54 protein-coding genes and 2 tRNA genes (1 of these 56 only partly in view) are annotated in these 56064 nt (G+C 65.2%); 11 read left to right on the forward strand and 45 right to left on the reverse strand.

What is annotated here, in order from left to right:
* A partial coding sequence (locus U9J41_RS23430) for an IS256 family transposase (RefSeq protein WP_322404559.1) occupies positions 1–830 on the forward strand: 830 nt, incomplete at its 5' end.
* Between the two features lie 62 nt (positions 831–892).
* Here the strand turns inward: U9J41_RS23430 and U9J41_RS23435 are convergent.
* Positions 893–1603, reverse strand: coding sequence for a DUF4145 domain-containing protein (locus tag U9J41_RS23435; RefSeq protein ID WP_322404560.1), 711 nt, complete (start codon positions 1601–1603; stop codon positions 893–895).
* A gap of 211 nt (positions 1604–1814) precedes the next feature.
* On the opposite strand from U9J41_RS23435, the gene U9J41_RS23440 reads away from it, so the two are divergent.
* Entirely contained in the window at positions 1815–2378 is a 564-nt protein-coding gene (locus U9J41_RS23440; protein ID WP_322404561.1) for a recombinase family protein, read from the forward strand.
* A 510-nt stretch (positions 2379–2888) separates the two neighbouring features.
* On the opposite strand, the gene U9J41_RS23445 is transcribed toward U9J41_RS23440, so the two are convergent.
* The 6 genes from U9J41_RS23445 to U9J41_RS23470 all read right to left on the reverse strand — a co-directional run bounded on the left by U9J41_RS23445 (position 2889) and on the right by U9J41_RS23470 (position 8240).
* Positions 2889–2965, reverse strand: a tRNA-Arg gene (locus U9J41_RS23445).
* Positions 2966–3040: 75 nt separating this feature from the next.
* Positions 3041–3117 (reverse strand) — tRNA-Pro (locus U9J41_RS23450).
* 60 nt (positions 3118–3177) lie between these two features.
* Positions 3178–4518, reverse strand: coding sequence for a phosphoglucosamine mutase (gene glmM / locus U9J41_RS23455; protein ID WP_322404562.1), 1341 nt, complete (start codon positions 4516–4518; stop codon positions 3178–3180).
* Positions 4519–4536: 18 nt separating this feature from the next.
* Positions 4537–5379 (reverse strand): dihydropteroate synthase, encoded by an 843-nt coding sequence (folP, locus tag U9J41_RS23460; RefSeq protein ID WP_322404563.1) that lies wholly within the window; start codon positions 5377–5379, stop codon positions 4537–4539.
* A gap of 87 nt (positions 5380–5466) precedes the next feature.
* Entirely contained in the window at positions 5467–7350 is a 1884-nt protein-coding gene (ftsH, locus tag U9J41_RS23465) for an ATP-dependent zinc metalloprotease FtsH (protein WP_056435380.1), read from the reverse strand.
* 242 nt (positions 7351–7592) lie between these two features.
* Entirely contained in the window at positions 7593–8240 is a 648-nt protein-coding gene (locus U9J41_RS23470; protein WP_056435383.1) for an RlmE family RNA methyltransferase, read from the reverse strand.
* A gap of 43 nt (positions 8241–8283) precedes the next feature.
* On the opposite strand from U9J41_RS23470, the gene yhbY reads away from it, so the two are divergent.
* Positions 8284–8751: a ribosome assembly RNA-binding protein YhbY gene (gene yhbY, locus U9J41_RS23475; protein ID WP_056435386.1), complete on the forward strand. Its 468-nt coding sequence runs from the start codon at positions 8284–8286 to the stop codon at positions 8749–8751.
* 154 nt (positions 8752–8905) lie between these two features.
* On the opposite strand, the gene U9J41_RS23480 is transcribed toward yhbY, so the two are convergent.
* The 24 genes from U9J41_RS23480 to alr all read right to left on the reverse strand — a co-directional run bounded on the left by U9J41_RS23480 (position 8906) and on the right by alr (position 29423).
* The gene (locus U9J41_RS23480; protein ID WP_322404564.1) at positions 8906–9346 is read right to left on the reverse strand and encodes a DUF4149 domain-containing protein; all 441 of its coding nucleotides are present in this window, start codon (positions 9344–9346) and stop codon (positions 8906–8908) included.
* A 10-nt stretch (positions 9347–9356) separates the two neighbouring features.
* Positions 9357–9830, reverse strand: a complete 474-nt coding sequence (greA, locus tag U9J41_RS23485; protein ID WP_056435392.1) for a transcription elongation factor GreA — start codon at positions 9828–9830, stop codon at positions 9357–9359.
* Between the two features lie 124 nt (positions 9831–9954).
* Entirely contained in the window at positions 9955–13185 is a 3231-nt protein-coding gene (carB, locus tag U9J41_RS23490) for a carbamoyl-phosphate synthase large subunit (protein WP_322404565.1), read from the reverse strand.
* Positions 13186–14355 carry a glutamine-hydrolyzing carbamoyl-phosphate synthase small subunit gene (gene carA, locus U9J41_RS23495; RefSeq protein WP_322404566.1) on the reverse strand — a complete coding sequence of 390 codons (1170 nt, stop codon included), beginning with the start codon at positions 14353–14355 and terminating at the stop codon, positions 13186–13188.
* A 360-nt stretch (positions 14356–14715) separates the two neighbouring features.
* Positions 14716–15123 (reverse strand): GlcG/HbpS family heme-binding protein, encoded by a 408-nt coding sequence (locus tag U9J41_RS23500; RefSeq protein ID WP_322404567.1) that lies wholly within the window; start codon positions 15121–15123, stop codon positions 14716–14718.
* Positions 15124–15177: 54 nt separating this feature from the next.
* Positions 15178–16122 carry a patatin-like phospholipase family protein gene (locus U9J41_RS23505; RefSeq protein WP_322404568.1) on the reverse strand — a complete coding sequence of 315 codons (945 nt, stop codon included), beginning with the start codon at positions 16120–16122 and terminating at the stop codon, positions 15178–15180.
* A gap of 292 nt (positions 16123–16414) precedes the next feature.
* A complete protein-coding gene (locus U9J41_RS23510; protein WP_322404569.1) occupies positions 16415–16600 on the reverse strand; it encodes a hypothetical protein in 186 nt (61 codons plus the stop codon).
* Between the two features lie 491 nt (positions 16601–17091).
* Positions 17092–17331, reverse strand: a complete 240-nt coding sequence (locus U9J41_RS23515; RefSeq protein ID WP_322404570.1) for a hypothetical protein — start codon at positions 17329–17331, stop codon at positions 17092–17094.
* Positions 17332–17341: 10 nt separating this feature from the next.
* Positions 17342–17620, reverse strand: coding sequence for a hypothetical protein (locus U9J41_RS23520; protein WP_322404571.1), 279 nt, complete (start codon positions 17618–17620; stop codon positions 17342–17344).
* Between the two features lie 11 nt (positions 17621–17631).
* Entirely contained in the window at positions 17632–17856 is a 225-nt protein-coding gene (locus tag U9J41_RS23525; protein ID WP_322404572.1) for a hypothetical protein, read from the reverse strand.
* A 9-nt stretch (positions 17857–17865) separates the two neighbouring features.
* The gene (locus U9J41_RS23530; RefSeq protein WP_322404573.1) at positions 17866–18216 is read right to left on the reverse strand and encodes a type II toxin-antitoxin system ChpB family toxin; all 351 of its coding nucleotides are present in this window, start codon (positions 18214–18216) and stop codon (positions 17866–17868) included.
* The gene (locus U9J41_RS23535) at positions 18210–18461 is read right to left on the reverse strand and encodes an AbrB/MazE/SpoVT family DNA-binding domain-containing protein (protein WP_322404574.1); all 252 of its coding nucleotides are present in this window, start codon (positions 18459–18461) and stop codon (positions 18210–18212) included. Before U9J41_RS23535 ends, U9J41_RS23530 begins: the two co-directional genes overlap by 7 nt.
* Before the next feature lie 76 nt (positions 18462–18537).
* Positions 18538–18957, reverse strand: a complete 420-nt coding sequence (locus U9J41_RS23540) for a tyrosine-type recombinase/integrase (RefSeq protein WP_322404575.1) — start codon at positions 18955–18957, stop codon at positions 18538–18540.
* The gene (locus U9J41_RS23545) at positions 18911–19207 is read right to left on the reverse strand and encodes a site-specific integrase (protein ID WP_322404576.1); all 297 of its coding nucleotides are present in this window, start codon (positions 19205–19207) and stop codon (positions 18911–18913) included. The genes U9J41_RS23540 and U9J41_RS23545 overlap by 47 nt, the downstream gene beginning before the upstream one ends.
* Positions 19208–19417: 210 nt before the next feature.
* The gene (gene phoR, locus U9J41_RS23550) at positions 19418–20710 is read right to left on the reverse strand and encodes a phosphate regulon sensor histidine kinase PhoR (protein ID WP_322404577.1); all 1293 of its coding nucleotides are present in this window, start codon (positions 20708–20710) and stop codon (positions 19418–19420) included.
* 13 nt (positions 20711–20723) lie between these two features.
* The gene (locus U9J41_RS23555; RefSeq protein WP_322404578.1) at positions 20724–21416 is read right to left on the reverse strand and encodes a response regulator; all 693 of its coding nucleotides are present in this window, start codon (positions 21414–21416) and stop codon (positions 20724–20726) included.
* A 3-nt stretch (positions 21417–21419) separates the two neighbouring features.
* Positions 21420–22127 (reverse strand): phosphate signaling complex protein PhoU, encoded by a 708-nt coding sequence (phoU, locus tag U9J41_RS23560; protein ID WP_322404579.1) that lies wholly within the window; start codon positions 22125–22127, stop codon positions 21420–21422.
* A gap of 35 nt (positions 22128–22162) precedes the next feature.
* Complete coding sequence (pstB, locus tag U9J41_RS23565; RefSeq protein ID WP_425261015.1) at positions 22163–22930, reverse strand: phosphate ABC transporter ATP-binding protein PstB; 768 nt, start codon at positions 22928–22930, stop codon at positions 22163–22165.
* Positions 22931–22977: 47 nt separating this feature from the next.
* On the reverse strand, positions 22978–23829 hold the full coding sequence (gene pstA / locus U9J41_RS23570) for a phosphate ABC transporter permease PstA (RefSeq protein ID WP_322404580.1): 852 nt from the start codon (positions 23827–23829) through the stop codon (positions 22978–22980).
* Positions 23829–24848, reverse strand: a complete 1020-nt coding sequence (gene pstC / locus U9J41_RS23575) for a phosphate ABC transporter permease subunit PstC (protein WP_425260997.1) — start codon at positions 24846–24848, stop codon at positions 23829–23831. Before pstC ends, pstA begins: the two co-directional genes overlap by 1 nt.
* Positions 24849–24954: 106 nt before the next feature.
* Positions 24955–25992, reverse strand: a complete 1038-nt coding sequence (pstS, locus tag U9J41_RS23580; RefSeq protein ID WP_425260999.1) for a phosphate ABC transporter substrate-binding protein PstS — start codon at positions 25990–25992, stop codon at positions 24955–24957.
* Between the two features lie 516 nt (positions 25993–26508).
* Entirely contained in the window at positions 26509–26829 is a 321-nt protein-coding gene (locus U9J41_RS23585) for a PilZ domain-containing protein (protein WP_322404582.1), read from the reverse strand.
* Positions 26830–26922: 93 nt separating this feature from the next.
* Complete coding sequence (gene radA / locus U9J41_RS23590) at positions 26923–28299, reverse strand: DNA repair protein RadA (protein ID WP_322404583.1); 1377 nt, start codon at positions 28297–28299, stop codon at positions 26923–26925.
* Between the two features lie 11 nt (positions 28300–28310).
* Entirely contained in the window at positions 28311–29423 is a 1113-nt protein-coding gene (alr, locus tag U9J41_RS23595; RefSeq protein WP_322404584.1) for an alanine racemase, read from the reverse strand.
* Between the two features lie 138 nt (positions 29424–29561).
* Here alr and lplT point away from each other — a divergent pair, with 138 nt between their 5' ends.
* Complete coding sequence (gene lplT / locus U9J41_RS23600) at positions 29562–30824, forward strand: lysophospholipid transporter LplT (RefSeq protein ID WP_322404585.1); 1263 nt, start codon at positions 29562–29564, stop codon at positions 30822–30824.
* Positions 30825–30939: 115 nt separating this feature from the next.
* Here the strand turns inward: lplT and U9J41_RS23605 are convergent, their stop codons facing one another.
* The 4 genes from U9J41_RS23605 to tsaB are packed head-to-tail and all read right to left on the reverse strand — an operon-like array spanning position 30940 to position 34031.
* Positions 30940–31893, reverse strand: coding sequence for a DUF1853 family protein (locus tag U9J41_RS23605; protein WP_322404586.1), 954 nt, complete (start codon positions 31891–31893; stop codon positions 30940–30942).
* Positions 31877–32839 carry a uracil-DNA glycosylase gene (locus U9J41_RS23610; RefSeq protein ID WP_322404587.1) on the reverse strand — a complete coding sequence of 321 codons (963 nt, stop codon included), beginning with the start codon at positions 32837–32839 and terminating at the stop codon, positions 31877–31879. The genes U9J41_RS23605 and U9J41_RS23610 overlap by 17 nt, the downstream gene beginning before the upstream one ends.
* On the reverse strand, positions 32836–33297 hold the full coding sequence (gene rimI, locus U9J41_RS23615; protein ID WP_322404588.1) for a ribosomal protein S18-alanine N-acetyltransferase: 462 nt from the start codon (positions 33295–33297) through the stop codon (positions 32836–32838). The genes U9J41_RS23610 and rimI overlap by 4 nt, the downstream gene beginning before the upstream one ends.
* Entirely contained in the window at positions 33294–34031 is a 738-nt protein-coding gene (gene tsaB / locus U9J41_RS23620) for a tRNA (adenosine(37)-N6)-threonylcarbamoyltransferase complex dimerization subunit type 1 TsaB (protein WP_322404589.1), read from the reverse strand. The genes rimI and tsaB overlap by 4 nt, the downstream gene beginning before the upstream one ends.
* Before the next feature lie 62 nt (positions 34032–34093).
* On the opposite strand from tsaB, the gene U9J41_RS23625 reads away from it, so the two are divergent.
* A complete protein-coding gene (locus U9J41_RS23625) occupies positions 34094–34519 on the forward strand; it encodes a thioredoxin family protein (RefSeq protein WP_322404590.1) in 426 nt (141 codons plus the stop codon).
* Positions 34520–34613: 94 nt separating this feature from the next.
* On the opposite strand, the gene U9J41_RS23630 is transcribed toward U9J41_RS23625, so the two are convergent.
* Both U9J41_RS23630 and U9J41_RS23635 read right to left on the reverse strand, forming a co-directional pair.
* On the reverse strand, positions 34614–36941 hold the full coding sequence (locus U9J41_RS23630) for a xanthine dehydrogenase family protein molybdopterin-binding subunit (protein ID WP_322404591.1): 2328 nt from the start codon (positions 36939–36941) through the stop codon (positions 34614–34616).
* Positions 36910–40080, reverse strand: a complete 3171-nt coding sequence (locus tag U9J41_RS23635; protein ID WP_322404592.1) for a bifunctional diguanylate cyclase/phosphodiesterase — start codon at positions 40078–40080, stop codon at positions 36910–36912. The genes U9J41_RS23630 and U9J41_RS23635 overlap by 32 nt, the downstream gene beginning before the upstream one ends.
* Before the next feature lie 241 nt (positions 40081–40321).
* On the opposite strand from U9J41_RS23635, the gene U9J41_RS23640 reads away from it, so the two are divergent.
* Positions 40322–40828: a DUF1993 domain-containing protein gene (locus U9J41_RS23640; RefSeq protein ID WP_322404593.1), complete on the forward strand. Its 507-nt coding sequence runs from the start codon at positions 40322–40324 to the stop codon at positions 40826–40828.
* Between the two features lie 98 nt (positions 40829–40926).
* Here the strand turns inward: U9J41_RS23640 and U9J41_RS23645 are convergent, their stop codons facing one another.
* Both U9J41_RS23645 and U9J41_RS23650 read right to left on the reverse strand, forming a co-directional pair.
* Complete coding sequence (locus U9J41_RS23645; protein ID WP_322404594.1) at positions 40927–41139, reverse strand: DUF1289 domain-containing protein; 213 nt, start codon at positions 41137–41139, stop codon at positions 40927–40929.
* On the reverse strand, positions 41120–41689 hold the full coding sequence (locus U9J41_RS23650) for a DUF1415 domain-containing protein (RefSeq protein ID WP_322404595.1): 570 nt from the start codon (positions 41687–41689) through the stop codon (positions 41120–41122). Before U9J41_RS23650 ends, U9J41_RS23645 begins: the two co-directional genes overlap by 20 nt.
* A gap of 439 nt (positions 41690–42128) precedes the next feature.
* Here U9J41_RS23650 and U9J41_RS23655 point away from each other — a divergent pair, with 439 nt between their 5' ends.
* Positions 42129–43496, forward strand: a complete 1368-nt coding sequence (locus U9J41_RS23655) for a transglycosylase SLT domain-containing protein (protein WP_322404596.1) — start codon at positions 42129–42131, stop codon at positions 43494–43496.
* A 411-nt stretch (positions 43497–43907) separates the two neighbouring features.
* Complete coding sequence (locus U9J41_RS23660; protein WP_322404597.1) at positions 43908–45479, forward strand: DEAD/DEAH box helicase; 1572 nt, start codon at positions 43908–43910, stop codon at positions 45477–45479.
* A gap of 372 nt (positions 45480–45851) precedes the next feature.
* On the opposite strand, the gene senA is transcribed toward U9J41_RS23660, so the two are convergent.
* On the reverse strand, positions 45852–47066 hold the full coding sequence (gene senA / locus U9J41_RS23665; RefSeq protein ID WP_322404598.1) for a selenoneine synthase SenA: 1215 nt from the start codon (positions 47064–47066) through the stop codon (positions 45852–45854).
* Between the two features lie 53 nt (positions 47067–47119).
* Between senA and senB the strand changes: the two genes are divergently transcribed.
* Both senB and selD read left to right on the forward strand, forming a co-directional pair.
* Positions 47120–48106: a selenoneine biosynthesis selenosugar synthase SenB gene (gene senB, locus U9J41_RS23670; protein ID WP_322404599.1), complete on the forward strand. Its 987-nt coding sequence runs from the start codon at positions 47120–47122 to the stop codon at positions 48104–48106.
* The gene (gene selD / locus U9J41_RS23675) at positions 48103–49158 is read left to right on the forward strand and encodes a selenide, water dikinase SelD (RefSeq protein ID WP_322404600.1); all 1056 of its coding nucleotides are present in this window, start codon (positions 48103–48105) and stop codon (positions 49156–49158) included. Before senB ends, selD begins: the two co-directional genes overlap by 4 nt.
* Here selD and U9J41_RS23680 read toward each other — a convergent pair.
* Positions 49155–49799, reverse strand: a complete 645-nt coding sequence (locus tag U9J41_RS23680) for a DUF1906 domain-containing protein (RefSeq protein WP_322404601.1) — start codon at positions 49797–49799, stop codon at positions 49155–49157. The genes selD and U9J41_RS23680 overlap by 4 nt on opposite strands.
* Before the next feature lie 509 nt (positions 49800–50308).
* On the opposite strand from U9J41_RS23680, the gene leuA reads away from it, so the two are divergent.
* Positions 50309–51997 (forward strand): 2-isopropylmalate synthase, encoded by a 1689-nt coding sequence (gene leuA / locus U9J41_RS23685; RefSeq protein ID WP_322404602.1) that lies wholly within the window; start codon positions 50309–50311, stop codon positions 51995–51997.
* Positions 51998–52236: 239 nt separating this feature from the next.
* Here leuA and U9J41_RS23690 read toward each other — a convergent pair whose 3' ends face one another.
* The 4 genes in view from U9J41_RS23690 to egtD are tightly spaced (at most 10 nt apart) and all read right to left on the reverse strand, a layout consistent with a single transcriptional unit that may run on beyond the window.
* Positions 52237–53472: a nucleotide disphospho-sugar-binding domain-containing protein gene (locus tag U9J41_RS23690; RefSeq protein ID WP_322404603.1), complete on the reverse strand. Its 1236-nt coding sequence runs from the start codon at positions 53470–53472 to the stop codon at positions 52237–52239.
* Positions 53472–54401, reverse strand: coding sequence for a YihY/virulence factor BrkB family protein (locus U9J41_RS23695; protein ID WP_322404604.1), 930 nt, complete (start codon positions 54399–54401; stop codon positions 53472–53474). The genes U9J41_RS23690 and U9J41_RS23695 overlap by 1 nt, the downstream gene beginning before the upstream one ends.
* Complete coding sequence (egtB, locus tag U9J41_RS23700; protein WP_322404605.1) at positions 54398–55621, reverse strand: ergothioneine biosynthesis protein EgtB; 1224 nt, start codon at positions 55619–55621, stop codon at positions 54398–54400. The genes U9J41_RS23695 and egtB overlap by 4 nt, the downstream gene beginning before the upstream one ends.
* A 10-nt stretch (positions 55622–55631) precedes the next feature.
* Positions 55632–56064: the 3' end of an L-histidine N(alpha)-methyltransferase gene (gene egtD, locus U9J41_RS23705; protein WP_322404606.1), read on the reverse strand. The gene runs 533 nt beyond the window's last position; the window shows 433 of its 966 coding nt (coding positions 534–966); its start codon lies off the right edge, out of view; the stop codon is at positions 55632–55634.

The following is a 56064-nucleotide window of genomic DNA, read 5'->3' on the forward strand; positions in this document are numbered from 1 at the left end:
AGATGTACGGCGCCGAGGTGTCACCGACCCTCATCTCCAACGTCACGGACGCTGTCAGCGAGGATGTGAAGCTTTGGCAGGCCCGCCCGCTCGATGCCGTGTACCCGATCCTGTATCTCGACTGCATTCACGTCAAGGTGCGCGATAACGGCGCGGTGCGCACCAAGGCGATCTACCTGGCCATCGGCGTGAACATGGATGGCCACAAGGAGGTGTTGGGCCTGTGGATCTCCCAAACCGAAGGCGCGAAGTTCTGGCTGCAGGTCGTGACCGAGCTAAAAAATCGCGGCGTACAGGACATCTTCATCGCCTGCGTCGATGGCCTGAAAGGCTTCCCGGACGCCATCGAGGCGGTCTATCCGCAGACTTCGGTTCAGCTGTGCATCGTCCACATGGTGCGCAACAGCCTGAACTTCGTGCCATGGAAAGCGCAGAAAGAGGTCGCCGCCGATCTGAAGTTGATCTACAGTGCAGCCACTACCGATGAAGCTGAACTCAGGCTTTCCGAATTCGAAGATAAATGGGATAAACAGTATAAACCAATAAGTCAGTCCTGGCGCCGAAATTGGGCGCGCGTCATACCGTTTTTCGACTATCCGCCAGAAATCCGCAAGGTGATATACACCACGAATGCGATTGAGTCGATTAACATGAGCCTGCGAAAAGTTACCAAGGCCCGCAGTTCCTTTCCGACTGATGAAGCCGTCAGCAAGCTGTTTTATCTTGCCCTGAACAACATCAGCAAGAAGTGGACGATGCCGATACGGGACTGGAAAGCTGCGCTAAACCGCTTCGCCATCCAGTTTGAAGACCGAGTACCGCAGACTTAAACAAAGACTCGTTTACACAGAATCTGGTACACCCCCGGTTTGCCCAATTAACCTGAAGGTGCTTACGCTGCTTTCTCAGGTGGCGGCGGGGCCTTCTGTTCCTTCTTCGCTTCTGCGATGGCAACAATGCTGGCAAGATGATCGGCCCGCGTCTTTCTGGCGATGTACCATTCTTCAAACAATACTTCGATCAGTTGAATAAGGGCCTGCGCTTCATCCGGGTCGACATCAATAACCAAATTGATGTCTTTTTCCATATGTGCACCGATGTTGCCAATACTCCGCACTGCATCGATTGCCTGCCAAATCGCCGGGTCAATCTTGTCCCTGATTGCATTGATTTCATCAAATAGCGTGCGCTCCTTCACGTTCCAGAAATCTCTGATCATTCCTTGCAAACAGCGTCGGGAAAGAGTCGCAGATGCCTTGGGGCTCAGATCGCGAATACGGCATGCTTCCTCGTAATCTTCTCGCAGCGGAGCAGGAATATAGTCTGGAAATGGGCGGGCGGTCGATTGAGGACGTAAGCGCCATTTCTCCAGTGCTCGACCTTGCAAACGGAATTCACTTCCCATATTGAACCAGTCGCCATTGTGTAACGCCGCGTTAATAGTATGTTCTCCGCACTCGTGGTTGGGGCAAGTAGTTACTACGACATTTAACCCCAACCAGCAATCCTTGACTTCGTTGCGGAAGCGCAGAATTTCCGAAGTAACGTTATCGTCAATAATTGTCGCGACTCGGTTGCAATAGGGGCAAGTCCATCCAGCCATTTTTCCTCCTGTTGTTTTGGATTCAACATAGCATAATCGTGAGCAATTTTGCAAGCACACATGGCCGACGCTCTGTTAATAAACGACCGTTTTCCAACACCCATCAGTTACACCAAACTCATCTGTTAGAAAATTAGGGGTTGCAATTTCTAACAGTTGAGTATATTCTAACGCCGTTTTCTAACACATCAGACAAGCAGGAGATAACAACATGGCAACATTCGCATACGGACGTGTGAGCACGAAGGATCAGACGACCGACAACCAACGCATCGAGATTGAAGCAGCCGGATACGCCATCGACTACTGGTACGCCGACGAAGGCGTAAGCGGTAAAGTGTCTGCAATGCAACGTCCTGAGTTTGCCAAGATGCTCGGCCAGATGCGTACCGGTGAGAAGCTGGTAGTGACCAAGCTTGACCGTCTGGGCCGTGACGCACAGGACGTAGGCGCAACTATCAAGATGCTGGCGTCACGCAACATTGAAGTTGTGGTGCTCCAGCTTGGCAAGCTCGACCTTACGAGCGCTGCGGGTAAGCTGATGCTCACGATGCTGGCCGCTGTTGCTGAGATGGAACGTGACCTGCTGGTAGAGCGCACCCATGCAGGGCTGGAGCGTGCGAAAGCAGAAGGTAAGACTCTGGGCCGTATCCCGAAGACGACGCCGGAACAGAAAGAAGCCATCAAAGCTGCATACGCCAGCGGCGAGACAGTGAGCGCATTGGCACGCAAGTACAACATCAGCCGTGCATCGGTTCTGTCGGTAGTAAAGTAAACCTTAGGATCGAATACAGGCCCACCACTGGCCTATCGCTGATGAGTTGATACGCGCCCAGCCTGATGAGCCTACAACGCCCCTAAGGCCAGTTTAAACGCCTTGGTAAGCCTGTTGCTTTACCTAAAGGCTCCAGCCCTAGCGAATCCTGCCCCTACCGATGGCCTCAGACGCGATTACAGGCCCGTAGAGCAGCCCCGCCCCGGATTGGTGAAAACTCCTGTCGGTCCTCTCCGGACGGCCCTACGGATATTTTTCACGCTTCCCAGACCCCAGCCGATGGCCCCGGCAATGTGCTCAGTCGCCCACTCGCTCTTGATACATTTCTGGAACTGGTATCGAGTTCCCGGACTGCCCCGTGTTCTCCGAAAAAATTTTGGGAAAAAATCACGGCCAGAAACGTCCGTCAAGCAGCGTATACGCTCTCAGCGATTGCTTACTAATCGCTTACTTGGACGGGCTTGATTACTTTTCCCGAATCCAAATTTGACGCCAAGTGTTTGATTTTATTGGCCTGCCCAGCTGGGTTCGAACCAGCGACCCTCAGCTTAGAAGGCTGATGCTCTATCCAACTGAGCTATGGGCAGTCGCGGAGCGCATACCGCAAGGTAAGGCTTCACAAATGAAAACGGGCCGTCGACGACAGCCCGTTTGCAAGACGGTGGTCGGAGTACAAGGATTCGAACCTTGGACCCCCTGCTCCCAAAGCAGGTGCGCTACCGGGCTGCGCTACACTCCGATTGGGACGATCATACCCCGCCGGGCGGGAAGCGTCAATGAACGCTCCCCGGCGCGACGGTCAGACCTCGAAGCGTGCGGCGATGCGCCGGGCCATCGTTTCGGCCAGTTCCGCGTGCTTCGCTTCCACCATGACGCGCACGAGCGGTTCCGTCCCGGACGGGCGGATCAGGACGCGGCCATTGTCGCCCAGTTCGCGCTCGACGTTGTCCTTCTCGGCCACCACGGCCGCGTTCTTCGTCCAGTCCGTGCCCGGCTGCACGCGGACGTTGATCAGGGTCTGGGGATACAGCTTCAGGTCACTGCAGCAATCGGCCAGGCCGCGACCGGAACGCTTGAGCGCGGTCAGCACTTGCAGCGCCGAGACGATGCCGTCGCCGGTGGTGTGCTTGTCCAGCGCCAGCAGGTGGCCGGAACCCTCGCCGCCCAGCAGCCAGCCCTGCTCCTGCATCATTTCCAGCACATAGCGGTCGCCGACCTTCGCGCGCGCGAAGCCGATGCCCATCTCCTTGAACGCCACTTCGAGCGCCATATTGGTCATCAGGGTGCCGACGGCGCCAGCCACCGGACCGGTCGCCATGCGTGCGCGCACCATCACGTACAGCAGCTCGTCGCCGTTGTACAGGCGGCCGGCGGCGTCGCACATGATCAGGCGGTCGGCGTCGCCGTCCAGCGCGATGCCGAGGTCGGCCTTGTGCTCGAGGACGGCTGCGGCCATCGCCTTGGGCGACGTGGCGCCGACGCCGTCGTTGATGTTGAAGCCGTCCGGCTTGGTGCCCAGCTCCACGACTTCCGCGCCCAGCTCATGGAATACGTGCGGGGCGATGTTGTAGGCGGCGCCGTGGGCGCAGTCGACGACGATCTTCAGGCCGCGCAGGTCGAGTTCGTTCGGGAACGTGCTCTTGCAAAATTCGATGTAACGGCCCTGGGCATCGCGCAGGCGCGTGGCACGGCCCAGCTTTTCCGACGACACGCAGCCCATCGGCTGGTCGACCACCTCTTCGATCTCGAGCTCGACGGCGTCCGGCAGCTTGGTGCCGTGCCCGGAAAAGAACTTGATGCCGTTGTCCTGGAAGGGATTGTGCGACGCCGAAATGACGACGCCCGCCTGCAGGCGCAGCGCGCGCGTCAAGTAGGCGATGGCCGGCGTCGGCATCGGGCCGGCCAGCATGACGTCGACGCCCGCCGCCGAGAAACCGGCTTCCAGCGCGGCTTCCAGCATGTAGCCGGAAATGCGCGTGTCCTTGCCGATCAGGACCGTGGGACGGTCGTGCGTGCCGGCCTTGTCCTTGGCCAGCACCTTGCCGGCCGCATAGCCCAACCGCATCACGAAGTCCGGGGTGATGGGCGATTTGCCCACCAGGCCACGGACGCCATCGGTACCGAAATATTTGCGTGCCATTAATTAAATTCTCTTCATCTATTGATTATTCGTAGTGGCCGCTTGCCAGACCTTCAGCGCATCCACCGTCTCTGCCACATCATGGACCCGTACGATCCTGGCGCCCTGCGCTACCGCAGCGAGCGCGCCGCCCAGGCTTCCGGCCAGGCGCTGCTCCACGCTGCGCCCCGTCACCGCGCCGATCATCGACTTGCGTGACACCCCTGCCAATACGGGCAGGCCCAATTCGCTTTCCATGCGGCTTATGCTACGAAGCAAAGCGTAATTATGCTCGACACTCTTCCCAAAACCAAATCCGGGATCGATCGTGATGCGTTCGCGCGCCACACCGGCCGCAAGCAGCGCATCGACCCGCTCGCGCAGGAAGGCGGTCACATCGGCCACCACGTCCCCGTAGGCGGGCTGCGCCTGCATATCCTGGGGCGTGCCCTGCATGTGCATCACGCAAAGTGCGCAGTCGCTGTCCTTGACGGCGTCGATGGCGCCAGGCGCCCGGAAGCCATTGATGTCGTTGATCAGGTCGGCGCCCGCGATGATCGCCTCGCGCATCACTTCCGGCTTGCAGGTGTCGATCGACAGCGCATGACCCAGTTCGCGCAAGGCATAAATCGCCGGCATGACCCGGCGCAGTTCTTCGTCGACGGGCACGCTGGGCGAGCCGGGACGCGTGGATTCGCCGCCGATGTCGATGATGTCGACGCCGTCCTTGATCATCTGTTCGGCCCGCTCCACGGCGAATTCGAGGGCCTGGTAACGGCCGCCGTCGGAAAAGGAATCGGGGGTGACGTTGAGGATGCCCATGACCAGAGGTCGCCGGGCGAGGTTATAGCCGAAACGGCCGCACTGCAGATATTGACGCATGACGAAACACCAACTGATTAAACAATAAAAAGGCACCCGCTCGGGGTGCCTTTCCGTGGGATGGCCCGGCTACCGCCGATCGGCGGTTCAGGCCGGTGCGGTCGCGTTCTGGGCGACGCCGCCACCGCTGTCACTCGGAGGCGTGCGCTTGGTCAGTACCACCGACTTCGGCGGACGCGGTTCGCGGCCGGCCATGATGTCGTTGATCTGGTCGGCGTCGATGGTTTCCCATTCGAGCAGCGCCTTGGTCATCACTTCGACCTTGTCGCGGTTTTCTTCCAGCAGGCGGTGCGCCAGCGCGTACTGCGAGTCGAGGATATTGCGGATCTCGGCATCGACTTTCTGCTGCGTGGCTTCGGAAATGGTCTTCACGGAGCCGCCGAAGAAGCCTTCGTTCGCGTCATCCTCGTAGACCATCACGCCCATGCTTTCCGACATGCCGAAACGGGTCACCATCGAACGGGCCAGCTTGGTGGCGCGGGCGAAGTCGTTCGATGCGCCGGTCGACATCTGGCCGACGAAGATTTCCTCGGCGATGCGGCCGCCGAACAGGATCGAGATTTCTTCCAGCATCTTGTCCTTGTAGCCGGACAAGCTGTCGTGTTCGGGCAGTTGCCAGGTCAAGCCGAGGGCAAAGCCCCGCGGCATGATCGTCACCTTGTGCACGGGATCGGCCTTCGGCAGCAGCTTGGCGATCACGGCGTGGCCCGACTCGTGGTAGGCCGTGTTGCGGCGTTCTTCCTCGCGCATGACCATCGACTTGCGCTCCGGCCCCATGAAGATCTTGTCCTTCGCATCTTCGAAATCGTTCATCTCGACGAGGCGCTTGTTGCGGCGCGCCGCGAACAGGGCCGCTTCGTTGACGAGGTTGGCCAGGTCGGCGCCCGAGAAGCCCGGGGTGCCGCGGGCCAGGATGTCCGCCTTCACGTCGGTGCCGATCGGCACTTTACGCATGTGCACGTTCAAGATCTGCTCGCGGCCGCGGATATCCGGCAGGCCCACCATCACCTGGCGGTCGAAACGGCCCGGACGCAGCAGCGCCTTGTCGAGCACGTCGGCGCGGTTGGTCGCGGCGATCACGATGACGCCCGACGATGCCTCGAAACCGTCCATCTCGACCAGCAGCTGGTTCAGCGTCTGTTCGCGCTCGTCGTTGCCGCCGCCCATGCCGGCGCCGCGGTGGCGGCCGACGGCGTCGATCTCGTCGATGAAGATGATGCAGGGCGAATGTTTTTTCGCGTTCTCGAACATGTCGCGCACGCGGGACGCACCCACGCCGACGAACATCTCGACGAAGTCGGAACCGGAGATCGAGAAGAACGGCACCTTGGCTTCGCCGGCGATGGCGCGGGCCAGCAGCGTTTTACCGGTACCCGGGGGGCCGACCATCAGCACGCCGCGCGGGATGCGGCCGCCCAGTTTCTGGAACTTGGTCGGGTCCTTGAGGAAGTCGACGATCTCGCCCACTTCTTCCTTCGCTTCGTCGCAGCCGGCGACGTCGGCGAACGTGACGGTGTTGTTCGTCTCATCCATCATGCGCGCCTTCGACTTGCCGAACGAGAACGCCCCGCCCTTGCCGCCGCCCTGCATCTGACGCATGAAGAACACCCAGACCCCGATCAGCAGCAGCATCGGGAACCAGGAAATGAAGACTTGCTGGAGGAACGACGGCTCCTCGGGCGGCTTGACGTCGAAGCGCACGTTGTTATCGCGCAGGTCGCCGATCAGGCCGCGGTCGAGCATGGTCGCGGTGGTGCGCACCTTGGTGTCGTCGGTCCGCGTCGCCGTGATGCTCGACCCTTCGATCACGACGTCCTTGATGCGTTTTGCCTTGACGTCATCGAGCAGCTCGGAATAAGCAATGGTCTTGCTGCCGCCCGCGACGCTATGGTTGTCGAACTGCTTGAACAGCATGAACAACAGCAGTGCGACGACCACCCAGATGGCGGATTTGGAAAACATATTATTCACGAAGACTCCTCTGATGCGAACGCATCTTTTCCCATTTTTTCAAAGGCAGATTCTACCGCATTCAGCAGGCCGTGCCACGCACGCCCTCCTATGGTGCCTATACGCCACTATAAACGGTTTTTATTTCCGCTGCGCAGGCATCATGAACATTCCATCCCACAGCGTACGTGGGTGTGGTTGTCTTTGCTGATGTGCGGTTGCGCTCCTGAAAATCAAGGGCGACGCCGTCGATTTTCGCAATTTCAGCTCGCTGGATTCTTCAGACCACGTCCGAGCAGGAAGATTTCCGATGATTTGTCGCGGCTGGCCTTGGGTTTGATCTGTTTGACGACCTTGAATTCGGTGCGGAACTTCTCAAGGATTTGCGTAAACCCCATGTCCTTGAAGCATTTCACTAACAATGCGCCGGATGGTTTGAGGTGCATTTGAGAGAACTCAATAGCAAGATCGATCAAATCCTCCATGCGCGCCGCATCCGCCGAGGGAATGCCGGACAGATTCGGCGCCATATCGGACAGCACGAGGTCGGCCATGCGACCCTCGAGCACGCCGGCCAGCTCGTCGAGCACACTTTCCTCGCGAAAATCGCCCTGAATAAAATGCATGTCGGCGATCGGCTCCATGGGCAGCATGTCCAGGCCGATCATCGTGCCCTTGATGCCGCCCTCGTCCCCGCCGGCCAGCTTGCGCCGGGTGTACTGGCCCCAGCTGCCCGGGGTGCAACCGAGGTCGACGATCACCTGGCCCGGCTTGATGAGCTTTTCGCTTTCGTCGATTTCTTTCAGTTTGTAGGCCGCACGTGCCCGGTAGCCCTCTTTCTGTGCCAATTTGACATACGGATCGTTGATGTGATCGTGGATCCAGTTTTTGTTGAATTTGTTCTTGGCCATTCGCGTAAAATACTGCTTTTAATAGGTATCTCAAAATAACATCATGATCAAACTTACCCCGGTCGAGCGTGCCGCGCTGCGTGCGGAAGCCCACGGACTCAATCCTGTCGTCATGATCGGCGAAGCCGGCCTGACCGCGGCCGTCATGAAGGAAATCTCGTCCAGCCTGGATGCGCACGGCCTGATCAAGGTGCGCGTGTTCGGCGACGACCGTGAAGCGCGCGTCGCGATCTACGAACAGATCTGCGGGGAACTCGACGCCGCCCCGGTCCAGCATATCGGCAAGCTGCTCGTGCTGTACCGCCCGAAGAAGGACGAGGTCAAGGAACGTTCGACCAAATCCGGCAAGGGCCTGCGCGAAGTCACCATCGTCAAGCCGAGCCCGAGCGGGACCAAGAAGCCGTCCGTGACCAAGGTCTTGCTGAAAGGGAACGAGCGCGTCACCCAGGGCGGCAACATCAAGCGGGCCAAGCCCCGCCAGGCCAGCACCAAGAAGACGGTCCTGAAATAATCCGTATTCAAAAAAATTAACCGGGGCCGCTGCCCCGGTTTTTTTTCGCGTCGGCGGCATGGTGGGCACGGGGTGCCCACCCTACGGCAAATTCATGCATCCGGCAATGACTACGCCGTAGGGTGGGCGGCCCTCCGCCCACCAAACGCCCGCGTTATCGAGCCTTCACGACCAGCATCGCGCCGAGGATGGTCTCGACCAGGTACAACACCTGCGACGCCCCATGCAGCGCCGCGAACGTGCCCCATTGGGGCGACGCCCTCACACCGGCCGGCCCGGCCGCCGCGCGGATCGCCGCCATCATCGGCTGCAATCCCAGGTAGACGGCGAGGCTGCACGCCAGCATCCCGGCCACGAGACCGTACAGCCAGCGCCGGCGCCGCGCGTCGAGGTCGGCCGAGCGCGCGGTCGCCAACACCAGCAGCACCGCCAGCGCGATCGCGAGCCAGGCCGAACGCGTCAGCATCATGCCGACGACATTGCCGGCCTGCGTGCTGCCGAGGACGGCGAACGCGCTCGGCGCGGCCAGGTAGCTGACCGCCCACACGCTGCCGGCCCACAGGGCGGCCAGCAGCAACCGCGCATTGGCGAGCATCGTGACGGACTCAGATGTAGCGGACTTCCAGGATTTCGTATTCGCGCGGGCCGGACGGGGCCTGCACTTCGACCACGTCGCCGGCGTATTTGCCGATCAGCGCGCGTGCGATCGGCGACGTGACGGAGACCTTGTTCTCTTTGAGGTCGGCTTCATCCATGCCGACGATCTGGTACGTGACTTTCTGGCCGTTGTCGAGGTCTTCCAGGTCGACGGTGGACGCGAACACGACGCGGCCCTCGGCGTCCAGCGTGGACGGGTCGATGACCTGCGCGGTGGACAGTTTCTGTTCCAGCTCGGCGATGCGGCCTTCGACGAACGCCTGGCGCTCCTTGGCGGCGTCGTATTCGGCGTTTTCGGACAGGTCACCATGCGAACGCGCCTCGGCGATCGCATCGATCACGTTGCGGCGTTCCTTGGTCTTGAGCTGGTGCAGCTCTTCCTTCAACTTCTCGGCGCCGAATTTGGTCAATGGAGTGTTCATGGCTATCTGTTCTCAGTGTTTGCGGACGTACCAAGCGAAAACCACAGAGCCGCACGGCGCAAGCCGCGCGAACTCTGTGGTCTTTGGTACTGCTAAGCGTTACTGCAATCTTACTGCATTGCGCTTAGTTTAAGGTTTTATGCAGGCCTTGTAAATCGTACACGCGCAACTCGTCCAGGTGGCGCATGCCCTGCACCGCGGCCTCGGCGCCGGCGATGGTCGTATAGGTGACCACGCGCGACTGCAGTGCCGACGTACGGATCGTGCGCGAGTCGGCGATGGCGCTGCGCTTCTCTTCGACCGTGTTCACGACCATCGCGATCTCGTGGTTCTTGATCATGTCGACGATGTGCGGACGGCCCTCGATCACCTTGTTGACCGCGGTGACCGGGATGCCGGCGGCGGCGATGACGGCTGCCGTACCTTTCGTCGCGACGAGCGAGAAGCCCAGGTCGACGAGGTCGCGCGCCACCTTCACGGTACGCGGCTTGTCCGAGCCCTTCACGGACAGGAACACGCGGCCAGTCTCCGGCAGGATGATGCCGGCCGCCAGCTGCGACTTGACGAACGCTTCGCCGAACGTCATGCCCACGCCCATCACTTCGCCCGTCGACTTCATCTCGGGGCCGAGGATCGTGTCGACACCCGGGAATTTCACGAACGGGAACACGGCTTCCTTGACGCTGTAGAACGGCGGGACGATCTCTTTCGTGATGCCCTGCTGCGCCAGGGTCTGGCCGACCATGCAGCGCGCGGCGATCTTCGCCAGCTGCAGGCCCGTCGCCTTCGACACGAACGGCACGGTCCGCGAGGCGCGCGGATTCACTTCCAGCACGTACACGGTGTCGACGGTCTGTCCCTCGACTTCCGACTGCTGGATCGCGAACTGCACGTTCATCAGGCCGACGACGTTCAGCGCCTTCGCCATCAACGACGTCTGGCGCTTCAGTTCATCGATGGTGGCTTGCGCCAGCGAGTACGGCGGCAGCGAGCAGGCGGAGTCGCCCGAGTGCACGCCGGCCTGCTCGATGTGTTCCATCACGCCGCCGATGAACGTCGTCTCGCCGTCCGAGATGCAGTCGACGTCGACTTCGATCGCGTCGTTCAGGAAGCGGTCCAGCAGCACCGGCGAATCGTTCGACACCTTCACGGCCTCGCGCATATAGCGTTCGAGGTCGCGCTGCTCGTGGACGATCTCCATCGCGCGGCCGCCCAGCACGTACGACGGACGTACGACGAGCGGATAGCCGATCTCGGACGCCAGCGCCAGTGCTTCGGCTTCGGTGCGCGCGGTGCGGTTCGGCGGCTGGCGCAGGCCCAGCTCCTGCAGCAGCTTCTGGAAGCGCTCGCGGTCTTCGGCGGCGTCGATCATGTCCGGCGACGTGCCGATGATGGGGACGCCGTTCTTTTCGAGGTCCAGCGCCAGCTTCAGCGGGGTCTGGCCGCCGTACTGGACGATCACGCCTTCCGGCTTTTCCAGGTCGACGATTTCCAGCACGTCTTCGAGGGTCAGCGATTCGAAGTACAGGCGGTCGGACGTGTCGTAGTCGGTCGACACGGTCTCCGGATTGCAGTTGACCATGATGGTCTCGTAGCCGTCTTCGCGCATCGCGAGGGCCGCGTGCACGCAGCAGTAGTCGAACTCGATGCCCTGGCCGATGCGGTTCGGGCCACCGCCCAGCACCATGATCTTCTTCTTGTCGGTCGGATTCGATTCGCACTCCTCGTCGTACGTCGAGTACATGTACGCGGTGTTCGTCGCGAATTCGGCGGCGCAGGTGTCGACGCGCTTGTAGACCGGACGGATGCCGAATGCGTGGCGCTGCGCGCGCACGGCCTCCGGCGTCGTCTGCATCAGGAAGGCCAGGCGGCGGTCCGAGAAGCCCTTCTGCTTCAGCTTGTACAGCGTCGGCTTGTCGAGGCTTTCCAGCTTCTGGTGATCGAGCCACAGCTCGATGTCGACGATTTCCTTGATCTGGATGAGGAACCACGGATCGATCTTGGTGAGGTTGTGCACCTCTTCCAGCGTGAAGCCCTGCGCGAACGCGTCGCCCACGTACCAGATGCGTTCCGGACCCGGCTCGCCCAGTTCTTCCTCGATCTTTTCGCGGTCGCGCGTCTTTTCGTTCAGGCCGTCGACGCCGACTTCCAGGCCGCGCAGCGCTTTCTGGAACGATTCCTGGAACGTGCGGCCCATCGCCATCACTTCGCCGACGGACTTCATCTGCGTCGTCAGGTGCTTGTCGGCGGTCGGGAATTTCTCGAAGGTGAAGCGCGGGATCTTCGTGACGACGTAGTCGATCGACGGTTCGAACGAGGCCGGGGTCGCGCCGCCGGTGATGTCGTTGCGCAGTTCATCGAGCGTAAAACCAACAGCCAGTTTCGCCGCCACTTTCGCGATCGGGAAACCGGTTGCCTTCGATGCCAGCGCGGACGAACGCGACACGCGCGGGTTCATCTCGATGACGATCATGCGGCCGTCCTTCGGGTTGATCGAGAACTGCACGTTCGAGCCGCCCGTGTCGACGCCGATCTCGCGCAGCACGTTGATCGACGCGTTGCGCATGATCTGGTATTCCTTGTCCGTCAAGGTCTGTGCCGGCGCGACGGTGATCGAGTCGCCCGTGTGCACGCCCATCGGATCCAGGTTTTCGATCGAGCAGACGATGATGCAGTTGTCCTTCTTGTCGCGGACGACTTCCATCTCGTACTCTTTCCAGCCGAGCAGCGATTCTTCGATCAGCAGTTCCGACGTCGGCGACGCTTCCAGGCCGCGCTTGCAGATCGCTTCGAATTCTTCTTCGTTGTAGGCGATGCCGCCGCCCGAACCGCCCATCGTGAACGACGGACGGATGATCGTCGGGAAGCCCAGTTCGCGCTGCACGGCGCGCGCTTCGTCCATCGAGTGGGCGATGCCGGAACGGGCCGAACCGAGGCCGATCTTCGTCATCGCCTGCTTGAACTTGAAGCGGTCCTCGGCCTTGTCGATGGCTTCCGGCGTCGCGCCGATCAGTTCGACCTTGTACTTGTCCAGCACGCCGTGGCGATGCAGGTCGAGCGCGCAGTTCAGCGCCGTCTGGCCGCCCATCGTCGGCAGGATCGCGTCCGGGCGCTCCTTGTCGATGATGCGCTCGACGGCCTTCCACGTGATCGGTTCGATGTACGTGACGTCGGCCGTTTCCGGGTCCGTCATGATGGTCGCCGGGTTCGAATTGACGAGGATGACCTTGTAGCCTTCTTCGCGCAGCGCCTTGCAGGCCTGGGCGCCGGAGTAGTCGAATTCGACCGCCTGGCCGATGACGATCGGGCCGGCGCCGATGATCAGGATGCTTTTAATATCAGTACGTTTTGGCATTTATTTCTTCTCGCTGGCGTGAGCTTGCATCTTGCTGATGAAACGGTCGAACAGGTAGGCGACGTCGGCCGGGCCGGGCGACGCTTCCGGGTGGCCCTGGAAGCAGAACGCCGGCTTGTCGGTGCGCTCGAAGCCTTGCAGGGAACCGTCGAACAGCGAGACGTGGGTCACGCGGCAGTTGGCCGGCAACGTGGCCGCGTCGACCGCGAAGCCGTGGTTCTGGGACGTGATCAGGACTTGTTTCGAATCCAGGTCCTGCACCGGGTGGTTGGCGCCGTGGTGGCCGAACTTCATCTTGACCGTCTTCGCGCCCGAGGCCAGCGCCATGATCTGGTGGCCGAGGCAGATGCCGAACGTCGGCACGCCCGACTCGATCACTTTCCTGGTCGCGGCGATCGCGTAGTCGCAGGCGGCCGGGTCGCCCGGGCCGTTGGCCAGGAAGATGCCGTCCGGGTTCAGCGCGAGGGCTTCCTCGGCGGTGGCCTGCGCCGGCAGCACGGTGATCTTGCAGCCGCGTTCGGCCAGCATGCGCAGGATGTTGCGCTTGACGCCGTAGTCGAAGGCGACGACGTGGAACTGCGGGTTGTCCTGTTTGCCGTAGCCTTCGCCCAGCTTCCATTCGGTTTCGGCAAACGCGTACGGTTCCTTGACGGAGACGACCTTCGCCAGGTCCATGCCGTTCAGGCCCGGAAACGAGCGTGCCAGTTCCAGCGCCTGCGCTTCCGAAGGTTCGTTGCCTTGGGTGCCGGTGAGGATCGCGCCGTTCTGGGCGCCCTTTTCGCGCAGGATGCGGGTCAGCTTGCGGGTATCGATACCGGCGATGGCGACCACGTTCTCGGCCTTCAGGTAGTCCGACAGCGATTGGGTGGAGCGGAAATTCGAGGCCAGCAGCGGCAGGTCGCGGATGATCAGGCCGGCGGCGTGCACCTTGGTCGCCTCGACGTCTTCGAGGTTGACGCCGTAGTTGCCGATGTGCGGGTAGGTCAGCGTCACGATCTGGCGCGAGTAGCTGGGGTCGGTCAGGATTTCCTGGTAACCGGTCATGGCGGTATTGAACACCACCTCACCGATCGTGTGACCGGCGGCGCCGATCGAATATCCTTTGAAAATGGTTCCGTCTGCCAGGGCTAGGATGGCTGGAACGGCTGGGCCAGAAAAAAATGGCGGCAAGGGCAACTCCCGATAAAGTCGCCGTAGGCTGCGCCACGTCAGACCGGCCTGAACAGGGTGTGGGCACGCATGTCGCCCAGTGTTACAGGTCGCTAGATTGAGGTATGGGTGGGGTAGTCGCTACGGCAGATAAGTGATGGCTAAACCTCCGAATTATAGCGCGATTTATATCGGCCGGCAATCACCTTCCCTGCCCTTTTCGTCTAAATACCCCGGCTGAACTCGGTAGGGTAGGCACCCCTGTGCCCACGCACGCCGCCAACACGCCGCCAACACCGCCAACGCACCGCATACGTCACGCGTGGGCGGAGGGCCGCCCACCCTACGGCCCGCGCAGCCGCAAGAAAAACGGGGGGGCGCTTACAGGCCGAGCGCGGCGATGCCGGCCTTGGCGATCTGGGCATCTTCCGCCGACTTCACGCCGGACACGCCGACGGCACCGACGACCTCGCCGTCCACGACGATGGGGACGCCGCCTTCCAGCATGCCGTCCAGTTCCGGCGCGCGGGCGAACGACACGCGGCCGTTGTTGATCATGTCTTCATAGATCTTCGATTCGCGGCGGCCCAGCGCGGCCGTCCTGGCCTTGGCCGAGGCGATATGGGCCGACACCGGCGCGGCGCCGTCCAGACGCTGCAGCCACAGCGGGTGGCCGCCGTCGTCGCAGATCGCGATGACGACCTTCCAGCCGTTGGCGACGGCTTCGTGTTCCGCGCCGGCGGCGATCTTCTTGATGTCTTCGAGGGTAAGGACAGGCTTGGTTTGCATCTTGATATCTTTCTTTCGTGGTGCGTTACAAAAATAGTCTGCAGGTGCAGCAAATCAGCGCGCGGCGGTCATCGGCGCGGGCGTGCTCTGTTTGGCCCTGAGCCGGGCCTTGAGTTCGGCCATGACGCCGGCCGCCGCCTGTTCGCCCGCCAGCACGGCCAGGTTGCGGCCGTTGAAGTCGGCGCTGCCCATCGCGCCCAGCGCGGGCGTGATGACGACGTCGGCACTCTTCAGCTCGAACTGGTTCAGGCGCTGCCCCATGATGGTGAACGTCTGCATCAGCACGTCCATGGAACTGGCCGTGGCCTGGGCTTCCGTCGCGCTGGAGATATTCACGGCGATGATGAATTCGGCGCCCATCTCCTTCGCGAAGCGCACCGGCACGGGGGCGACGAGGCCGCCGTCCACATATGTGCGTCTGCCGATCACCACCGGCTGGAACACGCCCGGCACGGCGGACGACGCGCGCACGGCCATGCCGGTGTTGCCGCGACGGAACAGGATGGGCTGGCCCGTCTTGAGGTCCGTGGCGACTGCGCCGAACGGAATCTTGAGCTTTTCGATCGGGCGGTTGTGCACGGCCTTGTTCACATAGGCCTGCAGGGCCTCCCCTTTCAGCACGCCGGGCGCCTTGCTGAAGAACGGGATGGCCCAGTCGGAAATCGTCGTCTCGTCCATGTCGAGGGCGATCTTCTGCAGTTCGAAGCCGTTGTAGCCCGACGCATACAGCGCGCCGACGACGGAACCCGCGCTGGTGCCGACGACGATGTCGGGCACGATGCCCTGGGCCTCCAGGGCCTTGATCACGCCGATGTGCGCGAAGCCGCGCGCGGCGCCGCCGCCCAGGGCGAGCCCGATCCTTACGTGGCGCAGCGGGAGCGGCGCAGGTGCGGGCGCGGCGGCAACCGGCGCCGCGGGCTGGGTGGGTGCCGAGCCGCAGCCGGCCAGCACTGCCGCCGCAGCGAGCGTGGCGAGAATGGAACGTCGGGAGAGGGTCATCCGGGACAGGCGAATAAACGGGCAAAGATGGGATTGTAACCCGATCCTGGCGTTTATCGTGGGAAGCTGCATGACCAGCGCACTTGGGGCCCTGCCTACGCAGGGGCGACGGTCTTCAGGGGGCGAACAGAGAAAACGGAGAAAATCGGGCGCTAGGACAGTTTCGCCAACCGGCCGTAGTGGGATGCCAACCGACATCCTCGTTTTCCTCACCGGCTGACCCCATGCCAATCCTCTCAACGGCTCAGCCGGCTCACGGCCGGCGTCAGTACTGCTGAGGATTTTTCCGAGGTCAATATTCCAGGTGCCCGGCCACGATATAGTGGACGCCGGCATCGGAGTTGTAGGCAACCGGGCCTTCGATGCTCATCAGGACTTCCGACTGGTCGCGCTTATCGTCCGGGTCAGATGCGGGGGCTGTCACCGCCAGCGCGCGGCCAACTGCATCGGCCGGGGCCAGGGTGTCACTCGTCGTCATGCTCGTTTTCCTATGCGAAGAATGCCGCGGCGGCGGCCGCGCCAACGCGAGATGGTAGCCCCTTCGATTGTGCGTAGGCTTTAACGAGACGATCGTAGCCGCCCTTGGTTGCCCCGCACCGATTTGTCACGTGATTCAGCACGTCTTTGTAACTTGTCACTACAGTGAGCTTTCCGCTGTTTGCACCAAGGCTGTATGGATCGCATATCGGGCACCAAGGGTAAAGATCGGCATCGTTGTTGGCATAAGCTGTAAGGCGGCTCACTGGTCGTGTGCAACCGGCAGTACTGCACTTAGACGCGAAAGGCTTATTGTCGAGGCGAGCAATCAGCCTCTTCATGTCGAGCTGCAAGTTGCCAAGGGCGCCTGATGCCTTCTCGTCGAGAACCCATTTGACGTACGACGCCTTTTTAAGCACGACCTCTTGAGAGGTTTTGCCCGCACACTTCCCGAACGTTATCTGCACGGTAGCTTTCCATGATGTGAACGAATTAATTGGGCTCAGCCGAGATCAGCAGCTCTCGCAGCTCGGGCAAGGTCGCGTAGCTAAGGACGCCCACGTCCTCAAGAGCCTTGAGCCACCCATGTGCGAACTGAAACTGGAGTTCACGTTTCGAGGCGTCCGGTTCATTGCGTTTGGCGTCGAGCAATTCGCACCATCTGATGCGAAGCGGCCCAGGCGGAAGCAAGTCCTCCCGCGTCTCCGTTTGAGCGTGCATGTTCTTCTTCATGACGTTTTCATTACGAACCGTACTCAACCGCGCACGTCTCGCAGTATGCAGCTCCGGCCAAGCTAAACCCTGGGCAAGTACTGCACCTCTCGACCATTGAAGGGAGGATGTGCTTATCGAACACGTTTTGCTGCTTTGGGCTGAGTGGCTTCTGTGGTTCGGCAAGGAGTTGTCGCATGATCCCTGCTTCAGGTTCGTCAGCCATGTCCACAAGATTGCGCATTGCTTCTTGTTGCTGTTCGGGGCAAAGTTGCTTTGCAGCTTTCTCAAATTCGGCAGTATCTTTCATCATTTTTCCGATCAATCGTGGGCATGTTTCAAAGCATTCTGCACCCATGCCTCTGCTTCAGCGCTATCGATCGCGCCATCCTTCCGAGTGAACTCAACATCGAACGACCCTCCGACGTAGTCAGTTTGCTGCACGTTCCACCGTACACCTCGGATTGCATTCCATTGGCCGATAAGCGCCTGCAGCTCGCTAGCCGAGCCGTCAAACGACACCCCTTTAACTCGTTTCGTTGCCATGCTTTTTCCTTACTCAAAAATCGCTCGCAACCGAGCAAGTGCATCCTCGACCACGAATTCGGGTGCGGCTTCGATTTTCTTTGCCCCGCGAGCAGCCAAATCCATCGTCCGAATCATGTTCACCAGCGCTACACCTTGAGTCTCTGTACCCGATCCGCTAAGCGGCACCGCAAAACCCGCATAGCGAGCGAAATCGCCACCTTGAGTAATTGGGGCTACCAACGCCACCCCCATGAGATTGAACGCAGCCGGCGAAAGAACCAGGGCCGGACGAAAGTCGCCTTGCTGTTCTCGCCCGACAGTTGGGTTGAGACTCACGCGAACGATATCCCCACGGTTGAACGTTGTACGCCTCACCATACTTCGTGGCCTACCGGTTTGCTACTCTCCCAGGCCTCTGCATCCACAGGAGGCGCGGCTTTCAGATCACATTGCGCCATCAGGTCAGCGAGAGAATAGGTTTTACGAGCTGGCCGCAATACCAGCCCTTCCGGTTGCATGTCAGCGCTCAGCTTGTCTCCAAGCGCAACGCCTAGTTGACTCAACAAAGTTGACGGCAGTCGAACAGCCGCACTATTGCCCCATTTTTGAATCGCGAGTTCCATAGTTACACCTCCAATGTAGATACATTGTATCACCTAAATCCCATCCGACAAGAAAATTCTACAATGTAGATACGCTCTAGAGTACTGTTTCGAATATCTCTTCGAGCCTCTTTTGCGACACTTGTAGATACGGGCGAACGTGGTTCAGCTCGGCATGCCCGAGCAGCAGTTGGACTGTTTCTACGTCGGCGCCTTGCTGGATCAGCCTTGAGGCCATCGTACGTCGGCCGCTATGTGACGACCCGCCCCGTATGCCCGCGTCTCGATACAGTTTCGTGACGTGAGACTGCAGGCTATCGCACGCAAGGTACTCGACTGGTTCGCCGGCCCAGCTCACGCGCCGCTTGGTGTTCAGGTGGAACTTGTAGCCCTTGTGCGTCAAGATCAGCTGCTGGATGGTTCTAGACCTCGATAGCGGCCGGGATCGTCGGTAGTGCGGAGCCGCCGCGCTATCCGGCAGTCGATGTATCGATAAGCGCATCAATGGCCTTAGCATGGCTCAGGTAGATGCAACGCTGCCGGCATCCTTTCGTGATCGCTGCGCGCAGGCTTGTTTCTTCGCGGAGGGCACCCGACGGGAACAGCACGTCCTGCACCTCGATTTGCGCGATTTCGGTCACGCGCATTCCAGCCGTTAGGCCCAGCAGCAGGACAAGAATGTCGCGCTCCGGACGCCTACTGGTGGCCGCTGTAACGCGGAGAAGGTGACGGATTTGCCCCGGCTGGAGTGAAGCGGCTTGAGCCATTTGAACCTCTGAATAAGATGGATTGAGAACGGATTCAGAGGGAGATGCGCGAAGGCGTCTTTTTTGAGTGTAACACGCTGCCTGGCTCGGTCCTCGGCAAAGTGCCAGCGCCCGATTTTTTCCGTTTTCTCTGTTCGCCCCTTCAGGCTCGCGGCCTTAACACTGTCGTCCCCGCGCGGGTGGGGACCCAATTACTGCATGCGCGACCAATTACCCCGGCAGCGACGTATTCGGCAGCGTGGCCGTGAACACACTGCCGTTGCCCGGCACCGACCGGATGGCCAGCTTGCCGCCGTGGCGCAGCAGCACGTGCTTGACGATCGCCAGGCCCAGGCCCGTGCCCTGCGTCTCGCGCGAGCGGCTCTTGTCGACGCGGTAGAAGCGCTCGGTGAGGCGCGAGATGTGCTGCTCGTCGATGCCGATGCCGTTGTCGATCACTTCGAAGCGCAGGTCGTTCGGGCCGCGCAGCCAGCGCAATTCGATCTTCCCGCCCTGCGGCGTGTAGCGCACGGCGTTGCTGGCCAGGTTGCCGAACGCGCTGCGCAGCTCTTCCGTGCTGCCCATCACGTCCGGGCCGTCGACGGCGAAGCCGATCTCGTGGCGGCCGTTCGACAGCGCCCGCGCATCGACCGCCACCTGCTCGACGAGCGCCTTGACGTCGACCCGCTCGCGCTTCAACGGGTATTCGTCGGACTCCAGGCGCGACAAGGTCAGCATGTCTTCGATCAGGCGCTGCATGCGCTGGGCCTGTTCCGTCATCAGCGTCAGGTGCGCCGTGCGCGTCTTCTCGTCCAGGCCGGGGTCCGCGAGCGCGATCTCGAGGAAGCCGACGACCACCGTCAGCGGCGTGCGCAGCTCGTGCGACGCGTTGGCGATGAAGTCGCGGCGCATGGCTTCGATGCGCTCGGTCTCGGTGGCGTCGTGGGTGACGAGGATCTGGCGCCGGTTCTCGAACGGGATGATCTGCACGATCAGCTTGCGGCTGCGGATCGACAGCGTGAGCGGCTGTTCGTAGCGGCCCAGGATCAGGTAGTCGATGAATTCCGGGTGACGGATCAGGTTCGTCACGCGCCGGCCCTTGTCGTGTTCCAGGGTCAGGCCCAGGTGGCGTTCGGCCGCCGGGTTGCACCATTCGAGGAACAGGACGTCGTCCATGATCGCCACGCCTTCCGGCAGCAGGTGCATGGCCTGGCGGAAGCGCGCGAGCCATTCCGTCAGGTCGTCGCGATTGCGTTCGTCGTCGCGGCGCAGGCGATACAAGCGCGCGAAGACGTCCGTCCAGGCGCCCCACCCGTCCGGCAGCCTGGTGCTCTGCGGGTCGTTCAGCCATTCGCCCAGTTTGTGCAGGTAGGCCAGTTGGGAGACGAGCAAGCCCAGGGTGATGAGCAGCGCGAGCGCCAGCCCGGAGACGGGACCCAGCAGCCACCAGGCGACGCCGGCGACGGCGAGCATCAGGCCCAGGCGCAGCAGCGCCGGGACCCAGAACATGACGCGAGGATTCAAGCGGACGGCCTTTCTATTTTTCTTTCTCGGACAGCATGTAGCCTACGCTGCGCACGGTCTTGATCAGCTTTTCCGCCTCCTTCAGCGCCTTGCGCAGCCGCAGCACGTGGACGTCGACCGTGCGTTCCTCGACGGCGGCGGCATCGCCCCACACCTTGTCGAGCAGCTGGCTGCGCGAGAACACGCGCTCGCGGTGCGCCATCAGGAATTTCAGCAGCCGGTATTCGGCATTCCCCATATCGAGCTGGCGGCCGTCCAGCGTGACGGTGCAGCTGGCCGGATCGAGCATGACGGGGCCGGCCGTCAGCGGCGCCTCGGCCAGGTGCGGGCTCTTGCGGCGCAGCAGGGCTTTCGAGCGGGCCACCAGCTCGCGCGGCGAGAACGGCTTGGTGACGTAGTCGTCGGCGCCCGTGTTCAGGCCCGCGATCTTGTCCTCTTCCATGCTTTTCGCCGTCAGCATGATGACGGGGATGTCCTGGAAGTCGCGGTCGCCGCGCAGGCGCGACAACAGACGCAGGCCGCTCTGGTCCGGCAGCATCCAGTCCAGCAGCAGCAGGTCGGGCCTGCCGTGCACGATCGAATCCCAGGCCGACGCCACGTTGGCGGCCGTGCGGATCTCCCAGCCCGTTTCGCGCAGGGAGTAACTCACCAGTTCGACGATCGCCGGTTCATCCTCGACGATCAGGACGCTCGTGTTGGCCGCCATCGATCACCCTTCGCCGTTGGCGGCCGACGAGGCCACCGGTTTGCTATGGCGGATGTCGCGGCCCTCGACCACGTAGATCACGTATTCGGCGATGTTCTTGGCGTGGTCGCCGATGCGCTCGATGGCCTTGGCCACCCACAGCACGTCCAGCGCCGACGAGATCGTGCGCGGGTCTTCCATCATGAACGTGATGGTGCTGCGCAGGATCGTACGGAACTCGTGGTCGATCACGTCGTCCTGGGCGATGATCTGCACGGCGGCGCGGCCGTCCAGGCGCGCGAACGCGTCGAGGGCGTCGTGCAGCATGTCGGCCGTGGCGCGCGAGATCGTGCGCACCGTCTCATAATGGTTGAAGCTGACCATGCCGCGCTCGTGCAGGCTCTTGGCCGTGCGCGCGATCTTGGTGGCTTCGTCGCCGATGCGCTCGAGGTCGGTGATCACCTTGATCGTCGCCATCACCGTGCGCAAGTCGTTGGCGGCCGGCTGGCGGCGCACGATCAGGTGGCTGGAGGCATCGTCCAGCTGCACTTCGAGCTGGTTGACGGCGTGGTCGTCCGCAATGACCTTGTCGGCCTGTTCCGTATTACCCACGCGAAAAGCATTCAGCGCCTCGTCGAACTGCGTTTCCACCATGCCGCCCATCAGCAGCACCTTGGAACGGATCGCCTCCAGCTCCTGGTCGTACTGCTTGGAAGAGTGCTCGCCTACCATGTGTCCATCCTGTTCAATAGTGTAATCTTACCGCATCAACCGAAACGGCCGGTAATGTAGTCTTGCGTTTCCTTACGCACCGGGTTCAGGAATAATTGATCGGTCTCGCCGAACTCCACCAGTTCACCCAGGTACATATACGCCGTGAAATCGGAGCAGCGCGCGGCCTGCTGCATGTTGTGCGTGACGATGGCGATCGTGTAGTCGCCCTTGAGCTCACTGATCAGCTCTTCGATCTTCGACGTCGAGATCGGGTCCAGGGCCGACGTCGGCTCATCGAGCAGCAGCACGTCCGGCTTGACGGCGACGCCGCGCGCGATGCACAGGCGCTGCTGCTGGCCGCCGGACAGCGACAGGCCGCTCTTGTTCAGCTTATCCTTCGCTTCCGTCCACAGCGCGGCCTTCTTGAGCGCCCATTCCACGCGCTCGTCCATCTCGCCCTTGGACAGGTTTTCGTACAGGCGCACACCGAAGGCGATGTTGTCGTAGATCGACATCGGGAACGGCGTCGGCTTCTGGAACACCATGCCGATCTTCGCGCGCAGCATGTTCACGTCGACGCCGGGCTCCAGGATATTGCGGCCGCGGTAGAGAATCGATCCCTCGGCCCGCTGGCCCGGGTACAGATCGTACATGCGGTTCAGCGTGCGCAGCAGCGTCGACTTGCCGCAGCCCGACGGGCCGATGAACGCGGTGACCTGCTTGTCGTGCACGTCCAGGCTGACGTTCTTCAGGCTCTTCGTCTTGCCGTAATAAAAGTCCAGGCCGGAAATCTCGATCGTCTTGGTCTTGGGCTTGGACATGGTCGTCGTCGGAGTCGACAGGGTCTGGGTCATCATCGAAGTCATCATTACGGGTTCTTTTGGCGGAACGCGGTCCGCGACAGGATATTCAGGAGCAGCACGCTGAACGTGACGAGCAGCGCGGCGCCCCAGGCCAGGCTGCGCCAGTCTTCGTACGAGCTCATCGCGAACAGGTAGATCGCCACCGGCAGGTTGGCCATCGGCTGCTTCATGTCGAGGCTGAAGAACTGGTTGTTCAGCGCGGTGAACAGCAGCGGCGCCGTCTCGCCGGCGATGCGGGCCACGGCCAGCAGCACACCGGTCACGACACCGGCCTTGACGGCGCGCAGGCGTACCGTCATCGACACCTTCCAGCGCGGCGCGCCCAGCGCGAACGCGGCTTCCAGCAGGCTGTTCGGCACGAGGTGCAGCATATTGTCCGTCGTGCGCACGACGACGGGGATCGCGATCAGCGACAGCGCGATGGTGCCGGCATAGCCCGAGAAATGCTGGAAGCGCGCCACGCACAGGGCGTACACGAACAGGCCGATCACGATCGACGGCGCCGACAGCATGATGTCCGTGACGAAGCGCGTGACGGCGGCGAATTTGTTGTTCTGGCCGTACTCGGCCAGGTAGATGCCCGCCAGGATGCCGATCGGGGTCGAGATCGCGGTGGACAGGCCCACCATCATCAGGCTGCCGACGATGGCGTTGCGCACGCCGCCCGGGCTGCCGGGGGCCGGCGTGTCCATCGTGAACAGCGTGTGCGACAGTGCACCGAAGCCATTGATCAGCAGCGTGGCCAGGATCCACAGCAGGAAGCCTAGGCCGATGGCCATCGCCAGCACGGACAGCGCGATGCCGATGCGGTGCCCCAGCAGGCGGCGGCGGTAGACGGAATTGACGGCAGCATCCATTACTTCACCCCTTCTTGGCGGGCCATACCCACGAGCATCAGTTTTGCGGCCGACAGCACGATGAACGTGATGGCGAACAGGATCAGGCCCAGCGCGAACAGCGAGGACACGTGCAGCGGCGAGCTGGCTTCGGCGAATTCATTGGCCAGCGTCGAGGAAATCGAATTGCCCGGCGCGAACAGCGACAGGGCGATGTCGTTCGCGTTGCCGATGACGAACGTGACGGCCATCGTCTCGCCGAGCGCGCGACCCAGGCCCAGCATCACGCCGCCGACGACGCCCGCGCGGGTGTACGGCAGTACGATCTTGCGCACGACTTCCCATTTAGTGCAGCCGAGGCCGTATGCGGATTCCTTCAGCACGGCGGGGACGATCTCGAACACGTCGCGCATGACGGAGGCGATGAACGGGATGATCATGACGGCCAGGATCAGGCCGGCGGTCAGCAGGCCCAGGCCCATCGTCGGGCCCTGGAAGAACGGGCCGATGAACGGCAGCACGCCGAGCGTATGCTTGAGCAGCGGCTGGACGTAGTCGCCGAACAGGGGCGCGAACACGAACAGGCCCCACATGCCGTAGATGATCGACGGCACGCCGGCCAGCAGTTCGACGGCCATGCCCATCGGGCGGCGCAGCCAGACCGGGCAGATCTCGGTCAGGAACAGGGCGATGCCGAAGCTGATCGGGAACGCGACGAGCAGCGCGATGATGGACGTGACGAGGGTGCCCGTGATGGCGATCAGGGCACCGAATTTGTCGTTGACGGGGTCCCACTCGTTCGTCACGAGGAAGGATGCGCCGAATTCGCGGAACGCAGGCGCCGCGCCGATCGCCAGGGAAACGATGATGCCGACCAGGACCACCAGCACGCTCGCGGCGAACAGCAAGGTCACCTTGTGGAAGATGAAGTCCTGGATGCGCTGCACGCGCATGGTATTGCGCAGTGCGACGTTGCGGGCTTCGTCGTGCGACGCGGCATGGCCGGTCTCGTCGGCGGCGAGCGCGGGGTGTGCGTTCATGTTCTTGTCCAATTTATTACTCATAAAGCAACGCGTCGCTCCCACCCTCCCGACCGCTCGCCGGGAGGGTGGGAGCGACGCTACCCACGTTACGGGGTTTGCTCAATTACCAGATCGCCTTGCCCGAACCGTCTTTCAGGTTGGCCTTCCAGGCGGTTTCGACGAGCTTGGTAACCGCTTCCGGCATCGGCACATAGTCCAGCTCGGTCGCGGCGGCGGCGCCGTTCTTGAAGGCATAGTCGAAGAACTTGAGGACTTCCTTGCCCTTGGCGGCATCGGCCTGCTGCTTGTGCACGATGGCGTAGGTGGCGCCGGTGATCGGCCATGCGGCCTTGCCCGGCTGGTCGGTCAGGACGACGCCGAAGCCCGGTGCCTTGGCCCAGTCGGCGTTGGCGGCGGCGGCCTTGAAGGCGTCGTCGTCCGGTTGCAGGAAGTTGCCGTCGTGGTTCTTCAGCTGGGTGTGGGACAGCTTGTTCTTCTTCGAGTATGCCCACTCGACGTAGCCGATCGAGCCCTTGATGCGCTGGACGTTGGCGGCGACGCCGTCATTGCCCTTGCCGCCCACGCCGACGGCCCATTTCACGGCCGTGCCGGCGCCGATCCTCGACTTGAAGTCGGGGCTGGTCTGGGACAGGTAGTTGGTGAACAGGAACGACGTGCCCGAACCGTCGGCGCGGTGCACGACGGTGATGTCTTCGGCCGGCAGCTTGACGCCCGGGTTCAGGGCGGCGATGGCCTTGTCGTTCCACTTGGCGATCTTGCCCAGGTAGATGTCGGCGAGAACCGGACCGGTCAGCTTCAGCTGGCCCGGGGCGACGCCTTCCAGGTTGACGATGGCGACGACGCCGCCCATGATCGTCGGGAACTGCATCAAACCTGCTTCGTTCAGCTCTTCGACCGGGAGCGGCATGTCCGACGCGCCGAACTCGACGGTCTTGGCCTTGATCTGCTTGATGCCGGCGCCGGAGCCGATCGATTGGTAGTTCAGGCCGTTGCCGCTGGTCTTCTTGTACATCTCCGCCCACTTCGAATAGATCGGGTAGGCGAAGGTGGAACCAGCACCGGTGATGTCGGCGGCCAGCGTCGCGGTGCTCGCGAACGCGGTGGTGGTGCCGATGATGATGGTTGCCAGCAGTTGCTTCATGCGCATATCAAGGTCCTTTTGTTGAGGTAGTGACACGGTTGATGCTACGCAGTGTAGTGAGCAAATATGACGGCTTTATGACATGGTCATTTTGACCATATGACATCCACCATGCATGATGTGACAGTCCCCAAACACGTGTCACATGGTTGCCGGCGCGCCGTCATATTCGTGCCCGGACGGCCGAAAAAAAGCGCCTTGTAAATGCCTTGCCTTCTGCTACCTTGAAAGTATGTTTACCGGCATGGAGGATTTGTCCTACAAACTCAAAACGGCAAAACAGCGAAGGACCGGAGGGGGCGCTTAACGGCGTTTGGTGGTTATGTTATTCATTTCTGGAATGCTGACCGGTATCGTGGTTCTCGTGGTGTACGAGGTGATCGCGGAAGGCATCGGCAGTGCAAAAAAGTTGCATGATCGCTATCACGAATAGCATTGGAGACCGACGAGGCCTCATCAAAGAAAAAGCGGCGGGGCCCGGGGCGCCCGCCGCTTTTCTCTTGCACACCCGGCGTGTCAGCGCAGGAAGCGCGACAGCTGGCTCACCGAATTCAGGTCCAGGTGCATGAACTGGAACCCGGCCTTGAACTCGCCGCTGCTGAAAATACAATACATGACCTTGACGCGGGCATGCAGCGCGAAGGGATGGCCGTCGACCAGCAGGTCGAAGCCGACCTGCCCCGTCTGGCCCGTCTGCAGCGGGTGCGGCACCGCCATGCTGACGCCGTTGGCGCCGACGTCCGACGTGCGGCCCTGGACCGGCGCCTGGCCTTCCATCGCCAGTACCGCCCTCACCTTCAGGATCTTGCGTGCGGAATTCCTCTGATCTGTAACCACGATAGCCTGTGATGCTTTTGAAAACGAGGTGGGATTATAGGTGGAAACGGCAATCCGCGTATTGCCGCCGTCCAATTCCACCGCAGGCACAGGTCAATCCAGTTCGCGCAGCTTGCTGAAGGCTTCGTCGATGCGCTCGACGGCCACGATGTTCATCCCTTCGATCTTTTGCTTGGGCACATTGGCTTTCGGGATCACCGCGACGGAGAACCCGAGCTTCGCCGCCTCGCGCAGGCGCTCCTGGCCGCGCGGCGCGGGCCGGATCTCGCCGGCCAGGCCCACCTCGCCGAACACGACGAGGCCGCGCGGCAGCGGCTTGTTGCGCATCGATGAATTAATGGCAAGCAGCACGGCGAGGTCGGCCGCCGGCTCCGTGATCTTGACGCCGCCGACCGCATTGATGAACACGTCCTGGTCGAACGCCGCGATGCCCGCATGGCGGTGCAGCACGGCAAGCAGCATCGCCAGGCGGTTCTGCTCCAGGCCGACGGACAGCCGGCGCGCGTTCGGCAAGTGGCTGGCGTCCACGAGGGCCTGCACCTCGACGAGCAGCGGCCGCGTTCCCTCCTGCGTCACCATCACGCAGGAACCGGGCACCTGATTGTCGTGTTGCGAAAGGAATAACGCGGACGGATTCGACACGCCCTTGAGGCCTTTTTCCGTCATCGCGAACACGCCCAGCTCGTTGATGGCGCCGAAACGGTTCTTGATGGCGCGCACGAGGCGGAAGCTGGACTGCGTATCGCCCTCGAAATACAGCACCGTATCGACGATGTGCTCCAGCACGCGCGGGCCCGCCAGCGCGCCCTCCTTCGTCACGTGGCCGACGAGGATGATGGTGACGCCCGTCTGCTTGGCCACGCGCGTGAGCTGGGCCGCGCATTCGCGCACCTGCGAGACGGAACCGGGGGCGGACGTCAGCGCGTCCGAATACAGGGTCTGGATCGAGTCGATCACCGCGACGTCCGGCTTGAGGTCGGCGATCGTGCCGAGGATTTTCTCCAGCTGGATCTCGGCCTGCAGCTTGAGGTCCTTCGCCTCCACCTGCAGGCGGCGCGCGCGCAGGGCGATCTGGGCGCCGGATTCCTCGCCCGAGACGTACAGCGTGCTGCGCGCCTCGGCCAGGTTGGCCAGCGCCTGCAGCAGCAGGGTCGACTTGCCGATGCCGGGGTCGCCGCCGATCAGCACGACGCCGCCCGCGACGAGGCCGCCGCCCAGCACGCGGTCGAATTCGTCGATGCCGGTGCCGAAGCGCGGCACGTCGGTCGCGTCGATGTCCTTGAGCGACAGCACGGGGGCCGTCTGCGCCAGGCTCTTGTGGATGTGCGTCTGCGACATGCGGTTCAGGCCCTGCGACTCGACCTGTTCGGTCATCGTGTTCCAGGCCTTGCAGTCGGCGCACTGGCCGGTCCAGCGGCTGGCGACGCTGCCGCAGTCGCCGCAGACGAAACTGGTACGGGATTTAGCCATGATTCCTTGTTTTATAAGATGGGATCGCACCCGAGCGGCGCCTCGGCCACGCGCACGCGCGGCGCCAGGGCGCACATCAATTCATAGCCGATCGTGCCGGCGGCCTGGGCCACCTCGTCGACGGGCAGGCCGTCGCCCCAGAGCGTGACCTTGCTGCCCACGTGCGCGTTCGGGATCGGCGACAGGTCGACGGCCATCATGTCCATCGACACCCGGCCGACGAGCGTCGTGCGGACGCCGTCCACGAGCACGGGCGTGCCGTGCTCCGCGTGGCGCGGGTAGCCGTCCGCGTAGCCGCAGGCGACGACCCCCACCGGCATCGCCCGGTCGGCCTGGAAGCGGCTGCCGTAGCCCACGCTGTCGCCCGGCTCCAGGTGCTGCATGCCGATGATCTCCGACTTCAGGGTCATCGTCGGCAGCAGGCCGTAATCGCTGGCCGACCGCCCGCCCGGCGTGCCGCCGTACAGCATGATGCCGGGCCGCACCCAGTCGCTCTGGAGTTCCTGGACGAGTTCCGCCGTATGCAGCACGCCGCCGGAATTCGACAGGCTGCGCTCGCCGGCGAGGCCGTCCGCGCCGAGGCGGAAGCGCCGGACCTGTTCGGCGATCGACAGGCGCGGATGCTCCAGCTCGTCCGCGTTCGCGAAATGCGTCATCAACGTGATGTTGCGGATGCCGGGGACGGCACGCAGGCGCTGGTACGCCGCCGCGAACTCGTCCGGACGGAAGCCGAGGCGGTTCATGCCCGTATTCATCTTGAGGTGCACGTCGACGGGGCGGTACAGGCGGGTGTATTCGAGCATCCTGACCTGCTCGATGCAATGCACCGTGCTGTCGATCGCGTGCTCGGCCAGCAGCGGGATGTCGGACGTGTCGAAGATTCCCTCTAATAAAAGAATCGGCTTCGTCCAACCGAGCTCACGCAGGCGCAGGGCGTTTTCCGTTTCGATCAGCGCCAGGCCGTCGGCCGGCGCGAAGCCGCGCATGCCCCGTTCCAGGCCGTGTCCATAGGCGTTCGCCTTCACCACGGCCCAGATTTTCGCCTGCGGCGCGCAAGCGTGCGCACGGGCCAGATTATGCTGCATGGAGTCGAGGTGGATGGTGGCGTGCAGGGGGCGTGGCATGGCTTGCAGATGGGGGCGGTTGGCGGCGAACGAAAGGCATATTTTACCTGCGGCAGTGAAATGCCGTATTGTCGATTCCTTGGGCGAACGGTTCTTTCATGGTATAAAGCAACCCATCCAGTTTTTTGGCCTTTTCGAATGAATCGTGGTTTTTATACCATCATGGCGGCGCAGTTCTTTTCGTCGCTGGCAGACAACGCGCTGATATTTGTCGCGATCGGTCTGCTAACGGCGATGAAAGCCCCGGCGTCCCTGATCCCTCTGCTGAGGGAGTCGTTCGTCCTGTTCTACGTCCTGCTGGCCGCTTTCGTCGGTGCGTTCTCCGATTCGATGCCCAAAGGACGGGTGATGTTCATCGCCAATTTAATCAAAGTTTTCGGCTGCTGCCTGATCTTCTTCGGCGTGCATCCCCTCATTGCCTGCGCCGTCGTCGGCTTCGGCGCCGCCGTCTATTCGCCCGCCAAATACGGCATCCTGACCGAACTGCTGCCGCCGGAACGGCTCGTCGCCGCGAACGGCTGGATCGAGGGCTTGACCGTCATGTCCATCATCCTCGGCACCGTCATGGGTGGCGCTCTCGTCAGCGCCCACGGCGCCGCCTGGCTGATGACCCTGGACGTGCCGTACATCGAGACCGGCATCAACACCCAGACCAAGGTGCAGCTCGCCGTGCTGATCTTCGTGTACGCGCTCGCGGCCGGCTTCAACCTGCGCATTCCGGACACCGGGGCGCGCTACGAACACCAGGAACGCAACCCGGTCAAGCTCATCGCCGACTTCGCGGACTGCGCCTCCACGCTGTGGAAGGACAAGCTGGGCCAGATCTCGCTGGCCGTGACGACGCTGTTCTGGGGCTCCGGCGCCACCCTGCAATTCATCGTGCTGGAATGGGCCAAGCGCTCGCTGCACATGCCACTCGACAAAGCCACCATCCTGATCGGCATCGTCGCGATCGGCGTCGCCGTCGGCGCGGCGCTGGCGGCCAAGCTGATCCCGCTGAAGAAGTCGCTGACCGTCATCCCGCTGGGCATCATCATGGGCCTCGTCGTGATGGGCATGACCCTCGTGCATTCCCTGGCCATCGCCGTGCCCCTGCTGCTCCTCATCGGCCTGTTGTCCGGCTTCTTCGTCGTGCCGATGAACGCCCTGCTGCAGCACCGCGGCCACGTCCTGATGAGCGCCGGCCACTCGATCGCCGTGCAGAACTTCAACGAGAACCTCTCCATCCTCACCATGCTGGCGCTGTACGCCATCATGATCACGCTGAACCTCGACCTGAACGTCATCATCGTCTTGTTCGGCATGTCGCTGGCCAGCATCATGTGGCTGATCGGCCGCCGCCACGCCGCCAACCAGCGCGAGCACGATTCCCTCGCGCTGATCGGCGAGCACAAACATTAAACCGGGGTCAGAGCCCGAATTTGGGCAACTTCCTCGGAGCAAACACGGCAGTTACCCCTGACCGTTCTCTTAAATAATTTCTTAAAACCGGGCTCTGACCCCGGTTTGATGCCGCTCAGGGCCGCAGGCGGTTTCTGGCCCGTTCGCGCCAGTCGTCCGGGACGATGAAGCCGCGCTCGAATTCGACGATCGCGTCCGCGCGGTTGCCCGATTGCTCGTGCACGAGCGCCACGAGCACGGGCGCGTCCGACGCCAGGAAATGATCTGCCAGTTCCGCGGCCAGCTGGGCCTTGTCAAGCATCCACACGGCCGATTGCGCGCGGAACGGCGGCAGCCATTGCAGGCGCGGCAGGATCAGGAAGCGGTCGCCGGGCAAGGCGTCGAGTTCGGCCAGGGCGCACCAGAAACCGCGGCAGTGGCCCGCCGTGATCCCTTGCATGGCCTGATAGGTGCCGCGCGGGTAGAACAGCCAACCCTTCACGAGCGCGCGCGCGGCGACGACGGGCCGCGGCAGCACGTCCTGCGCGGCCGGGTGGCTGCCCAGCGCGAGCTGGCGGTCGAACACCTTGCGCATCTTGCGGCCCAGGCTGTCGGCCAGGTTCGGGCCGACGAAAGTGTCGAAGCCCGCCGCCGACTCATCCTGCAGCAGGTAGAACTTGGTGGCGAACTCGATGTGTTCGACGCCCTCGCCCGCGTCCAGCAAAAAGTCGAACTCGCCGACCGTATCGTTGCGGCTCGCCCGCACCTGCAGTCCGTGCGCGACGAGGCGCCCCTGGTGCGCGAAATAAAAGGCCATCAGCTTTTCCGCGTACAGGCCGAGGCGCGTGTAAAGCTTCGCGCCGAGCGCGGCGTCGAGCGGCGCCGGATCGGCGTCGAGTTCGACCAGCCAGCGTTCGGTATCCGGCGTCATCGAGCCCAGCGTCGCGACGCGGCCGTTCCAGTGCGGGTCGTGGATGTCGAGCAGGTCGGGGGCGTCCAGCAGCCAGGCCAGCGCCCGCACCCGCGCGCGCCGCAGATGGCCCCAGCGGCGCTCGAAATACGCCTGGTAGGTGTCAGTCGGATCGTGCACGGGCGTGCCTTGCCCTGCACAGGTCGGCCCAGGCCAGGGCCTTGTCGGCGCCGCGCCGCAGCAGCTCGCCCGGATGCAGCGTGGCCACCAGGTCGACGGCGCGTCCGCCGGCGTCGAATGTGTGGACGTCGCCGCGGCTACCGGCCAGCGGTTCCGGCAGCGGCCGGCCCAGCAGCGTGTTCGCGGCGATCTGGCCGAGCGTGAGCACGGTGCCGGCCCCCGTCAGCGCCACCTCGCGTTCGAGGTAGGGACGGCACGCGGCCGCCTCCTGCGGGGTGGGCGCGCGTTCGCCGCCGTTCGGCGTCGTGGGACGGCACTTGATCAGGTTCGTCACGTAGACGTCGCGCTCGCGTCCCATGCCGACGGCGGCCAGCATGTTGTCGAGCAGCTTGCCCGGATCGCCCGCCAGCGGCACGCGCGCCTTGTCGTCGGCGGCCGTCGTGGCGCCGGCCGCGACGAGCCAGCGCGCCTGTTTCGCGCCCGTGCCCGGCACCGGCGCGCGGCCTTCGCGGCAAGCGCTGCAGCGGCGGCAGGCGGCGATGGCGATGGCCAGCTGGTCCCAGTCCATGACCGCGATTTCTTCCGGCGTGGCGGCGCTCGGCAAGGACGCATCGTCCCAGGCCGAGTCGGCATCGACCGGCGCGAGCGCGGACACCGATTGCGCCACGGGCTGCAGCGGCGACGGGCCGGGCGCGCGCGGCTGCGCCGGCCCGACTGGCCGTGCCGGCGGCGCGACAGGTGCGGGCGCCACGGCGGCCGGCGCCGCGACCGGCGCCAGCGCGGACGCCGACTGCGCTACCGGCTGCAGCGGCGACGGTCCCCGCGCGGCGGCCGGCGGAGGCGTCCCAGCCTCCTCGACGGCATCCGCCACCGTGCGCAGCTGCCACAACGGCGTAAGGCCCATCTCGTTCAGGAAGATGGCGTCGCGTTCACTGACACCGTTCATAACATATACCTCATCACGATCGCATCCTCGCGCCGGCCTTCGTGCGCCGGGTAATAGCCTTTGCGCCGGCCGATCTCGGCATAGCCATAGCGCCGGTACACCTGCAGCGCGCGTGCGTTCGACGGCCGCACCTCGAGCAGGACCGACTCCATGCGCTCCGCGCGTGCGCGGGACGCGATGCGGTCCAGCAGGTAGCGCCCCACGCCGCGGCCGTGCAGCGGCGCTGCGACGGCCACGTCGAGCAGGTGCGCCTCGTCGACCGCATACATCAACAGGAAGTAACCGGCCAGCGCGCCTTCGGGCCCGCGCAGCACCCACGCGTCGTAGCCGCTCGCCAGCGAATCCATGAAATTCGCGTGGCTCCACGGATGCGGAAAGACGCTGCATTCGAGGGCATGCACCGCGTCGACGTCGCCCACGACCATCGGACGCAGTTCCAGGCGCGTGGCGTCGTTCATCGCTTGTCCGGCTCCGCCCCGGCCTTGGCCGCGTTGATGGCCTGGCGTTCGGCGCTCGTGTACGCGACCTTGTTGCGCAGGTAGAGCGGCTGCGCTTCGTCGGCCGGCACGGCGCGGCCCGCGGCCAGCGCGGCCACGCCCAGCAGCGCGAATTCGCGCGCGTGCGGCAGGATGTCGGCATGGGCGCCGGCGGCGAACGCCTGTCCCGCGAACGCGTCCGCATATGTGGCGAAGCCGTTGCCGCAGGCGGCGAGGCCGGCGACCGGTTCCGGCGCGACGGCGCCGGGCGCGCTCAGCGCGGGCGCGCGCACGACCTGCCATTCGCCGGCCCAGCGGTACTGCGCCCAATAGACCTCGCCCATGCGCGCATCCAGCACGGCAAGCACCTCCGTCGCGCCCGTGCGTGCGCGGCAGGCCTCGGCCATCGCTTCCAGGGTCACGAGCGGCAGCACGGGTTTCTTCGCGCCGAACGCGAGGCCCTGCACCACGCCGCACGCCGTGCGCACGCCCGTGAACGAACCGGGGCCGGCACCGAACGCGATGGCGTCGCAGTCGGACAGGGCGACGCCCGCTTCGCGCAACAGGTCTTGCACCATCGGCAGGACGGATTGCGAGTGCGTGCGCACGCCGGACGATTCACGGGTCAATACGGGAGCGTCCGCGCCGGCCGCGCTGTTCAACAAGGCGCAGGACGCCAGCTCGGACGAGGTTTCGATGGCGAGGATGATAGGCATGGCGTATTGTAACCCGGCGGCCCGGCCGGCCAAAAGCGCGGAACCGTTGTAAAATCCCGCCCATGTCCAGCCTCACCCTCGAGCCCGATACCCGCGACCAGGTCGCCGCCGCCGTCCACGGCGACGGTTGGATCGTCGCCTGCCTGTGCGCCGCCTGGTGCGGCACCTGCTCGTCCTACCGCGCCGCGTTCGACTGCCTGGCCACGCGCCATCCGGACAAGACCTTCGTCTGGATCGACGTCGAAGACCGGGCCGACGTCGTCGGCGATCTCGACGTCGACAACTTCCCGACCCTGCTCATGCAGCGCGGCGACGCCGTCGCGTTCTTCGGCACGATGCTGCCGGATGCGGGCGTGGCCGACCGCCTGATCCACGCGCAGGCCGCGCTCAGCGCCGATGAATTATCGCGCCAGGCCGTGTCGACGCCGGAACGGCAGGCGTGGCAGCGCGAATGCAATCTGCGCACGTTGATGGCCGCCGCCAACTAGGAAACACGTGGGGTGGGCACGCCGTGCCCACGCGTGACGCCGACATGCCACAAACGTCCGCGCGGGCACATGGCCCCTCCTTACCGCAATCGCGTTACGCCAACCGCAGCGGCAAGCTGCGCAAGCGCTGCCCCGTCAACTTGAACACGGCATTCGCCACGGCCGGCGCGACGGGCGGCACGGCCGGTTCGCCCATGCCTTCCGGCGGCGCCGCGCTCGGCATGATGATCGTCTCGACCGCGGGCGCCTGCGCCATCCGCAGCACGGGATAATCGCCGAAATTCGATTGCTGCGGCTGTCCGCCCGCGAACGTGATCTCGCCCGCCAGCGCGGCCGACAGGCCGAACACGACGCCCGACTCGACCTGCTGCGCGACGATGTTCGGATTCACGGCGAGGCCGCAATCGACGGCGCACACGACGCGGTGCACGCGGATCTCCCGGCCTTCCACCGACACTTCCGCCACCTGCGCGACGACCGTGCCGAACGACTGGTGCACGGCGAGGCCGTGCGCGCGCCCCGCGGGCGGCGCGCCGGCGCGCGCGAGCGCGGCGTCCATCGCGGCGAGGTGGCGCGGATGGTCGCGCAGCAGCGCGCGCCGCCACGCGGCCGGGTGCTGGCCCGCCGCATGGGCCAGTTCGTCGGCGAAGCTCTCCTTGAAGAATGCGTTGTGCGAATGGCCGACCGAGCGCCAGTACCCGACCGGCACCGCGCTGTCGACCGCGACGTGGCGGCAGCGCCGGTTGGCGATCGCGTACTGCATGTCGTACTCGCCCTCGGCCGTCGTCTTGTCCGGACCGATGCCGGGCAGGCCGACGTTGCGCGGAAAGTACTGATGGCCGATGGCGCCGCTGGCCAGCTTGCTGTCCCACGCGAGCACCTTGCCGTCCGCGCCCAGGCGGGCCGTGTAGCGGGCCAGCGCGGCCGGGCGGTAGACGTCGTGGCCGACGTCGTCCTCGCGCGTCCACACCAGCTGCACCGGACGGCCTCCCGTGTGCATCGCCACGGCGACGGCCTGCGCGACCACGTCCGTCTCCAGGCGCCGGCCGAAGCCGCCGCCCAGCATCGTCACCTCGATGGCCACGTCGTCGCGGGCGACGCCGGCGACCTGCGCCGCGATGTCGACGGCGATGCTCGGCACCTGCGTCGGCGCCCACAATTTCACCTTGCCGTTCAGGACCTGCGCCGTGCAGTTCTGCGGTTCCATCGTCGCATGCGCGAGGAACGGCGCGCGGTATTCGGCGTGCACGGTGCGCGCGCCCGCCAGGTCCGGCCCGTCCTGGCTGCCGGATTCAAAATAGGCATAGCCCGATTCGGCGTCGAGCGCCCGCGCGAAACCGGCGAATACCGACTCGCTCGAGAGCGCCGCGTGCGGACTCGCGGACCAGCGCACAGGCAGCGCCTGTGCCGCCTGCTTCGCCTGCCACCATCCCTTGGCCACGACCGCGACCCCGGCGCCGGCGCCGGCAAACGGCGCCAGCACGGACGACACGTCGACGACTTTCACCACGCCCGGCAGCGCGGCGACCTTGCCCGCATCGAAGCCGGCGACACCCGCGCCCAGCACGGGCGCCATGCGCAGCGCCGCGTACAGCAAGCCTTCCGGCCGCACGTCGAGGCCGAAGACGGCCTGGCCGTTCACCTTCGACGGCGTGTCGCGCCGCGGCAGCGGCTTGCCGATCAGGCGATATTCCGCGGGCGTCTTGAGGCGTACGTCATCCGGCCCGATGTCGGCGCCCAGCGCGGCCGCGCGTTTCGCCAGCAGGCCGTAGGGCGCGTGCCGTCCGTCCGGGTGCACCACCATGCCGTCGCGCGTCGTCAGCGTTGCGGCCTCCGCACCCCACTGCTCGGCGGCGGCGCGCACCAGCATCGCGCGGGCGACGGCGCCCGCCGTGCGCATCGTCGGCCATGCATCCCTCACGCTCGTCGATCCGCCCGTGAACATGATGCCCAGCTCGCGCGCCACCTTGCCCGCGATCCAGCGCGCGCCCTGCGGCAAGGCGCCGGCATCGTCCGGGTGGAACGGCAAGGTGTCGCGCAGCACGGTCAGGTTGGCGAAGATCTTGTCGATGGGCGCCTGCACCACGCGCACGGCGGCCAGAGACGCGTCCAGCTCCTCGGCCAGCAGCATGGGCAGCGCCGTGTGCACGCCCTGTCCCATCTCGCTGCGCGGCACGACGACGTCGACGGTGCCGTCCGGCGCGATGGCGACCCAGCCGTTCAGGACGACCGTGCCGGCATCGTGCACGGCGCCGGCGGCCGTCGCGCGCAGGCGCTGACGCGGCGGCGCGACGCCCCACCCCACGACGAGCGCCGTGCCCGCGGCCAGGCCGCCGAGCAGGAAGCGCCGGCGGCTTTTCCGCACGCCGCGTATGCCCGCGCCGCCGTCCTTATCCGAACCTGGTGCGCCCGTGTCCCGCATCGTCCGTCCTCCATGTTTCCAGCAATTCGTCCGCCGCCATCGGCCGGCCGTACAGATAGCCCTGCGCGCGCCGGCAGCCCTGGCGCAGCAGGAACGCGGCCTGCTCGGCGGTCTCCACGCCTTCCGCGATCACGGCCAGGTCCATGCTCTTCCCCAGCTGGACGATGGCGACGGCGATCGCCTCGTCGTCCCCGCAGCCCTCCTTGCCGGCGCCGATGTCCTGGATGAAGCTGCGGTCGATCTTCAAGGTCTGCACCGGCAACTGCTTGAGATAGGCGAGCGACGAATAGCCGGTGCCGAAATCGTCGATCGCCAGCTCGACGCCGAGCGCATGCAGGTCGTTGATGTACTGGAGGGCGTCGCCCGTGTTCATGATCACGGATTCCGTCACCTCGAGCTGCAGCCGCTGCGGCGCGAGGCCGGTGTCGGCCAGCGCGCGCGCGACCTGCGGCGCCACGCTGCCGCGGTCGAACTGGCGTCCCGACAGGTTCACCGCGATCTTGGGCACGTACAGCCCGGCCGTCTCCCATGCTACCACCTGGCGGCAGGCTGCCTCCAGCACCCAGTCGCCCAACTGGCCGATGAAGCCGATGTCCTCCGCGAGCGGAATGAAGCGCACCGGCGGCACGTGGCCGAGTTCGGCGCTGTGCCAGCGCACGAGCGCTTCGGCGCCGATCAGGCGGCCCGTGTCGATCTCGACCTGCGGCTGGTAATGCAGGCAGATCTCGCCCCGTTCGATCGCGCGCCGCAGCAGGCCCTCCATGCGCAGGCGCTCGGCACCGTCGCCGTCCATCGACGGCGCGTACAACTGGTAGCCGTTGCGCCCGCGCGCCTTGGCCTGGTACATCGCCACGTCGGCATTCCGGATCAACACGTTCATGTCGACGGCGTCGTGCGGGAACAGGCTGATGCCCACGCTGCCCGTGACGAACAGCTCGTAGTCCGACACGAGCACGGGCCGCTCGAACAGCTGCATCAGCTTTTCCGCGACCTGGCGCGCGCCGTGCGCGCCGTCGATGTCCTCGAGCAGCACGATGAATTCGTCGCCGCCCAGGCGCGCCAGCGTGTCGCCGTCGCGCAGGCAGCCGGCCAACTGGCCCGCGACCTGTTTCAGGAGTTCGTCGCCGACGTGGTGGCCGAGCGTGTCGTTGACGGTCTTGAAGCGATCGAGGTCGATGAACATCACGCCGAGCTGGCGGTGGGCGCGCGCGGTGCGCACCATCGCGTGCTGCAGGCGGTCGTGGAACAGCAGGCGGTTCGGCAGGCCCGTGAGCGGGTCGTGGTGCGCCAGGTGGTCCAGCTTGTCCTGCGATTCCTTGACCTTGGTGATGTCCGAAAACACGCAGACGTAGTGCGTGACGGCGTCGTGGTCGCCGCGCACGGCCGACACGGTCAGCCACTCCAGGTAGGCTTCGCCGTTCTTGCGCAGGTTGCGGATTTCGCCGCGCCAGAAACCGGTCTCCGCCAGGTCGGCCCACAGCGCTTCGTAGAACGCGGCGTCGGCGCCGGTCATGCGCGTCAGGTTCGAATACGTGCCGACGGCTTCGCTCTCCGTGTAGCCGGTGATCTGGGTGAAGGCGGGATTCGTGGCGGCGATCCGGCCGTGCACGTCGATCACCATCACGCCGTCGGCGATGTGTTCCAGCACGGTGGCCGACAGGCGCAGCTTTTCCTCGGCCTGGCGCCGCTCCGTGATGTCGGCATAGACCCAGATGCTGCCTTCGTCCGGCCGCTCCGGATCGAGCGCGCGGCCGCTCACGGCGCACCAGAACAGGCTGCCGTCGCGGCGCCGGAACTGGCGGTCGGCGCTGAAGTCGCCGCCGCGCGCGAGGACCGGATTGGCCGCGCCCAGGCCCTGTTCGTAGTCCTCGACGGTCGGGAACAGCACCGCGATCGGATCGCCCACCAGTTCGCCCTCGGCATAGCCGAACAATTCGTCGAAACGGCTGTTGGTCGACACGACGCGCCGCTCGCGCACATACATGATGCCGAACATGACGTTGTCCAGCACCGCGCCCTGCTCGGCCAGCAGCGCCTCGATGCGCATCTCGTTGTATTTGCGCTCGCTGATGTCGGAGATGATCCCGTCGATCCAGAACGCGGCGTTGCCGTCGAACCCGACCGGCTGGCCGCTTTCCAGCACCCAGCGTTCGATGCCGGCGGCGTCGATGATGCGGTACTCGATCTCGTACGACCGCACGGCCACCACGGCCTCCCTGACCAGGTGCCGCTGCATCTTGCGGTCTTCCGGACAGATCACGTCGGCCCAGCGGTCCGTGTGCGCGCCGATGAACCGGCTCGCCGGGTGGCCGGAAATGTCTTCGATGGCGTCGCTGACGAAGTCGATCAGCCCGCCCGGACGGGCACGGAACACGGCGCCCGGCACCTGCGTGACGATGGTGCGGAAGCGCTCCTCGCGCCGGCCGATATCCTGGAACAGGTCGCCGATCGCGATGCGCATGCGTTCCAGCTGGGCGCCGAGCCGGCCCAGCTCGTCGTTCGTGGACAATTCCAGCGGCGCGTCGAATTTGCCGCGCGACAGGCGGTCGGAAAAACTCATCAGCGTGCCCAGCGGGGCCAGCAGGCGCCGGCGCAGCAGTATCAGGATCAGCAGCAGCGACACGACCAGCTGGACGGCCAGCACGAGCGCATAGCGCACCTGCTTGGCGCGCAGGGATTCCTGGCTGCGGCTGTCGTCCATCTCGACGGCCACGTGGCCGATCGGCTGGCCATGCACGACGACGTCGCGCTCGGCGCGCAGCACGTTGCCGCCGGGCGCGGCGGCGGCGCGGCGGTCGATGAAATCGCCCTCGGCCTGGGCGCTCACGTGCACGCGCACGACGGCCGGGTCGCGCATCAGCGAATCGACGAGCGAGCGGGCCGCGTCCACATTCATGTTCCACAGCGATTCCTGCATGCCGAGCGCGAGGATGTCGGCATTGCGCTGCAGGGTCTCGTCCAGCTCGCGGCGGGCGGCCTGCCGCTCCTGCACGCCGATCAGCAGATAACCGCCCACGACGGCGGGCACCGCGAGGCCGCCGAACACCATCACGAGCAGTGCGGCGTACAGCGAACGGCCGTACAGCCGTGCGAGACGCGACGGCAGCGCGGACAAGGCGACTCTGGGGAGGAAGGCCATGGTGGTGGGAGCGCCGCCGCCCAGTTCGTGACCGGAGCGACAACTATTGTGGCAAATCAATAAGGTAATCTTTTTTCCGATTATGCACGGAACAATTGCCGTACGTCACAATTTTTTGGCATCGGTCGCGCCTGGTAGCGGTAACCGTTACCAACCCGCCACGCCGGGGTTTCGGGGGCGGCCAAGCGGCCTCGATGCAAGCTTGCTATCATCGAACTCTTTCTTGATGGAGGAGTCGACGATGACCATTTCCCTGTACACCGTCTCGGTGCCCGTGTTCCGCCAGATCCTGGGCAGCCTGGCGGCGATCCTGACGAAGGCCGAGGCGCATGCGGACGCGAAAAAGCTGGACCCGAACGCCCTGCTGCAGGCGCGCCTGTTCCCGGACATGTTCCCGCTCGTGCGTCAGGTGCAACTGACGACGGATTTCGCGAAGGGCGCGGCGGCGCGCCTGGCGGGCGTCGAGGTGCCGCGCTACGACGACGTCGAGCACGATTTCGCCGGCCTGCAGGCGCGCCTGGAAAAGACGCTGGCGTTCCTCGACACGGTGGCGCGCGAGGCGGTGGACGCGGGCGGCGACCGCGACGTCACGGTCGGCACGGGCGCCAATCAGCGCCAGTTCAAGGGCGAAGTGTATTTATTGCACTACGCGCTGCCCAACTTCTATTTCCACGCCGCGACGGCATACGACATCCTGCGCCATAACGGGCTGGACATCGGCAAGCGCGATTTCGTCGGATCCTTCTGATCACAGCGCCGTAGGGCGGGCACCCCGTGCCCGCGCGTGTCATATCCATTGTATTGGCATTGCGCATGGGCACGGGGTGCCCACCCAACCAACAAGGGTCAGGTGTTGCGGCGCGGATAGCCCTGCGCGAGGATGCGCTGCCACACGGCTTCCTTCTGCTCGACCGTCATCGAGACCCAGTGGGCCACCTCGACGACCGTGCGGCCGCAGCCGCGGCACACGTCGTCGAACGTGGTCGAGCAGACCGCGACGCAGGGCGTGTCCGGACGCGGCGGAAGCGGTGCCCCGGCGTCAGCGGGCAGGGCCGACATCGAGCTTGTCCCAGCCCGCATGGCCGAGCTTTTCCATGGTGTCGATATTCTTCTCGAAGATCTCGGACGCATCCGGAATCGCTTCCACGGCGCGGTCGATGCTGTCTTCGCGCAGCAGTTGCAGGACCGGATAAGGCGAGCGGTTCGTGTAGTTCTCGATGTCGTTCGGGTCCGTGTCGGCGAACTGGTAGTCCGGATGGAAGCTGGCGATCTGCAGCTCGCCGTCCAGGCTCAGGTCTTCGACGGCCGCGTCGGCCACGTCGAGGAACTCGTTGAAATCCAGAAAATCCTGAAGGACGTACGGGTGGATCAGCAGGGTCGTGTCGACCTGCTCCGGATCCGTGTCGGCCAGCAGCTGCAACTCGTCCATCAGCGCATCCAGCAGGGACTCGGGCGTGCGTGCCTGCGACACGACGTAGCGGACCTGGTCCTTGACCTGCACCGCCTTGGCGAACGGGCACAGATTGAGGCCGATGACGGCGCGGTCGACCCAGCGCCGGGTGGCGGCGAGGATCGCGTCGTCATCCACGTTCTCGTTGGCAGTGCTCATGTGATGCTTTCAAAAAATACAAACCGCATGATGCGGAGACGGCAATTGTACGCGGACTTTGCGTCCTCTCATAGAACACCCGGCACGCCGGGCTACCTTGGCAGGCAGGGCTGGCGCAGGTGGTATTACCCGCCGGTTTGTTTAGTCCAGGTACAAATTTGACAATAAGCGCCGCCCGGACGCGCGGATGCGGCCGGCGGTATTTCACCATACTCCCCGGGGTATAGACAAAATCATTTGATATTCATCAGCCAAACTCTCCCCAACAGGAACCATACCCCCGCAAAATCCGTCTCAGATACGGTGAACGTTGACAAAAAGAGTAGCCAAGGTTTTTTGTAACCGCGCCGACATATTTCTTGACTGACTCGGTAACTGGTCCGTACACTTCGCCTTCATTCGTCAGTCCTGCCGTTCCTGGACGCAACACTGGAAAGCTATGAACGAAACGACTCGCTCCACTTACGCCCTGACCGTCGCGCTCCTGCTGGGACCTGCGATCGGTCACGCCGCCGACAGCGCCCCGAGCCCGATCGCCCAGAGCAGCAGCGGCAGCGCCGCCGCGATGGCCAAGGCCATCACGCCGCAAGCGCTGACCCCGTTGAAGTCCGACGACTACAAGGATCCCGACCTGTGGGCCCGCATCCGCAGCGGCTACGCGATTCCCGACATCGACAACGCCCTCGTCGCCAAGCACATCCAGTGGTACGCCAGCCGCCCGGACTACCTGACCCGCACCTCCAGCCGCGCCTCGCTGTACCTGTACCACGTCGTGCAGGAACTGGAAAAGCGCGGCATGCCGACCGAACTCGCCCTGCTGCCCGTGATCGAATCCGCGTTCAACCCGCAAGCCCTGTCGAACGCCGACGCGGCGGGCATCTGGCAATTCGTGCCGGGTACGGGCCGCGACTTCAACCTGAAGCAGAACATGTTCAAGGACGAGCGCCGCGGCGTGCTCGCCTCCACCGACGCCGCCCTCACCTATCTGCAGCGCCTGTACACGATGTTCGGCGACTGGCAATTGGCCCTGGCCGCGTATAACTGGGGCGAAGGCAATGTGCAGAAGGCGATCCAGAAGAACCGTGCGCTGGGCAAGCCGACCGACTTCGAGAGCCTGTCCGAGCTGATGCCGGCGGAAACCCGCAACTACGTGCCGAAGCTGCAGGCGGTCAAGAACATCATCGCCAATCCGGCCCAGTACGGTGTCGTGCTGCCGACGATCGACAACACGCCGTATTTCGTGGCCGTCGACAAGACGTCCGACATCGACCTGGCCGTGGCCGCCCAGTTGGCCGAGATGTCGGTCGACGAATTCAAGGCGCTGAATCCGCAGTTCAAGAAGCCCGTGATCACGGGCGAATCGACCAAGATCCTGCTGCCCAAGGAAAACGCCGAGAAGTTCAACCTGAACCTCGCGCAATGGGGCCGCGCGCTGTCGTCCTGGACCACGCACAAGATCACGTCGGCCCGCGAAAGCATCGCCTCGCTGGCGGCCAAGCTGGGCACGACGCCGGAAGTGATCCGCCAGGCCAACAACATTCCGCCGCAGATGCGCCTCAAGGCCGGCTCGACCATCCTCGTGCCGAGGACGAGCGCCACGGCCGGCAACGACATCGCGGAGAGCATCGTCGAGAACGCCTCGATGGTGCTGGAAGCCGACCGCGGCGAATCGCGCCACAGCGGCCGCAGGCTGAGCGGTGCGCAGCGCATCAGGGCCAGCGCCGCGCACGCGGTGGCCGAGATCAAGAGCCGCGTGTCGCGCGGTTCCAGGCCGTCCGTCAACGCCAACGGCCGCAAGCGCCGCTGATGCGCCGCGGCCGGCGCGCCGGCCAGCCGTATCATTTCGACCACGCGACGGGTCCACGGCCCGTCTTCCCGCGCACATCTCGACGTGTGCCGTGCACGCTCTTCAAAAGTACGGTATAGTGTCGTTTGTGCGCTGCAATAACCGCGTTTGCGAAAATCGCCGCGGCAGTTCACCGAAGTCGTCAAGCAGTAAAACCGCAGCATCGCAAGCCCAGGCATCCACGACGGATGTCCTTTCATAAAGCCCTCCCGCCCTGCGTGCCGAAACAGGCACCATCCCGGCGCAAAGCTTTTGTGCCGAAATTTCTTTCGTTTCAGAGTCATTTCGTATCGTTGGCTCGCGTTGCTATTTCGCGTTCCGCTCGCCTCAATGCGTGGACGCTCACTGATCCATACCGAAAGTAAAGTACACATGAGTTTTGAAGCACTAGGCTTACACGCGTCCATCGTCAAAGCAGTTGCCCTGGCCGGCTACGAAAAGCCGACGCCCGTGCAGGAGCAGGCAGTGCCGGCGGGTATCGCGGGCCGCGATCTGCTGGTCTCGTCGCAAACCGGTTCCGGCAAGACGGCAGCGTTCATGCTGCCGGCCCTGAACAAGTTCGCCAACCTCGAACCCGCTCCCGCCGCCCGCACGCCGGCGCAGGAAGCGCAATCGACGCGCGCCCGTGGCGAACGCGTCCGTTTCAAGGCAGCCCAGCCGAAGATGCTGGTCCTGACCCCGACCCGCGAACTGGCCCTGCAGGTGACCAACGCGACCGAGCAGTACACCGCGCATATGCGCCGCATCCGCGCCGTCTCGATCCTGGGCGGCATGCCGTATCCGAAGCAGATGCAACTGCTGGCCAAGAATCCGGAAATCCTCGTCGCGACCCCGGGCCGCCTGATCGACCACATGGAGTCGGGCAAGATCGACTTCTCGCAGCTCGAGATCCTCGTGCTGGACGAGGCCGACCGCATGCTGGACATGGGCTTCATCGAAGACATCGAGAAGATCGTCGCCGCGACGCCGGATTCGCGCCAGACCATGCTGTTCTCGGCCACGCTGGACGGTGTCGTCGGCAACATGGCACGCCGCATCACGAAGAACCCGCAAGTGATCCAGATCATGAGCGCGACCAATCGCCACGAGAACATCGTGCAGAAGGTCCACTTTGTCGACGACCTGTCGCACAAGAACCGCCTGCTCGACCACCTGCTGCGCGATGAAACCATGGACCAGGCCGTCGTGTTCACCGCCACCAAGCGTGACGCCGACATGATCGCCGACCGCCTGAACATCGCCGGCTTCGCCGCCGCCGCGCTGCACGGCGACATGCACCAGGGTGCCCGCAACCGCACGCTGGACAGCATGCGCCGCGGCCAGGTGCGTGTGCTCGTCGCAACCGACGTCGCCGCGCGCGGCATCGACGTGCCGTCGATCACCCACGTGGTGAACTACGACCTGCCGAAGTTCCCGGAAGACTACGTGCACCGCATCGGCCGCACGGGCCGCGCCGGCCGCAACGGCACCGCCGTCTCGCTCGTGAACCACGCCGAAAGCATGAACGTGCGCCGCATCGAGCGCTTCACCAAGCAGACCATCCCGGTCGACGTGGTCGAAGGTTTCGAGCCGAAGCGTTCGGCGGCACCGCGTTCGGGCGCGCGTCCGGGCTGGAAGCCGGGCGACGGCCGTAACAGCAGCAAGCCGGGCCAGCGCAGCTTCCACAAGCCGGGCGGCGAGCAGCCGGGCGGCCAGCGTGAAGGCGGCTACCGCGGCGACGCACCGCGCGCCGGTTATCGTGCCGACGCGCCGCGTCGCGAAGGCGGCTACGAAGGCCAGCGCCGCGAAGGCGCGCCGCGCCAGGGCGGTTTCGCTGCCGACGGCCAGCGTCGCGACGGCGGCGCCGGCTTCCGCAGCGAAGGCGCTCCGCGCCGCGAACGCAGCGGCTTCGGCGCGCACCCGCGCTCGGCCGACTCGGCCCGCCGCACGTTCGGCGATCGCTGATCGCTGATCGGTAATCGCTGATCGCTGATCGCTGATCGCTGATCGGTGATCGCGCGACACCGTAAACACTCCCTCGTCGTCCCCGCGCAGGCGGGGATCCAATGTTGCCAGCGTTTCGTCAACGCGTGCAGTACTTGGATCCCCGCCTTCGCGGGGACGACGTTTTTGAGAGCAGCGTTATAACGCGCAGCTGCGGAATCCGGCAACGATGTCGTCCGACTCCAGCACGCCTTCCCCGTCTACACCGCCTATACCGTCGTCCCCGCGCAGGCGGGGATCCAATGTTGCCCGCGTTTCGTTAACGCGTGCAGTACCTGGATCCTCGCCGTCGCGGGGACGACGTTTTTGTGTCCGCGCTTTTTGCGGCCAGCCTTATAACGCGCAACTGCGGAATCCGGCAAAGATGTCGTCCCGCTCCGGCGTATAGAAATTCCGGAACTGCGGCGCGCGCAACCGCGCCGGCGTGGCGAACGATGCGCCGCGCAAGGTCTGGCGCGTGCCGAACCAGGGCGCCGAGTAATCGCGGTAGCGGTCGGCCTCGAAGCCGGCGAACGGCAAGAAGACGGACGCCGTCCATTCCCACAACTGTCCCCACGCGAAGCCCGGCTGGTGCGCGGCCGCCGCGAATTCCCACTCCTCTTCCGTCGGCAGGCGGCGGCCGGCCCAGGCGCACCAGGCCTGCGCTTCGTACAGGTTCACGTGGCGCACGGGTTCCGCGAGGTCCAGGGCCACCGGGCGGCCGAAGCGCACCGTATGCCAGTCCTCGCCCTCGCGCGCCCAGTAGCGCGGCGCGGAACGTTCCTGCGTCATGAGCCAGGCGCGGCCGGCGTCGGTCCAGTACTGCGGCCGCTCGTAGCCGCCGTCGTGCACGAAATCGAGGAACGCGGCCGTGCCGACGAGCGAGGCGTCGATGGCGAACGGCGCCACCTTGACCAGCGCGGCGCTTTTCTCGTTGTCGAACACGAAGCCGGACGACTGATCGCCGCCGCGCATGAAACTGCCACCGGCGAACGCGATCTCGCCCGCGCCGCCCGCCACCACCGACTGCACCCGCGGCGCCAGCGGCCCCGCCGGCGCAGGCGCGCCGCGCGACTGCAGCGTCTGCAACGAATACATGAACGCCTCCCCATGCATGTCTTCGTGCGCCAGCGCGAGGCGGTACGGGTACAGGGCCAGGTCGTCGTCGGCCTCGTGCGCGAGGCGGTCGAGGATGCGGTCGAGGACTTCGTGGCAATACGTCTTGACGGCGCCCGGCGGCGGCAGGTCGAGGGTCCAGCGCGCACTGTGCGGGACCGTGCCGGAATCGAACCAGTCGTCCCCGCGCGCCAGCAGCGAGTGCCCGTCGGCGGCGCCCGGCCGGCTGTCCAGCGCGCCGCGCAGCACGAACCATTCGGCGAACCAGGCCGTATGCCCCAGTTCCCACAGCGGCGGATTCACGATCGGCAGGCGCGGCACGCGTGCGGCGACGTCATAGCCGGCGATGGCGTGGGCTTCGAACAGCGCGAGCGTATAATGCCGCGCATCCTGCAGCGCGACGGCCAGCTCCTTGGGTCCCGCGTGGCGGAACGATGCTTGATTGACGGTCATGCATCATTGTACGACCAATCCTGCTCCCCGATTCCGACTCCGATTCCGCCCCGATGGCCCGTGCCCGCATCCATATCGTCAGCCCCGCCTCCGCGCGCGAAAACAACGGCAACTGGCAGACGGCCAGCCGCTGGCGGCGCCACCTGGCGCGCGATTATCGCGTCACGATCGGCCCTGGCTGGCAGGCAGACGACGAGATCCCCGACCTGCTGATCGCCCTGCACGCGCGCCGCTCCGCCGCCGCGCTGGCCGCATTCACGGACGCCCATCCGGACCGACCGGCGCTGCTCGTCCTGACGGGGACGGACCTCTACCGCGACATCCACGTCGATGCCGCCGCGCGCGCGTCGCTCGACCGCGCGCGCGCCCTCGTCGTGCTGCAGCCGCGCGGCCTGGACGAGCTGCCGCAAGCGCTGTGGCCCAAGGCCCACGTGATCTACCAGTCGGCCCCGCGCCTGTCGCACGCCCGGCCGCGCATGCCGCTCGACGTCGCCATGATCGGCCACCTGCGCGCCGAAAAGGATCCGCAGACGTTCATGGACGCGGCCCGCCTGGTCCGCACGCCCGGCGTGCGCCTGCTGCACATCGGCGCCGCGCTCGATCCGGAACTCGGCCGGCGCGCGCGGGAGACCGAACATGCCACGCCGGCCTACCGCTGGCTCGGCGCCCTGCCCCACATGGCGACGCGGCGCCGGCTGCGCCGCTGCCACGCGATGGTGATCGCCTCGCGCATGGAGGGCGGCGCGAACGTGATCATCGAGGCGGTGACGAGCGGCGTGCCCGTGCTGGCATCGGACATCGCCGGCAACGTCGGCATGCTGGGCGAGGACTATGCGGGCCTGTTCGCGCCCGGCGATGCGCACGCGCTGGCGGCGCTCATCGATCGCAGCGTGGCCGACGCGCGCTTCGTCGAGCGCCTGCGCCGCCAGTGCGCGGCGCGCGCGGCGCTGTTCGCCCCCGCGGCGGAGCGAGCGCGCCTGCTCGACTTGGTGGATAATCTTCTCTTCCCATCAACGCACGCACACAAGAGCCCCGTATGAACACCTCCGCCGACCAACCCATCAAACTGACCTCGTTCTCCCACGGCGGCGGTTGCGGCTGCAAGATCGCGCCCGGCGTGCTGTCCGAGATCCTCAAGAAGTCGAGCGGCTTCCCGGTGCCGAAAGAGCTCATGGTCGGCATCGAGACGGCCGACGACGCGGCCGTCTACAAGCTGAACGACGAACAGGCGCTGATCGCGACGACCGATTTCTTCATGCCCATCGTCGACGATCCGTTCGACTTCGGCCGCATCGCCGCCACCAATGCGATCTCGGACGTGTACGCGATGGGCGGCACGCCGATCATGGCCCTGGCCCTCGTCGGCATGCCGATCAATAAACTGCCGCTGGAGACGATCGGCAAGATCATCCAGGGCGGCGAATCGATTTGCGCGGAAGCGGGCATCCCCATCGCCGGCGGCCACACCATCGATTCCGTCGAGCCGATCTACGGCCTCGTCGTGCTGGGCCTCGTGCACCCGTCGAAGGTCAAGCGCAATGCCGATGCGCGCGCGGGCGACGTGCTCGTCCTCGGCAAGCCGCTGGGCGTCGGCGTGCTGTCGGCGGCACTCAAGAAGGACCAGCTGGACGCGGACGGCTATGCCGCCATGGTCGCGAACACGACGAAGCTGAACAAGCCGGGCAAGGCGCTGTCGGAACTGGCCGGCGTGCACGCGCTGACGGACGTCACCGGCTTCGGCCTGCTGGGCCACCTGCTGGAACTGGCGCGCGGCGCGCAGCTGACGGCGAAGCTCGACATGGCGAACATTCCGCTGCTGCCGGGCGTCGAGGCGCTGGCCCATGCCGGTTATTTCACCGGCGCGTCCGGCCGCAACTGGGATGCGTACGGCCACGACGTGGCGCTGGGCGGCGCGATCACCGACACGCAGCGCGTGCTGCTGACCGACCCGCAGACGTCGGGCGGCCTGCTCGTCGCGTGCGATCCGGGCAGCGTCGACGAGGTGCTGGCCGTGTTCCGCCGCGAAGGCTTCGGCGAGGCCGCCGTCATCGGGTCGATGGAAGCGGGAGCGCCGCGGGTGGTCGTCGGCTAAACCGTAAACAGGCCGCCGTCGCGGTCCGGATGTGTCGCGTCCGGATCGACGTCCAGCACGATCCCGTCCGCGCCGGGTATGCGCGCGGGCAGCAGCTGGATGATGTCGTAGCGCTTCTGTTCCGCGTACTGGCGCGAGCCGGCGAACGCGGTCGATTGCGACAGCCAGGACAGGGGCGCCGCGCCGCTCTCGACCAAGCTACCGCAGCACAGGCCCGAACCGTACACGCCCACCCGGTACGACGGCTGGCCTTCCGCCGCCACGTACAGCGCGGCATGCACGCCCGTGAAGTAATTGCCGATCGCGCCATCGAGGTCGGCCTGCGTGGGATCGTAGTCCACGGCAAAATAGATCGCGGAACCGAACGGCTGGCCAATGACGTCGCGCGCCATCCGGAACGCCGCCGCGCCGTCGGCCAGGCCCTGGGCGCGGGAAAAGTAGCCGGCGCGGGTGCCGCTCGTTTCCCACACGACGCCAATGACAAGTCCAGCCTGCGACAGCGCCCGCGCCTCCCCGAGCGACAGGTTCTTGGCCGCGTTCCAGCTGTAATAGCGCAGCGCGAAATCGTAACCCTGCGCCCTGAGCGCCGCCGCGTGGCGGGTCAGTTCCATCGTCGTGTCCAGACCTTTCAGTGCCGGCATAGCGCCTCCGTGGCGACAAGAAGGGCGTACTGTGCCACTCGCCTGCCCTGGCAAAATTGATTGTTCGCAAAAACCGCTTGTCGCAAAACGGGGGCAACCGTGGTAGCCAAACGACAACGCAGGAAACGCTTGACACACCAAACAAAATTCACTTAGAGTGGAGAAATGTTCTCCCCTCTGCCTCTGTCGACTTCCCTATCGCTTGCCGGCGCGCTAACGCTGGCAGCCCTGCTACTACGCGCGTAAATCGCCGCTGTCCCGCCCGGCCAAGCTTGCCGGATTCGTAGCCCAAGGAAAGTTGTACCGATGTTTGCCACTATCCCATTCACGCTGTCTGCCATTTTCGCCGGAGCCTTCCTGTCGTCTGCCGGCGCGCGTGTGCTGTTTCCTTCGCTGCTAACACTACCGATCGGTTGCCGGGCCCAGCGTCCCGTGGCCCGTCCGGCAGCCTCCCGCCACAACGATAGAAACGACACATTCACCAGCATTTGAAATCAGGAGCCACCGCCATGTTGACCAATCCCGCCGCCAAATACCGTCCCTTCCCCGCCGTCCCGTTGACCAATCGCCAATGGCCGAACCGCATCATCGACAAGCCGCCGGTCTGGATGAGCACCGACCTGCGCGACGGCAACCAGGCGCTGATCGAGCCGATGAGCCCGGAAAAGAAACTGCGCTTCTTCGAAAAGCTCGTGCAGATCGGCGTGAAGGAAATCGAGGTGGGCTTCCCGTCCGCGTCGCAGACCGACTTCGACTTCGTGCGCATGCTGGTCGAGGAAAAACGCATCCCGGACGACGTCACCATCATCGTCCTGACGCAGGCCCGCGATGAGCTGATCCGCCGCACCGTCGCATCGTGCGTCGGCGCGAAGCAGGCCATCGTCCACGTCTACAACTCCGTCGCGCCGGTGTTCCGCCGCGTCGTGTTCGGCATGAACCAGGACGAGATCCTGCAGATCGCCGTGAACGGCACGAAGCTGATCAAGGAATTGGTCGCCCAGCATCCGGACACGAAATGGGGCCTCGAGTATTCGCCGGAATCGTTCTCGACGACGGAACTCGATTTCTCCAAGCGCATCGTCGATGCCGTCGTCGACGTGTGGCAGCCGAGCGCGGACAACAAGGTGATCATCAACCTGCCGTCGACCGTGGAAGCGGCGACGCCGAACGTCTACGCCGACCAGATCGAATGGATGTGCCGCAACCTGAACCAGCGCGAACACCTCGTGATCAGCGTGCACCCGCACAATGACCGCGGCACGGCCGTCGCCGCCGCCGAACTGGCCGTGATGGCCGGCGCCGACCGCGTCGAAGGCTGCCTGTTCGGCAACGGCGAGCGCACGGGCAACGTCGACCTGGTCACCCTTGCATTGAACCTCTACACGCAGGGCGTGCACCCGGGCCTCGATTTCTCGGACATCGACAGCGTCCGCCAGCTGGTCGAGGAATGCAACCAGATCCCGGTGCACCCGCGCCATCCGTACGTCGGCGACCTCGTGTTCACCGCGTTCTCCGGTTCGCACCAGGACGCGATCAAGAAGGGCTTCGCCAAGCAACAGGCGGACGCCCTCTGGGAAGTGCCGTATCTGCCGATCGACCCGGCCGACCTGGGCCGCAGCTACGATGCCGTGATCCGCGTGAACAGCCAGTCCGGCAAGGGCGGCATGGCCTACCTGCTCGAGCAGGAATACGGCCTCGAATTGCCGCGCCGCCTGCAGATCGAGTTCTCGCGCGTCGTGCAGAAGCATGCCGACGCCACCGGCCGCGAAGTGGCCGCCGCCGACATCCACGCGCTGTTCGACCGCGAGTACTTCAACCAGGACGACCCCGCCTACCGCTACGTCTCGCACCGCCTGGTCGAGAACAGCGAAGGCGCGGAGCGCGTGCAGATCGACACGACCGTGCAGCACAACCGCGTGACGGAACCGCACCAGGGCAGCGGCAACGGTCCGATCGACGCCTTCGTCAACGCGCTCGGCCTGGACATCCGCCTGATGGACTACCACGAGCACTCGATCGGCTCGGGCGCCGACGCGCGCGCCGCCTGCTACGTCGAACTGCGCCTCGCCAACGGCCCGACCCTGTTCGGCGCCGCCATCGACAGCAATATCGTCACGGCGTCGTTCAAGGCCGTGTTGTCCGCCGTGAACCGCCAGCTGGCGCTCAGCGCGGAACAGGGCGAACAGCGCGCCGCCTGAGCGGCGTCACCTTCGTGCACGGCGCGGCGGCCTTCGCAGGCCGGCCGCGCTTTTTTTCATGCCGGCGTCGCGTAGGGTCGGCGGCCCCCGCCCACGCGGTGATACGCGGCGCCACCGGTCCGCGCACGATATCGAAGCCGACGCACATCGATACGCGACGTCACCAGTCCGCGCGATATCGACGCCGACGACGCATGTCACCGCATGGCACCGCGCGCCTACACCGGCCGCGCCCCACCTTACGCGCGCCCGAGCAGCCCTTCCAGCACCCCGGCGATCGCCTCCGCCTGGCGGCCCGCGTCGAAATCGGCGTGGCGCAGCGCGAACGCCCGCGCCGCCGCGCGATAATCCTCGCCTTCCAGCATGCGGCGCACGATGCCGTCCCAGTCGAGCGGCCGCGCCATCTCGTTGACGTTGATGCCGGCGCCCAGTTGGCGTGCGCGGCGCGCCGTCAGGAACGCTTCGGCCGTCTGCGGCAGCGTCAAGACGGGCACGCCCGCCAGCAATGCCTGCGACACGGTCGACTCGCCCGCGTGGCAGATCGCGAACGCCGATGCGGGCAACGCGGCGTCCAGCGCCACCGGTCCGCCGGCCCACGCCACGAGCGGATGCGTGAACGGCGGCGCGGCGCCGCCCGCGACGTCGGGCAGATAGCACAGCGTGCGGCATCCCGCGCGCGCCAGCGCGGCCAGCAGCGCGGCATGGTCCGGATGCGGCCCGCGCAGGTAGGCGAACACGCGCGGCCCCGCGCCGTCCGGCCATACCGGCGCGCGTGCGCCGGGGCCGTCCGGCCGCGCGGGCGGGCGCGTGCCGGGGCCGGCGATCGTCGGACCGAACCAGCGCGCGTCGGTTTCGCCGCGCCCCCACGGGTCGAGTTCGGGCCAGGTGCACAGCACGGGCAGATCGCCGCGCAGCAGGTCGGCCGCGTATGCGTAGGGCGCGGCGCCGTGGCGCGCGAGCACGGCATTGGCCGTAGCCAGCACGCGCGCCTCGGTGGCCGCCATGCGCGACTGCGGCACCGCTTCCCAGTCGCGCAGCGGCGGCAGCGGGCGGTCCGCCGGCGGAATCTGGAAACCGGGGCCGACGGCGGCGCTCGCGATACCCAGGCTGCGCGCCGCCAGCAGCGCGGCCGGCGCGTAGTCGCCGACGACGAGGTGGGCGCCGAGCGCGCGCAGCAGATGGCGCCAGCCGTCGACGAGGCCGGCCATCGCGTCCGCATCGAGCCAGCCGCAGGCCAGCAGCAGGTCGGCCTGGCTGGCCTCCCCGGGCGGCAGCCCTGCCACGCGGTGCAGCCACAGGGGCGCCTGGTAGACGGGAATGTCGACGTCGGCCAGCAGGCGCCGCGTGTGCACGAGGTCGCGCAGCACGAAGGAGATCGCGTGCCCGCGCGCGCGCAGCGGCTGCGCGAGGGCCTTCAGGCGGCCCGCGTGGCCGAGGGCGGCGCCGAGCTCCCAGCAGAATACGATGTTGGCCATTACGGCGCCGTGCGCAGCGGCTGCGGCTCGGCGCCCTGTCCCTTCTGCCCCACGCGCTCGTACTCGGCGATCACCTGGGCACCGAACAGCAGCAGGCTGGCCGCGATCTCGAGGCTGAACATGACGACGATCGCGGTGCTCATCGAGCCGTACACGACGTTCACCTTGGACAGCGTGGTGAAGTACCACACGAGCACGTGGCGCGCGATTTCCCACAGCAGCGCCGCCGTCACGCCGCCGACCAGCGCATGCGACAGCGACAGCCGCCCCACCGGCATCACGAGGTAGATCGACGTGAGCACGAGGATCTCGCCCGCGAGCCCGAGCAGGTACAGCAGCGCGCCCGACACACCGTGCAGCGACCACGTGTGGCCGAACAGTTCCACGCTCTCCGAGCCGATCACCTGCAGGGTGCCGGCGACGAGCGTCACGATCATCACGCCGAAGCCCAAGGCGAGGATGTAGCAGTACGGGAGCACGGCCGACACGAGGAAGTGGCGGCGGCGCACGGCCACGCGGTGCACGAAGATCACGCTCATCGCGTTTTCCAGCACGGTGAACGCGAGGGAGCTGAAGAACAGCATCGTGAAGCCGAGCACCCACGTGATCAGGTCGCGCGTGTCGAGGAAGTGCGCGACCTCTTCCACCATCGGGCCGGATTGCCCGGGCACGATCAGTTCGAGGTAGCGGCGCAGGGTGAGCAGCAGGTCGACCTGGTCGATGAAGTGCGACAGCACGACGACCACCAGCATCAGGAACGGCACGATCGACAGCAGCGCGTAATAGGCGACGGCGCCCGCCAGCAGCATGCCCTGGTTGGCGCGGAACGCGCGCAGGCACTGCAGGACGAAATCGAGGGGATGCGCGACGATCCACGCGTTGGCGCGCCGGTTCAGCACGCGCAGGCGCAGACCGTGCGCGGGCTTCATCGCGCCAGCCTGATGCCGCTGAACTGCCAGCGCGCGCCGGCCGGGAAGAAATTGCGGTAGCTGGCCCGCGCATGGCCGTGCGGCGTCGCGCACGACGCGCCGCGCAGCACGTACTGGTTGACCATGAACTTGCCGTTGTACTCGCCGATCGCGCCCGCAGCCGGGGTGAAGCCGGGATACGGCGCGTAGCTGCTGAAGGTCCACTGCCAGCATTCGCCGAACATCTGCGCGAGGCCCGGACTGCCCGCCGCGCGGGGATGCAGGTCGCCGCAGGTCAGCGCCGCATCGCGCGCCGCGAATTCCCACTCCGCTTCGGTGGGCAGGCGCGCGCCGCGCCAGCGCGCGTACGCGTCGGCCTCGTACAGCGACACGTGCGTGACCGGCCGCGCCGGGTCCAGCGGCTGCAGGCCGTGCAGCGTGAATTCGCGCCGGCGCCCGTCGTCGTTCACCCAGTACAGCGGCGCGGCGATCGTCCCGCTCGCGACCTGGTCCCAGCCGTCCGACAGCCACAGCGACGGATCGCGGTAGCCGCCCGCCTCGACGAATTCGAGGTATTCGCCGTTCGTCACGAGGCGCGACGCGAGCGCGAACGGCGCCAGGTACTGGCGGTGGCGCGGGCTTTCGTTGTCGAAGGCGAAGCCCGGTCCGGCGTGGCCGATCTCGGCCAGGCAGCCGTCGAAGTCGATCCAGGCCAGCGGCTCGACGGGGCCGGACGCGGGCAGCGGCGAATCGACATAGGGCGGGTACAAGGGGTTCATCGACAGCAGGTGCTTGACGTCCGTGAGGATCAGTTCCTGGTGCTGCTGCTCATGCTGCAGGCCCAGTTCGACCAGCGCCGCGAGCGCGCCGTCGCCGCGCGCGGACGCCAGCAGGCGCTGCATGCGCGCGTCGACCGCGCTGCGGTAGGCCAGCACCTCGGCCAGCGTCGGCCGCGTCAGCAGGCCGCGCTGCGCCCGCGGGTGCTTCGCGCCGACGCCGTTGTAGTACGAATTGAACAGCACGCGGAAGGCCGGATCGTGCGCGCGGAATCCGGGTTCGCGCGGCGCCAGGATGAAGGTCTCGAAGAACCACGTGGTGTGCGCGAGATGCCATTTGACGGGACTGGCGTCCGGCATCGATTGCGCGCAGCAGTCTTCCGGCGTCAGCGGTTCGGCCAGGTGCAGCGAGCGTTGCCGCACGTGGGCGAACGTGGTGGACAGGTCGTGTTCGGAGGCCCCCATGTCCGCTCCTTCAGTGCGACAGGGCGCGCGCGTAGATCACCGCGAACCACTGGCGCGGGTCGGTCCAGACGCGCGTGGCCGCGAAGCCGGCCTCGGCGAGCAGGCCGACGGCGTCGCTCTGGCGGTATTTATAGCTGTTCTCGGTGTGGATCGACTCGCCCGCCGCGAACCGGCGGCTGCCGCCGCGCCACGTCACATGCTGCGCGCTGCGCGCTTCCAGGTGCATCTCGACGCGGCCCCGGGCCGGGTTGAAGAAGCCGCGGTGGCGCCACTGGCGGATGTCGAAGTCGGCGTCCAGCAGGCGGTTCACGTGGCGCAGCACGTTGAGGTTGAACGCGGCCGTCACGCCCAGCGCGTCGTCATAGGCGGCGTCCAGCACGGCGTGGTCCTTGGCGAGGTCGACGCCGATCAGCAGGCCGCCGTCGCGCCCGCACTGCGTGTGC

This window comes from Massilia luteola, assembly GCF_034420155.1.
In the GTDB taxonomy this organism is placed as follows: Bacteria; Pseudomonadota; Gammaproteobacteria; order Burkholderiales; family Burkholderiaceae_D; genus Telluria; species Telluria luteola.

Excerpts from the sequence above, each read along its gene's own strand:
- egtB (WP_322404605.1), bottom strand. The coding sequence starts at position 55,621 with ATGGGGGCCTCCGAACACGACCTGTCCACCACGTTCGCCCACGTGCGG.
- U9J41_RS23480 (WP_322404564.1), bottom strand. The coding sequence starts at position 9,346 with ATGCTCGCCAATGCGCGGTTGCTGCTGGCCGCCCTGTGGGCCGGCAGC.
- U9J41_RS23555 (WP_322404578.1), bottom strand. The coding sequence starts at position 21,416 with ATGGCGGCCAACACGAGCGTCCTGATCGTCGAGGATGAACCGGCGATC.
- radA (WP_322404583.1), bottom strand. The coding sequence starts at position 28,299 with ATGGCTAAATCCCGTACCAGTTTCGTCTGCGGCGACTGCGGCAGCGTC.
- U9J41_RS23510 (WP_322404569.1), bottom strand. The coding sequence starts at position 16,600 with ATGACGACGAGTGACACCCTGGCCCCGGCCGATGCAGTTGGCCGCGCG.
- U9J41_RS23680 (WP_322404601.1), bottom strand. The coding sequence starts at position 49,799 with ATGCCGGCACTGAAAGGTCTGGACACGACGATGGAACTGACCCGCCAC.
- U9J41_RS23520 (WP_322404571.1), bottom strand. The coding sequence starts at position 17,620 with ATGAAAGATACTGCCGAATTTGAGAAAGCTGCAAAGCAACTTTGCCCC.
- greA (WP_056435392.1), bottom strand. The coding sequence starts at position 9,830 with ATGAACACTCCATTGACCAAATTCGGCGCCGAGAAGTTGAAGGAAGAG.
- folP (WP_322404563.1), bottom strand. The coding sequence starts at position 5,379 with ATGCGTCAATATCTGCAGTGCGGCCGTTTCGGCTATAACCTCGCCCGG.
- U9J41_RS23625 (WP_322404590.1), top strand. The coding sequence starts at position 34,094 with ATGTCCAGCCTCACCCTCGAGCCCGATACCCGCGACCAGGTCGCCGCC.
- U9J41_RS23610 (WP_322404587.1), bottom strand. The coding sequence starts at position 32,839 with ATGAACGGTGTCAGTGAACGCGACGCCATCTTCCTGAACGAGATGGGC.
- phoU (WP_322404579.1), bottom strand. The coding sequence starts at position 22,127 with ATGGTAGGCGAGCACTCTTCCAAGCAGTACGACCAGGAGCTGGAGGCG.
- U9J41_RS23635 (WP_322404592.1), bottom strand. The coding sequence starts at position 40,080 with ATGGCCTTCCTCCCCAGAGTCGCCTTGTCCGCGCTGCCGTCGCGTCTC.
- pstS (WP_425260999.1), bottom strand. The coding sequence starts at position 25,992 with ATGAAGCAACTGCTGGCAACCATCATCATCGGCACCACCACCGCGTTC.
- U9J41_RS23515 (WP_322404570.1), bottom strand. The coding sequence starts at position 17,331 with ATGAAGAAGAACATGCACGCTCAAACGGAGACGCGGGAGGACTTGCTT.
- U9J41_RS23440 (WP_322404561.1), top strand. The coding sequence starts at position 1,815 with ATGGCAACATTCGCATACGGACGTGTGAGCACGAAGGATCAGACGACC.
- pstA (WP_322404580.1), bottom strand. The coding sequence starts at position 23,829 with ATGGATGCTGCCGTCAATTCCGTCTACCGCCGCCGCCTGCTGGGGCAC.
- pstC (WP_425260997.1), bottom strand. The coding sequence starts at position 24,848 with ATGAACGCACACCCCGCGCTCGCCGCCGACGAGACCGGCCATGCCGCG.
- U9J41_RS23640 (WP_322404593.1), top strand. The coding sequence starts at position 40,322 with ATGACCATTTCCCTGTACACCGTCTCGGTGCCCGTGTTCCGCCAGATC.
- U9J41_RS23690 (WP_322404603.1), bottom strand. The coding sequence starts at position 53,472 with ATGGCCAACATCGTATTCTGCTGGGAGCTCGGCGCCGCCCTCGGCCAC.
- U9J41_RS23470 (WP_056435383.1), bottom strand. The coding sequence starts at position 8,240 with ATGGCCAAGAACAAATTCAACAAAAACTGGATCCACGATCACATCAAC.
- U9J41_RS23660 (WP_322404597.1), top strand. The coding sequence starts at position 43,908 with ATGAGTTTTGAAGCACTAGGCTTACACGCGTCCATCGTCAAAGCAGTT.
- carB (WP_322404565.1), bottom strand. The coding sequence starts at position 13,185 with ATGCCAAAACGTACTGATATTAAAAGCATCCTGATCATCGGCGCCGGC.
- U9J41_RS23530 (WP_322404573.1), bottom strand. The coding sequence starts at position 18,216 with ATGGTGAGGCGTACAACGTTCAACCGTGGGGATATCGTTCGCGTGAGT.
- lplT (WP_322404585.1), top strand. The coding sequence starts at position 29,562 with ATGAATCGTGGTTTTTATACCATCATGGCGGCGCAGTTCTTTTCGTCG.
- U9J41_RS23545 (WP_322404576.1), bottom strand. The coding sequence starts at position 19,207 with ATGGCTCAAGCCGCTTCACTCCAGCCGGGGCAAATCCGTCACCTTCTC.
- tsaB (WP_322404589.1), bottom strand. The coding sequence starts at position 34,031 with ATGCCTATCATCCTCGCCATCGAAACCTCGTCCGAGCTGGCGTCCTGC.
- U9J41_RS23645 (WP_322404594.1), bottom strand. The coding sequence starts at position 41,139 with ATGTCGGCCCTGCCCGCTGACGCCGGGGCACCGCTTCCGCCGCGTCCG.
- U9J41_RS23525 (WP_322404572.1), bottom strand. The coding sequence starts at position 17,856 with ATGGCAACGAAACGAGTTAAAGGGGTGTCGTTTGACGGCTCGGCTAGC.
- U9J41_RS23650 (WP_322404595.1), bottom strand. The coding sequence starts at position 41,689 with ATGAGCACTGCCAACGAGAACGTGGATGACGACGCGATCCTCGCCGCC.
- U9J41_RS23500 (WP_322404567.1), bottom strand. The coding sequence starts at position 15,123 with ATGCAAACCAAGCCTGTCCTTACCCTCGAAGACATCAAGAAGATCGCC.
- selD (WP_322404600.1), top strand. The coding sequence starts at position 48,103 with ATGAACACCTCCGCCGACCAACCCATCAAACTGACCTCGTTCTCCCAC.
- U9J41_RS23435 (WP_322404560.1), bottom strand. The coding sequence starts at position 1,603 with ATGGCTGGATGGACTTGCCCCTATTGCAACCGAGTCGCGACAATTATT.
- pstB (WP_425261015.1), bottom strand. The coding sequence starts at position 22,930 with ATGTCCAAGCCCAAGACCAAGACGATCGAGATTTCCGGCCTGGACTTT.
- alr (WP_322404584.1), bottom strand. The coding sequence starts at position 29,423 with ATGCCACGCCCCCTGCACGCCACCATCCACCTCGACTCCATGCAGCAT.
- U9J41_RS23535 (WP_322404574.1), bottom strand. The coding sequence starts at position 18,461 with ATGGAACTCGCGATTCAAAAATGGGGCAATAGTGCGGCTGTTCGACTG.
- leuA (WP_322404602.1), top strand. The coding sequence starts at position 50,309 with ATGTTGACCAATCCCGCCGCCAAATACCGTCCCTTCCCCGCCGTCCCG.
- U9J41_RS23695 (WP_322404604.1), bottom strand. The coding sequence starts at position 54,401 with ATGAAGCCCGCGCACGGTCTGCGCCTGCGCGTGCTGAACCGGCGCGCC.
- U9J41_RS23540 (WP_322404575.1), bottom strand. The coding sequence starts at position 18,957 with ATGCTAAGGCCATTGATGCGCTTATCGATACATCGACTGCCGGATAGC.
- U9J41_RS23630 (WP_322404591.1), bottom strand. The coding sequence starts at position 36,941 with ATGCGGGACACGGGCGCACCAGGTTCGGATAAGGACGGCGGCGCGGGC.
- U9J41_RS23655 (WP_322404596.1), top strand. The coding sequence starts at position 42,129 with ATGAACGAAACGACTCGCTCCACTTACGCCCTGACCGTCGCGCTCCTG.
- senA (WP_322404598.1), bottom strand. The coding sequence starts at position 47,066 with ATGACCGTCAATCAAGCATCGTTCCGCCACGCGGGACCCAAGGAGCTG.
- rimI (WP_322404588.1), bottom strand. The coding sequence starts at position 33,297 with ATGAACGACGCCACGCGCCTGGAACTGCGTCCGATGGTCGTGGGCGAC.
- glmM (WP_322404562.1), bottom strand. The coding sequence starts at position 4,518 with ATGGCACGCAAATATTTCGGTACCGATGGCGTCCGTGGCCTGGTGGGC.
- U9J41_RS23505 (WP_322404568.1), bottom strand. The coding sequence starts at position 16,122 with ATGACCCTCTCCCGACGTTCCATTCTCGCCACGCTCGCTGCGGCGGCA.
- senB (WP_322404599.1), top strand. The coding sequence starts at position 47,120 with ATGGCCCGTGCCCGCATCCATATCGTCAGCCCCGCCTCCGCGCGCGAA.
- yhbY (WP_056435386.1), top strand. The coding sequence starts at position 8,284 with ATGATCAAACTTACCCCGGTCGAGCGTGCCGCGCTGCGTGCGGAAGCC.